A 57671-nucleotide genomic window follows, 5' to 3' on the forward strand; every position below is an offset into this window, starting at 1 on the left:
AGCATGCTGGCGACACCGATTAGCGGAGAAGCCAGATTAAGTAACGGAATCGTGGCACAGATACTGATCGCAACTCCCGTTCCCCATATCGAATAACGTGCCTTTTGTTCCATCATGACCGCCTCCTGCGCATTGACCCTGCGCCCTGCCGCCATACGGAAAAACTGTGTACCCAGAAGGTAACCGTTAAGCCCGTAATACAGCAGCATACCGAAAAGCGGCATAAAATACAATGGAAGGCATAGCAGGTTCAAACCTAACGCTTTCAGCGAAAACAGCACATCGCCAAGCATGGTCGGCCAGAAAGGCGGCTGTGCGGGCGGAAGACCGGGATAGTCCTTGCGCTCAATCACTTCCGCCATGCTATCGTCAAAGAAATTGACCAGAATGGGATAAAGCAGCGGAAACAGGAACCAGGCGATCATCATACCGCCTGCGCTTCCAAGCATATGCACAAAGAAACCTTCCGCGCCCGTAACGCCGATATAGGTGCTGATAGCGCCGGAAATGATCCATACCAGAATCCATCCGCCAATCACATAAGCCAGCAGGCACAGCAGGAACAGCTTCAATATTTCCGGCAATAATAAATTGCGCAGCGATTTGGCAAAAATGATCGTCAGCATGTCATACCTTACGGTTTGTGCTAATTATCTATACGGGAACGTAACCGTCGAAAACCGTATCCAGCAGCGGGCTTTCCAGAACGCTGGCAGGTGTAATGGTCTTGCGCCCCCAGGGGATCCGTCCGAAATACCATAACTTCCAGAAACGTAATCCAGCCTTCGGGTTCCTGGCAAACAATTCTTCAAATGTCTCCACCTTGCCAAGCTGCACGCCGATCGCTTCCCCCACCACTTCATTGACATAACGCGAGCAGAACTGACGCCTGGAATGTAGGTTAAAGCCGGTATCGTAAAATATACCCAACCGCCGGGAAGCCGCACTGAGCAGCCCATGCCGATGCGTATCCGATAAAGGAGCCCTGAGCCTGCTGACACGCACCCTCCCCTTCGCCGAGCGTTTGATGAACCGTTTTAGCGGGGTCATGGTCGAAAAAGGAAATGTGCTTTCTGCCACTACCGGCTCGCCATTCGCATTCTTAACGACGATGCCCACATGGTTGGTCCAGCTGCCGGTGTCGCGCGCAACTCTGGGAAACGGAAATATCGGAATATGAACGAACACCACATCACCGATCAGTATCTGCCCTTGCAGGCTTTCAATATCCGAATGTATCAGGGCCGCTTCTTCCATAAAAACCCTCACCGTAAATTGAAATAAAAACTTCCGTTCAGCATTTTCGGGTCGTTGCACTGGCAATAAGCCTGCCATTCCACGCGGTAGGTTCCACCGTATCCATCCTTATACGGCGGCATATTGACATACATGCTGCTGCCGCTGAAAAGCGTGTTGCTGGTCTGTATCTCTTTGCCGTAAGGATCGTAAACTTTAATGAAGCTGCCATCCGGCTTCACGGCAACGGAGAAATTAATTGTCACAGCCTGCGGAGGCGTGGTGAGCGATTCGTTGCTGCCCGGAACGGACGAGCCGAACTGCCACATCTGCACATTGGTCGTATTCTGGATCACCAGCTGCAAAGCCTGCGCTTGTGAGGCTGCACCTAATAATGCGGCAAACATTAATACTGAAGCGAACCAACGTGGGTACGCGGAGGAGCGAAGCGACGACCTCGCAGGGGAATCCCGGTGGAACCGGGATGGGGGCAGCGTGCCCCCCATAAAAAACATTTTACTCATAATCAATTAAGGTATGGGCCGACAGGCCATTCCACGAAAAATTATTTAAATATCTCAAGTTAATCAGGCAGAGAAATCCCTGTACGCCATAACCGCATTCTTTAGCGAGTTCAGCGGCTGTGGCAAGCGTTCCTCCCGTGGCGAGTACATCGTCCACAATCAGCATTGTACCGCTTCCCGGCTGCATTTCAAGCGCATCCTCGCCATATTCAAGGCTGTAATTGCGCTTGATGACCTTGCCCGGCAGCTTGCCCTGCTTGCGGATTTTCACAAATCCCTTATGTTTGATTGCAGCAAGCCCGGCGGCAAGAATAAATCCACGCGCCTCGATACCCCCGATAAGATCGATCGAATGCCATTCCTCATCCGTAAGCAACGCAGCCAGCTGTTTAATAGTCTGGGAAAAATAATTACGCAGTAGCGGCGAGATATCGCGAAAGACGGTGGGCGGCTTCGGAAAATCAGGTACATCAACGATATAGTCCCGCAGCGATATCTGCGAAGTCTTATGGCCGTGCGGCGGCTTATGCATAACATCCCCATCCACGCATGGAAGAACCAAGACAAGTTATTTTAATCGGATTTCACCCCCCCAGCAACTGCTATTTAACCGCTGCTACCGCTTGCCATCAAAATAAATAGCATTATCATAACATTCCTTTTAAAAAACTTTTCCACAACCATTGGGAGACTGCCATGAAACTCCTGTGCTTCGCAGGTGCACTGCGCAAAGATTCCTACAACAAGAAGTTCGTCCGCGAGGCCATGCGCTTTGCCCGGGAAGCAGGTGCTGAAACGGAATTTGTCGACTTAAAAGATTACCCTATGCCGCCTTATGACGGCGATATCGAAAGCACCACCGGCATCCCTGAAACAACCTCTGCGCTTGCTAAAAGGATCGCTGCTGCCGATGCGCTGATTATCTCCACGCCGGAATATAACGGCAGCATCCCCGGAATTCTGAAAAATGTAGTAGATTGGCTCTCACGCGAAAAACCCGTTTCGCTTACGAATAAGCCGCTGCTCCTGCTGGCTGCATCGCCCGGAGCACTGGGTGGCGTGCGCAGCCTCTGGCACACGCGCGTGCCGTTCGAGGTGCTGGGCGTGCATGTCTTCCCGAATATGATGGGGCTGCAAAACGCAAGCACGGCATTTGATGAACAGGGCAAACTGAAAGAAGAAAAGCCCACACAGCAGCTCAAAAAACTGGTGGAACAATTCATAACCCATATCAGGAAATAAAATATGGCAGAGCAACAGATCACGGCGCATGTCGAGGAAACAGGCGAAAGCAAATTCGCCGTTAACATTAACGTTTCCGGCCACATGATTAAAGGGGATGAACCGCTGGATGCAAACGGCGGTAATCTTGGCCCCGCACCGTTCGACCTGCTGACCGCCGCACTCGGCGAATGCACGGCGATGACGATACGCTGGTATGCCGCCCGTGAGAACTGGCCGCTGGATAAAGTGGAAGTAAACCTCACTCACCATAAAGAAGCGACCCCAGGCAGCAGGATCAAAGCAGACATTTTTACTAAAGACATCACTCTCTATGGCGATAAGCTGACCGCAGAGCAGAGAACCAAACTCATAGAAATCGCCGCCAAATGTCCCGTACAGCGCACGCTGGAAAATACGCCTGTTATTAAAACGACAGGACGATAGCTTAACCTATAATGCGTGGATACGCGAAGGAGCGAAGCGACGACTCCTTCAGAGGGGATAAGCGTAAGCGAAGGGGGCAACGAACTCGCGCCCCCCTTACACCAACAAATACCCTACTTCTTCTCCGATCTCATATGGTCCTCCGCCGACCAGTTGAATTCGAGGAACTTCCTGCCTTCTTCCACGAAATCCGTCACGGCCTTAATGAGCTTACGACTGCCGACCACGGAAGCGGGTAAATCACGCCGCGTAACCAGCGAACGCATTTTGAGATGATGCGCCACAGGACTATCGGCATAATCGTCAAAGCCGCGCGGCAACCGCGTCAGCATTTCCTCCTGCGACAGCTCCAGCCCCTGCCTTTCCATATCTTTCACAATCCCCAGCCAGCGTTTCTGCGACTTCACAATCGAACCGCGCAACGCCGCCAGCATATCCGGTTCCGGGTGATACGTCCCCATCGCAACGAACGAACCTTCCGGGTCGATATGCACATACACCATGCCCGGCGAAAGCTTGCGATCGTCGCGCATGAGCACCATGCTTGCGTGAGTCTTATATGGTGTTTTGTCTTTTGAGAAACGCACATCGCGGTAAATCCGGAAGATCGAACGTTTTGGATCACCTGTAAGCGGTAACCCCAGCTTTTCCATCTCCCCGGCCAGTTCCCCGACCAGCGCACGCAAAGGCACCATCACCTGTGTATCGTAAATTTCCTTGTTCTCCAGAAACCAGTCACGGCTCTGGTAGAATGCCAGGTTTTTGAAGAATCCAAGCGCCTGTTTGCTGAACCCGCTAAATGCTTCCGCTTCGACTTTCTTGCGTTTTGCCGCCTTCGCCATGTTATTCCTCCCGTATGATATAGCGCACTTCCAGCACATCGATGCTTTCTACCCCGGCAGGCGTGCGCAGTTCCACCGTATCCCCCGCCTGCGATTTCATAAGCGCTTTGGCCACCGGCGTCTGCCAGCTGATCTTGCCTTGCGCCATATCCGCTTCGTCCACACCCACGAGCGTCACCGTATGCTCCGTATCGTCTTCACGCGCGTACGTTACCGTCGCACCGAAAAACACGCGCTCAATTCCCTGCTGCCGCGCAGGGTCGACCACTTCCGCATTGTCCAGACGCTTGGTCAGATAACGGATACGACGGTCGATCTCGCGCAACCGCTTCTTGCCGTAAATATAATCGCCATTCTCCGAGCGGTCACCATTGCCTGCCGCCCACGCGACCACTTCCACCACCTTCGGGCGTTCTTCACGCAAAAGCTTCTTCAGCTCGTCCTGCAGGGTCTTAAAACCCGTAGGCGTCATATAATGCTTCACAGGCGCAACGGATTGCGGTTCCTCCGGCACTTCCGGTTCGTTATCGCCATCCGTCTCTTTTGTAAATGCCTTACTCATTTCTATCCTCACTCAAAACGGGGTATGCATTATATGCATCCGACTTCCACTACGATAGTAAATAGTCAGTTACGCATAGCATTAAAATGCGGGAATACCCCCCTTAACAAAATCCCATTCCTACCCTATTATGGAATTACCGCCCACTTAAAATGGTAGTTCTATGCAGCACAAGAATCTTCCTCTCTTCGACGTAACTCCCGAGGGGCTGACACTGGCTGGCAACCTGATGGCCAAACGGCGACAGGACGGAGCATTTTTCATTCACGCACAGCAACTAACCAAAACACTGGCATCAGCCTATGGCAACGATATCATAACGCCTCATACAATTCGCTATCTCAATCGCGCGGGAGAGCTAATGGCGAAAGTGCAGGATGCTGACTGGGATGCGCAAACACCGCACGATATGCACCATATCCCTGCACTGGCACAGGTAAGAATGTTACTCGCGCTTGCCACCCCAATTCCACTCTATAAATATTCTCCCGAACAACCACGCATCCCTGCAGGCAATCGCAACGGCGGACAGTGGACAAATGAAGGTGACAGCAGTACTGCCGCATCAGATCATAATGGTGAATATCAGGTAGCAGATTCCAACCAAATCATGACCGATACAACGGTGGATAATAGTAACAATAAATCTTTGGTTAAGCCTACATCTGTAAAACTGGATGATGGCACTACTGTTATAGACCCAACAACCGGAAAACCCATCTTGATGCCTGCTGATGTATCATTAAATGATAATGCAAAATGGGGCGAAGAACTTTCAAACTCTTACCTGAGATCAGGCCACATGTTTGCTGCCTTTATGCCCGATGGTTCTATGGATTACCAACGAACATACAGCAATCAATCAGATAAAAATGGGAATCCACTTATCAACAGAAATTATATTGATTTTGGCAATTTCAATTACGGCGTTGTAGGCGCTGCCGCTGGTTATTCGCTGTCTGAGCTTCTGAACGCAGCAGCAACCATAAACTCTCGAAATGTTTTCTCCTCACGCACCAATATTGTAACAAATCCTTTTGATACAAGTCTTGAAAAACCATGGCTTAGCAATCCACGCAATGACAAATTCATTATCATGGGATATAACGCTTATATCAACGGTAAAATCAAAGCTAGCAAATGACAGTAATTTCTACCAAATATATCATTCATGCCACCTGTATTCTTCTTATTGCTCTAGGAATGACGTTCTGTCTAAACCCTTCTGGTTATGCCCTGAATAACGGTGAAGGTGAAGGAATAAGCAACCTTGCAGATCTGTCTATTCCCAACTCGTCATGGGTTATACGTAACCGAGTTATGGGAAACCCAAGCCCCGCTGGAGGAAGTGGTTGGCTCGATATAACCGCTAATAATACGACAACAGGAGAACATGTTTTAATTCTCCGGCTCAGTGATATCCAAACTCCACTACAGGAAAGATACGAAGAACCGAACCGGCTTATCATTCAACTTCCAAATAGAACGGATATTGTTGAACAACACAATTCATTTGCAAATTTCACGGCTGTTTATAAGTTTACTCCAAAAGATAATCCGTCAGACCGCACCGCCTATCAATTTTGGTGGCGACATCCTCGCGAGAAAAAAGCTATCCAGTGGTGCATGCATAATCTGGGAAACAAAGATTTGTGTAACCCATAATTTGTTTAACGAATTACATTTATAATACGCTAGAAATATAGTATCTTTACTAGCAGTAGAATTTACAGGGCAAGTCATTCAATGAAAGCACTGGTAAAATCAAAAGCTCAGGAAGGCCTATGGTTGGCGGATGTGCCCGTGCCTGCCTTCGGCATTAATGATGTACTGGTCAAAGTCCTCAAGACCGGCATTTGCGGCACGGATCTGCATATTTATAACTGGGATGCCTGGGCCCAGAAAACAATCCAGATTCCAACGGTCATCGGCCATGAATTCGTCGGCCGTATCACGGAAATCGGCAGCAATGTAACCGGCTTCAAAGTGGGTGACCTTGTCAGCGCCGAAGGCCATATCGTCTGCGGCCATTGCCGCAACTGCCTTGCCGGAAGGCGGCATCTGTGCGCGCATACGCTCGGCATCGGCGTGAACCGCGACGGTGCATTCGCGGAATATGTTGCAGTTCCTGCCATCAATGTCTGGCCTTGCAGCAGCACGCTCCCCCTCGAATATTTCGCCATCTTTGACCCGTTAGGTAACGCGGCTCATACCGCTCTCTCGTTCGACCTGATAGGCGAAGACGTGCTTATCACAGGCGCTGGCCCTATCGGCATCATGGCGGCGCTCATGGCGCGCCATGCCGGAGCACGTCACATTGTGATCACGGATATTAACCCCTACCGCCTCCAGCTCGCGCAATCTGTCAATGTCACCGCTGCTCTGAACGTGGCGAAGGACGATATACGCGATGTAATGAAAAAACTGCATATGACCGAGGGGTTCGATGTCGGGCTGGAAATGTCCGGCAATCCTCAGGCGCTAAACCTGATGATCGAATCCATGGCGCATGGCGGCAAGATTGCGATGCTGGGTATTCAGCCCAGCAACACTGGCGTGGATTGGGACACGGTTGTCTTCAAAGGCCTCACGATCAAAGGCATCTATGGCCGCCAGATGTTCGAAACCTGGTACAAGCTCACGGCAATGCTGCAAAGCGGAATGGATATCGCGCCCGTCATCACGCATCGTTTCTCCTATCGCGATTTCCAAAAAGGGTTCGACATCATGCGTAAGGGCGAGTCGGGTAAAATCATCCTCGACTGGGAGGAATAATTATGACTGTCGATCTCAACACTTCGCTGCAGGCAGAACTGAAAAAGATGGAACAAGCCGGTACGCTCAAGAGCTACCGCCACATCGCTTCGCCGATGGATACGGAAGTCGATATGGAGGAACGCGGCCATGTGTTGGTGCTCTCCTCCAATAATTATCTCGGACTCGCTAACCATCCGGAAGTGATTGAAGCAGGCAAACAGGCGCTGGACGAATACGGCGCAGGCACAGCATCGGTGCGTTTCATCTGCGGCACATTTTCCATTCATGATAAAATCGAGGCGGCACTTGCCAAACTGCACCATACGGAAGCAGCATTGACCTATGTTTCCTGCTGGACGGCCAACACCGGCCTGATTCCCGCTGTTGCCACCGCGGAAGATGCGCTCATCAGCGATGAGCTGAACCACGCTTCGCTGATTGACGGTTGCCGCATGGCAAAAGCCAAACGCTATGTCTACAAACATTCCGACATGGCTGAGCTGAAAAAGAAGCTCGAAGAAGCCAAGGACGCACGGCGCGTATTCATCGTAACCGACGGTGTGTTCAGCATGGAAGGCGATATTGCGAAACTGCCGGAGATCATCGCCCTCGCCAAACAATATAATGCCTCCATCATACTGGACGACTCACACGGCGTAGGCGTCATGGGCAAACACGGACGCGGCACGGCAGAACATTTCGGCGTGGAAAAAGATATTCATATCGTCACCGGCACGCTTGGCAAGGCACTCGGCGGCGCAGCGGGAGGTTATGTCGCAGGCTCGCGCACATTGATCGATTACCTGCAGCAGGTTTCACGTCCACAGCTTTTCTCCAACGCCTTGCCCGCCACGATTGCCGCAAGCGCTGGCAAAGCAATCGAGATACTGGAGCGCGAGCCACAGCGTGTGGAACGGCTGCACACCATCACACACAATATGCGTGAAGGACTCAAACGCATCGGCTTCAAACCGCTCGAAGGCGAATCGGCCATCGTTCCCATCATTGTCGGCGATACGGCCTTCGCCATCCGCTTAAGCAAAGCGCTGCTCGAAGAGGGCATCTTCATCACCGGATTCGGCTACCCCGTTGTCCCCGAAGGCGCAGCAAGACTCCGCATCCAGATGTGCGCTTCCCTGACGGATGAACAGATCGAACATGCTCTCAACATATTTGAGAAAACCGGGAAGAAGCTCGGGGTGATCTAAAACCTACTTCCCTACATCACCCGAACTCACCGTACGCTTCAGCGCCGCAATTACAGCAGGCAACGGCGTCGGCACATCCGGCAGTTTCTGGTACTGCTCCCATCCGCTGCCAAGCGCCTTGTAGAGATCCACAAACCGCTCCGCCGCTGTCTGCTGTGCGATCACATATTGCTGCTCCAGATCATATTGCTGGCGCTGTGCATCGATCACGTTCAGCGAGTCTGTGAGCCCCCGGTCGAAACGCTGTGCCGCAATGCTAACCGCCTGCTGGCTCGCCTTCAATGCCGTTTCAAGATTCTTCAGCCGCTCCTGCTGCGCCGCGTAATCGCTGGCGGCAATATCCGCCTCGCGCACGGCATTCAGCACGGTCTGCTTATATTGCTGCAGTTGCGCGTGCGCTTGGAAATCCGCAACATGCACGGCAGCATCCAGCGCGCCGAAATCCAAAAGCGGCATACTTGCCGAAGGACCAAACGACCAGATGAAACTATGCTGGCCGGGATGAAGCCCGAGCCCGTATGCCTGTTCGCCTGCCCCGCCTGTGAGCGAAAAATGCGGGAACAGGTCGGCCACCGCCACACCCACATGCGCTGTCGCGGAAGCAAGGCTGCGCTCGGCTTCACGTATGTCCGGACGGTTACGCAATAAGTCCAGCGGCACGCCGGTAGAGAGTTCCGGCGGCAGCGGTGGAATCTGCCCGGGTTTGGAAAGTTCAGTTACCATATTCTCCGGGAATTCGCCGCACAGCACGGCAATCGTATATTGTGTTGCCTTCACCTGGGCCATAAGCGGCGCGCGCCGCGCTTCCAGTCCCGCCTGCTCACGCATGGCGATGTTGAGATCAAGTCCGTTTGTAATACCGCGATCATAACGCTGCTTCACGAAATAGACATAACGTTGCGCTGCCTCGATATTTTTCTCCAGCACCGCCTGCTGCATTTGCAGTCCACGCATATCGGCATAGGTTCGCACAATATCGGCCACAATGGTAATCAGCACATTATTGCGCGCTGCTTCTGCCGCCTCTTCGTCATATCCCGCCGCTTCAAATTCGCGGCGATATTTTCCGAACAGATCCAGTTCCCATCCTGCATCGAAACCGTAAATCTCATTAACATGCGAAAAGCCATCAAGATTCTGACCGGATATCAATGCCTGCGACACCCTACCGCGCGCAAGATCGCTACCGGTGCCACCTGCCCCGCCCGCGCTTGCGCCCGCCAACGGCAATGCATGTCCCAGCACCACAGCTTCCTGCTCGCGCGCCTGCTGCACGTGATCCAGCGCAATACCAAGCTCAGGATTCGCTTTAATCGCCTTATCGATCAAAGCGTTTAACGTTTCATCATTCAGCGTCTTCCACCACTGCGCAACCATAACAACGTTGCCTTTTTTAGCCTTCCCGCCTGCCACACCGACAAACGCGTCGGGCATCTGCATCTGCGGCGGATGATAATCAGGCCCGACGGCACAACCGGTTAGAAGTAGGCCGGACGTGGCACATAACAACCCGAAGCGTAAGAGTTTATTCTTTTGCTTTGTCCGCATCCTGCACACCTTCGTGATATTCGCTGACCTTCACCGCCTCACCTTCCATAACTTGATTGCTGATATTGAGCGCCACCTGATCGCCGGGCGCAATGCCTGAGGCGATTTCCAGCGTGCTGCCGTTATCGCGCGCAATCGCAACGGAACGAAATGCTACTTTTCCGTCCTTACCTATCACAGCCACCTCAGGACCATGCGCACGGAAAACGAGCGCAGAAGCAGGCACTTCCACCATGCCCTGCTGCGGCACATCGAACGCAACATCCACATACATGCCCGGCACCAGCGCCTGCTTAGGATTCGGAAGATCCACCTCCACCTTGAGCGTGCGCGCCTGCGGATCGATGGCCTCTGCCGTACGCGCCACCTTGCCGTCAAACACCTGCCCCTGCAGGCTGCCGGCCGTGATATGGGCGGCAACACCGTTCTTAATATCCTGCGCAGCGCTTTGCGGCACATCCACGAATACACGCATCGGATCGTTCTGCGCAATCTCGTAAAGCGGTGTTGTGCTGTCCGTGCTGCCTGCCGTTACCAGATTGCCAATATCGATATTGCGCTTAATGATCTTGCCGTCATAAGGCGCTTTCACTTCCTTGAATTTCGCCAGTGCCATATAACGGTCGACATCCGCTTTCGCCTGATTAAGCTGCGCAAGTGCACTGGTATAGGCCGCTTTCTTTGCTTCGCGTTCCTGCTCCGACACCACTCCTTTGGGAGAGTTGCGCCAGCGGTCATAGGTCGTCTTTGCAAACTCCACTGCTGCCTGGCGCGAGGAGATAAGCGCCTGCGCGGAAACCAGCTGCGCATCCAGCTCCGGCGTCTCAATTGTGGCAAGCACCTGCCCCTTCTTCACCTGATCGCCGATATCTGCATTCCAGGATGCCACATACCCGTTCACACGCGCATAGATCGTGCTTTCATACCAGGCCGCCGTCTCCCCCGGCAATGTGAAAGCAAGCGTGGACGGCGCTTTAGCCACAGTGATCGCTTCCACGAGCGGCGGTGCGGAAGCCTCCGCCTCAGCCATCTTTTCCAAGCGATGCTCGTCAATCATCTTGATGACATGCGTCACCGCGAATCCGGCCACCAGCGCAATCACAAAATACTTGGCATATTTATGTATCTGCCGCTCGGTATAAGCACGCGAAGGAAACGGGCTCACATTGCCATGAGCGGGTGCATCCGTGTAATTCTCCTGCATATCCGTGTTAGGCTGTTGCATGGGAATTTCTCCTGTGAGGGGTTATGGCTTCACTGCCTCTAGGCTTGTGCGGCAGTAGCCGGTACATGACCGGCACAAATACGAGGGTTGCAAATGTGGCAAATATCAGCCCGCCGATGACCGCACGCGCAAGCGGCGCATTCTGCTCACCGCCTTCACCGATGCCAAGCGCCATCGGGATCATGCCAAGCACCATCGCGCCTGCCGTCATAAGCACCGGACGCAGACGCGTGAACCCTGCGATCTCCGCGGCAACCCACGGACTATTACCCGCTTCCAGACGCTGGTTCGCGAACGTCACGACGAGAATACTGTTGGCCGTCGTAAGACCGATACACATGATCGTGCCCATCAAAGCCGGAACGCTTAAATGCGTCTGCGTGAGATAGAGCATCCACATCACGCCGCCGAGCGCGAACGGCACCGCCATCAGCACGATCAGCGGATCGGTCCAGCTCTGGAAATTAATGACAAGGAACAGATAAATCAGCACCACCGCAAACGCCATGCCGGAGAACAGACCGCTATAACTCTCGCGCATCGTCTCCACCTGCCCGCCGAGCGTGATCGTAAGCCCCGAAGCAGCATCCGGTTTATCCTTCGCAATCACTTTGTCGATATCTGCAGCTACAGAGTTAAGATCGCGTCCCTGCACATCTGCATTCACGTCAAACACGGGGCGTATATTATATTGCGACATGACCAGCGGAACCGCGCCGCGGCTGAACTTCGCCACATTCATAAGCAGCTGTTGCTTGGCACCGTGCTCACCCGACGCTACAGGCATCGCCCAAAGATCATCCGTAGAGTCGATATGGTAAGCAGGCATCTGCACGACCAGCGGATAGCTGACATTGTTATGCGGGTCGATCCAGAAATTCGGCATGCTTTGCGCGCTGGAATTCGTGGTCACCAGCACATTGCTCGCGAGCGTCTTCTGGCTGAGTCCGAACTGCATGGCAAGCGTGCGATTGACATCCACCGTGAGCGATGGCGCGTCAGGCACCTGGAATACATGCGAATCCACCACCCCTGCTACCGCCTTCAAATCATGCGCCAATTTGGATGCCAGTGCATAGGCTGCCTCACCATTATGGCCCGAGATACGGATATCGATCGGCGCTGGTTGGCCGAAATTCAGCACCTGGTCCACAATATCCGCAGGCTGGAAGAAAAACTGCACACTGGGGAAATGCTGCGGCAGCTCGCGACGCAGCTTCGCCATGAGACCCGCGGTGGGAGCATGATCTTTCTTCAGTGAAATGAGGATCTCACCATCCATCGGCCCGACCGTGGCCGAATCGCTAAGCGCAGTGTTGATGCCGCTGTAAGGCAGCCCGATATTATCGAGAATGACATCAATCTCGCGGTTGCCTACCGCATGACGTATATAAGCCTCTACTTGCGCGAAGTAGACTTGAGTTTGCTCCAGACGTGTTCCCGGCTGTGTGCGCACATGCAGGCGCATCTGCCCCGCATCTACCTGCGGAAAAAAGTCTCTCCCAAGTGCCGGAAACAGCAACAGGGACACCAGCATCAGTGCACCGAAGAACAGTCCAACCTGCTTCGGCTGCGACAATGCCCAGCCAAGGCAATGGCGATATGTCTCGCGGAATGTATCGAAACCGCCTTCAAATTTGCGGTGAATCGTATTGAAGATATTTCCCTCATGCGTCACCGGAGAAGAAAGCCATTCCGTATTTTTCTTGGCCACAGGCGCAGAGCGCATGAGATAGCGGAACAGTACCGGTACAAGCGTGAACGAAAGCAACAGGCTCGCCACAAGCGAGACGCAAACTGAAAGCGAAAGCGGAGAGAACAGGTATTTCGCCGCGCCGTTCAGTAGGAAAATCGGAATGAACACAATGCAGATACAGAAAGTCGAAAGCATCGTCGGCACGCCGACCTCGCCCGCACCACCGATAATCGCATCTTCAAGCGCAGCGCCTTCATGCAGGTGGCGCTCGATATTCTCGATCACAACCGTGCCGTTATCCACGAGAATGCCCACTGCCAGCGCGAACCCGCCAAGCGTCATCGTGTTAAGCGTCTGTTTATCGCAGTACATCACCAGCACCGCTGCAATGATGGAAAGCGGAATAGACGCGAGAATAATCAATGTCAGGCGCCAGTTGCCCAGGAACAGCAGGATCATCAGCGCGGTCAGTCCTGCAGCCATCATACCGCCCATGACCACGCTGTTAAGTGCCGCTTTTACAAAGACGGACTGATCGAAAATTGCCTTGATCGAAACGCCCTGCGGCATCATATGCATGATTTCCGGCAGCGCATTACGCACGCCGTCAATCACAGCCAGCGTCGAAACACCACCGGTTTTGCGTATCACCATCAGCGCGCCCGGCTTGCCGTTGACAGAAACGGAGTTGGTCTGCACCTGGAACCCGTCATGTACATGCGCCACATCACGCATGAAGACGGTCTTGCCGTTCACCACTTTGATCGGAAAAGCGTTGATATCAGTAAGCACATCGGGGCTGTTATTCATCGCCAGTGTATAATCTTTCTGGCCGATCTTTACGTCACCTGCAGGAAGAATGACATTCTGCCGCTGCAGCGCATTGCTGACATCAGCCGGGGAAAGCCCGCGCGCCTGTAGTGCTTCCTTATTCAGGTCTGCCATAATGACGCGCGGCTTGCCGCCGTAAGGATACGGCACTTCCGCCCCGTGCACGACCGCCAGATCAGGACGAATGATATTCTGCCCCAGATCGTTGAGCTTCGTATCCGGCAGCGCATCACTGGAAAGGCTGAGCTGGATGATCGGCACGTCCGTAGCGCCGTAGCGCAGCACCAGCGGCGGAGTGATACCGCGCGGCATATATTTGAGCACCACAAGCGCACTGCTTGCCAATTGCGAGATGGCGCGCGTTACATCCGCACCTTCATGCAGATAGACTTTTTCTACGCCGACCCCGTTGTAGCTTGTCGCCTCGATATGAGAGATATTGTCCACGAGCGAAGCCATCTGGCGCTCATGCAGCGTGAGAATCCGGTTCTGGATATCCTTGGCATCCATGCCGCTATACGTCCATACGACACTGACCACGGGAATGTCGATTTCCGGAAAGATATCCACCGGCATGCGCAAACCTGCACCGATTCCGAGAATAGTCACCAGTATCAGCACCGCCATGACCGTATAGGGATGTTTGAGCATATAACGCACGAAAGACATCCTGCCGCACCTCCCAAGGATTATTGTTTCCAGCCATCCTAGCGATGCAACATGAGAATATTATGAGGGTTAAATTAAAATTCGCTCATAAAAGAGTTTTTCAGGCGGTTTCAGCCGCAGCCAGCGGTAATTCCACGCGGCAGGCACTGCCTTTGCCTTCCGTGCTCATCATTTCAACGGTTCCACCATGCGCCTGGCAGATTGCACGCACGATGGAGAGACCGAGCCCTGCCCCGCCCATCTGGCGCGAGCGCACTTTATCGGCCCGGTAAAACCGCTCGAAGATATGCGGTAACTCCGCCGCCGGAATACCGATCCCATTATCGATAATCTCAAGAATGGCTTTTCCTTGCTGCGCATAGGCATGAATCATGACGCTGCCGTCTTCCTGCGTATATTTGATCGCATTGTCCAGCAGGTTCACCACCACCTGTTTGATCTTAGCCCGATCGCCATAAAGCTCCGCCGGCCCTTCAACCTTCACCGTCAGACGGATACGTTTTTCCTCCGCAAGCAGCGCCATCTGCTCGACCGTCCCCTTCACCAGCGCCGCAAGATCAAACCGTTCATGTGCGATTTTCGCTTCCCCGGCATCCAGACGCGAAATAGCCAGCAGGTTTTCCGCAATGCGTGAAAGCCGCTCCACCTCTTCCAGTACGCTGCCAATACGCTCACACTGTGTTCCTGAAAGCGCTTCATCCTGAGCGATGGACTCAAGTTCGCCGCGCATAATAGCCAGTGGCGTACGCAATTCATGTGAAGCGTCTGCCGAAAAGCGACTTGCCTGTTGGTAAGCGTCATCCAGGCGTCCAAGCATCTGGTTTAGCGTGACGGCCAGATGCTCCAGCTCATCCCCCGTTTCAGCTACGGGCAGTCGATTGCTTAAATTACCGAATGTGATCTTTTCCGCTTTCGCGCGCATATTTTCTACGGGCCTGAGTGTGCGGCGCACAAGCACATAGCCGCCAACAGAAACGATGAGAATTACAGCAGGAAGTCCCAACAGCAATATGGCGAGCAGCCCATCCAGCGTAGCTTTTACGTCATTGGTCGCAAACCCCATCTCCACAACCAAATGCCGCCTTTGCACTTCTGACGGCACTGCCACCACCAGCATGTCACTGCCATCCGCAATAGGTACCATACGCCGCGGCGGCGTATATGCCCCGGACTGTGGAATCATCTGGGGATTAAAACCGCCATCCTTCGGCACACCGCTGCGATAAACAACGTTGCCTCCGCCCTCTGATATACGGATGAAACGATTATTGGCTTCCGGGGAATATACATCCTCGATCTGCTTTGCCAGCATCGCAGGTGCATTAGCATTCAGAGGCAGAATATCATAAGCGATCTGATGAGCACGACGGGCAAGTGTGTGCTCCATCTGCGCATAAAGCCGCACCTCCAGCCCCCGGTAAAGATACCCGGCAAACACAAGGGCCAGCAATACTACGAGGCCGCTATACCACAGAATAAGCCGAAAATAGATGGAACGTATATTCACGCCCCCTCCTCGTCCGTCACCATGTAACCGACGCCCCTTATCGTTTTAATAAGTTTGGTTACAAACGGTTCGTCAATCTTGTTACGCAGCTGCTTGACATACACATCCACAATATTCGTCAATCCCTCGAAGCTTTGGTCCCATACATGCTCGATAATCATCGTGCGTGAAAGCACCTGACCGCTATTGGCTGCCAGATATTCAAGCAGCCCGTATTCTTTGGCGCTGAGTTCTATACGCTTGCCCCCGCGCCGCACCTGCCGCGCAAGCCGGTCAATTTCAAGGTCTGCGATCTTAATGATATCCATACGCTGCGCCGGTGCACGCCGCAAAAGCGCACGGATGCGCATGAGCAGCTCTGCGAACGCAAACGGCTTGGTGAGATAGTCATCCGCACCGGCATCGAAATGTTTCACCTTATCGGAGACCGAACCCATCGCCGTCAGCATCAGGATAGGAACCTGCCGGTCATGCTGACGGATACGCGCAAGCACCTCGCTGCCGCTGAGACCCGGCAGCATGATATCGAGAATAATCACATCGTAGTTATAAGAGGTCGCAAATTCCAGCCCTTGCTTACCATCGGACGCAATATCCACTGCGAAGCCTTCGGCCTTCAGCCCTCTGGCCACAATACCGGACATCTTCTCTTCATCTTCCACTATCAGCGCACGCATACGGTATTCCTTCTTTCCGTCAGGATAGCGCTTTTCCATGAAGCCGTCATGAAAATCAGATTAAAATTCCCTCATAAACGGTTTCAAAAGTCGCTAGGCCGGGCAAGGCATAGTAGACTTTTACCCACGTTTGCGGGCAAGCATAATCCCGTCGGCCACCGTAAGCAGGCAGGCATCCACACGCGCATCGTTACGTATTTTCAGATTAAGAGCCCGCAGCGCACGCGTGGACGCTTCATTATCCTCCGACATGGCAACCGCACCGCCCCACAAAGCATTGTCGATTGCAATGATCCCGCCGGGCCGCACAAGCTGCAGGCAGGTTTCGTAGTATGCATTATACCCCTGTTTATCGGCATCGATAAATGCGAGGTCAAACACATCTGCTATGCCTTCTTCCAGCATTGCATCGAGCGTCTCCTGCGCGCGGCCTAGTCGCAGATCAATCTTATCTTCTACACCGGCCTCACGCCAGTAACGCCTGCCGATATTCGTCCATTCTTCGTTTGTGTCGCATGCCACCAGCAGACCGTCTTCCGGTAACGCCATCGCCATGGCCAGTGCACTATAGCCGGTGAAAGTGCCGATCTCAAGCACACGCCGGGCACCGGTCATCGCCACCAGCATAGCAAGAAACGCACCTTCGTCTGGTGTTACTTGCATCACATGATAAGGCATTGTCTGCGTTTCCTCACGCAGGCGCCGCTGCATGTCCGTCTCACGCGTAATGGTAGAGGTGACATAATATTCGACATGGTCGGGAAGAAAAGGATTCGTGCCCATAAAACGGTAGCCGTTGCTGATGTTTATTTGTATATAGGGGTTATAATAGTCAGTGAAAGTTTTACCAGTCCGAATCGCCGCACGCAACATATACGGGAGATCTGCCTATGAAAATACGTTATACAGCTATCGCTATGCTCACCCTGTTGACCAGCGCCTGCACCATCGAGCCGGATAAACAGGGACTCCGCTCGGAGTTTCATCCGCCGTTCACCTATCATAACTGGCAGCAGAAGCAATATACGCTCCCCAGCGGTCATGAAGTATGCGCCGTCACTTCCGGCTATAGCGGGCTGACCGTTTATCTCGTCAAGCGTGATGGCACAATCGATACCGCCGTCAGCGGCAACGTTACTTTACGCCCTGGCGCAGCAATGACGGTGACAGTCGACGGCGACAGATATTCATCTTATGACGAATTCTTCCCGCCTGAAACAGCGAAACAGATCGTTGCCTCGCTGGAAAAAGGCACGAAAGCTTACATTGAATGGGAAACCTACAGCCGCACGAATGGCGGCGCAAACCTGCGTGGACAGAATGTCATAAAACTGGGTGGATTTACCCAGCAGTTGCAGCAATGCCGTGACGCACTGAAGTAAGTTATTGACCGCTAAAGAACTGCCACAATACATCAGTTGCATCTAATGCATCGCTTGGCTGGTCCAGCGGTAACAACATGCCGGCAAGCGTATTGTAATGTTTGCTGCCAGGCCATTGGTGTCCTGCTCCATTAACGGTAAAAAGCGCCACCTTGCGTCCTTGCGGACATAGAGAAACTGCCGCCTGCACACCCCCGTCTTGCTGCAGGGAAGCTGTTGCGCACTGGTCCGCATTACGAAATATATTGATCGTCTGTTGAACGGGCAGCCAGTCCACCTTGGAAACTCCTTTAGACCCGACACCTCCAGCAAGCGGAATATTCTGATCATCCGGACCGTGGATCTCCATGACGGAAACAGCACGAGGATGCGCGCATCCCGTAGATAAACTGCCTGCCACGGAACCCACTGCCGCTATCGGATAGCTTCCCTCACATGCATAACGATAGGCAAGCGCTGCGCCATTAGAAATGCCAGTGAGATAAATACGCCTGCGATCGATATTTTCAGTACGCGATACGCGCTCGATCACCTCCGTCACAAATTGCAGATCGTTGATATTCTCTTTCATCGCCTTGCCGCAGCAGATGCCGCCTGCGTTCCAGCTCCGCTGATACCCGTTCGGATAAACGACGACAAATCCGTGCGCATCCGCCTCCTTATCCCAGCCGTAAAATTTCTCCGCCTGCTCTGCCGTACCAAACCCTCCATGCAGCACCACCACAAGTGGTACAGGCGATTGCGTGCTCAAATGCGAGGGACGGTACAAGAGGAAATGACGTTCTTTGCCGTCAATGGAAATCTTGTTCTCTTTGCTACTGGAAGTAGCGGCACATCCTGAAAACACTGCCATCATCGACAATCCCAGCGCGATAAACCGAATTTTAGTTTTGTATTTCATAACATTATACCTTTATTCACGCTCACAATTGTTCACTATAAGACAATTGGTACATCAAAGACATTTTTTATACCGCATTCTGCCCACTACTGGCATTATATACACAAATAGCATTCTAATACAATATGTTGATAATTATTTCATTCCTGTACGAACTGTATCAATTTTACTGGACACGTCACATCTTTTGGTTTACTGATCCCAACTCGGCACAAGTTTGCCGTGTATAAAACAACCAACAATTTAGGGCTACCAATATGAAACTGCACAACCTTCTGGCGACCAGCGCTATCGCGTTGTCCCTCGTTGCTAGCACCGCATTTGCGGACAGCAACGCCGTTTACATCGAACAGGATGGCTCCGCCCAATCCGCTACCGTCAGCCAGACCGGCACCGGGAACACCGTAGGCACCGATGCAAGCCATCAGTTCCTGCAGCAGGGTTCCGGCAACACGCTCAATGCCACCCAGTACGGCACGGGTAACAGTGTAACTGCTTCTGGAAATGGAAACAACATCGGAGGTGATCCGATCGGCGTTCAGAGCGGCAGCAACAACACTGCCACCATCAAACAAGGTACGGCAGCAAGCCCGGATACCGGCGACGTAGCCAATATCTCGCAGGCTGGTACGGGTGGAAAAATCAACATTACCCAGACCACCAGCTCCATCGCAGCCAATAACACCGCTTATGTAGACCAGACCGGTGCTTCCTCGAACGAAACCGCCAACATCACCCAGAGCAACCGCGATGCCGATGACACAGATTTCGGCCAGAGCGTAGCCAAAATAACCCAGGGCGGCTCCGGTGAAACGGCATCCATTAACCAGCAGAGCGATGAAAGCTATGCGGACGTTAAGCAGGATGGCACGGGCAACCAGGCGAGCGTAAGCCAGGGCACGACCACGGGTGACTCTGAATATGCATACATCACGCAGCATGGTACAGCTGGCATCGCCAACACTGTTCAGACCGGTGAAAGCGATACAGCATCCATCACACAGGATGCTACCACTACCGGCGACAAGGCCAATATCAACCAGAGCGGCGCGGGCGATACCGCATCGATCAGCCAGAGCGGCAGCGATCCGGAAGATGGTGAAGGCGGCGCAAGCACCGCTTACATCAGCCAGAGCGGTCTCCTCGATCAGGCTAGCATCACCCAGACTTCGGAAGCAACTGCCAGCGTAACCCAGAGCGGCTACTATGACCAGGCAACCGTTGTAAACGGTGACGAAGACCAGGCCTTTGTTCACCAGTCCGGTGATCTCGATGTAGCTTCTGTAACCCAGAGCACGGGCGAAGGCTCGCTGGCTACGGTCAACCAGAAAGGCAACAACGACCATGCAACGATCAGCCAGACCGGCGGCTTCGACGAAGCGCATGTCTATCAGGATGACGGTGCAACCGGTGGTTCGTCTGCTATGATCGCCCAGAGTGGCTTTGCCAACTACGCAAGCATCGGCCAGTTCGCGCCGGGCAACGTAGCCAGCATCAGCCAGCCGGGCACTGGTGGCCACATCACCATCACCCAGCACTAAAAGTTGAAACTGCGGTTAAGCGCTGTGTTCGCATAGCGCCTCTGGGGCAAAACGACGATATGGTTTTGCCCCAGCCGCAGAGGCGCACTACTACCCCACTACATACCGGCTATAAGGATCTGACGCATGCAATACCACCGTCTTCTGGCAACCACAGCATTGGCACTGGCACTTCTGGCATCGGAAGCATCTGCCGGCAGCAACAGCTTCTTCATCACACAGACAGGCAGTGCAGACTCTGCGAGCGCATCCCAGACCGGCACAAGCAATACACTCGGCACCTCACCTGCTCCTTTCCAGCAGAACGGTGATGCAGATACGCTCGAAGCAAATCAATATGGTAATTTCAATATTATCCAGACTTCCGGCACAACCGGCTTACAATCCGGTATACAGGATACCGCCACCATCACACAGGGAAGTGCAGCCGATCCAAGCAGTTACGCACAGGCAACACTCACTCAGAAAGGTGATTACGAAAGCGCGGGCATTACCCAAAACGGCACTGCTTCTGCGATCTCCTACAATGCAGCTTCCATTACGCAGACCTATTCCACGGATTACGACACTGCCACTATTTCGCAGGACGGCAATGACGGCGCAGGCATTAACTCTGCCAGCATCCTGCAACATAACAATACACAGACCGATGCAGAAATCACTCAGGCAGGCGGCGGCAGCGATACAGCGTCGATCGATCAGTCCGGTGATTATACCCACGCAAGCATTACGCAATCCGGTGACGCCAACACTGCCAGCACCACACAGCAGGGCAATCGCGACAGCGCCGATACGACCCAGTCCGGCAACCAGAACACGGCAACAATCCTGGAGCTGAATGATGACGAATCCGCGTCCATTCTGCAAAGCGGCTCGCAAGGAATCGCCAGCATCGTGCAGTCGGGTAACTTCGACAGTGCATCGATTACCCAGTCGGGCATTGCCAATAATGCGATGCTGCTGCAAAGCGGTAATCACGACTTAGCGAGCATAATACAATCCGGCAGCAATAATTTTGCAAGCCTTATGCAATCGGGTAACTTTAACGAAGGAAGCATAAGCCAGTCCGGAACAAATGACAGTGCGACGCTGACACAAAACGGTGACCATAACACGGCCAGCATCACACAGACGGGTGCTTCCAATGCAATTAATGTTGCACAGAACGGATCTAATGGCCATGTGACAGTCATTCAGCACTAACGGCAAGGAATAGAGAAATGGAAAATAGGGGCAAGTTTTCCCTGGTAGCTATAGGGCTGGCGGCGTTTGCCGTTCCCGGCATTGCCTCTGCCGAAACGGTGGATATTCCGCAGGTACCGGCGGATTCCACACAAGTCAATAATGCTGAGTCCGGCATTCACGCCGAGAACCGCTCCCGCAGTGACTACCAGAGCCAGATTCTGAATAATCCGGAACTGAACGACCGCGCACGCGCCGAGTCGATCATTCGCTCAGACGAAGAAGAGTCTCAGGGTAATACTGCAACCATTACTCAGAGCAAAAAAGGCGGTGGCAATACCGCAACGATTATTCAAAACGGCAAGTCCAACCGCTCTTCCATTATGCAGGAAGGCAGCAACAATCATGCCTATCAGCGCCAGCACGGCAAGCATAACGATTTACGCGTGGAGCAATATGGCGAACACAATACTTCTCACGAAGAGCAGGAAGGCGATTATAACCACAAAGTCAAAATCCAGAACGGCCACAGGGAAGAAGAAACGGATATTGAACAGGCGGCACCGGCCAGTTCCGATCAATAATTTATTAACAAGCGGAAGCGGACAATGATAATACGATTTCTAATCTCGGCAGCTTCACTGGCCCTGATAACCGCCAGCAGCGCCTATGCCAGCCCGCTGGTATTTCAGGGACAGAACGCCGCTCTCTTTCCGGGAGCGAATCCGAGCGACACGGCACTGCTGATGAACAGTGTTCCCAAACCCGCGAGCGATCCCACTTCCCAAGCCAATCTGACATCGGCAAATCTTATCCAGTCTGCGATTGAAAGCCAGATCAGCAGCAAAATTTACAATGATATATTTGGCTCCGGTGCTGCCAGTTCCGGAAGCGAAGTGCTGGGCAACGGTAATATTATCAAATGGCAGCCCGATCCCAGCGGAACCGGCGTGCAGGTCACGATCTATTATGCCAACGGCGGCTCCAGCATTATCTACGGCAGCGCCCCTTAGTCATCGCATCATTACCTATTCTTCTGTTCCTCTATCACGGGCATGACATCTCATGACATTTAAAAAACTTTCCCTTTTTGCTTCTGCGCTGATGCTGCTTTCCGCCTGCGCGCCGCATTCAAACATCTACGATAACGCCATGGTGGAAGAAGCGAAGGTCAACACCACGACCCGCGCGGATGATATATTGAAGAACCTGCCCGCCCCCAAACGCAAAGTGGCCGTAGTCGCATATGATTTCCAGGACCAGACGGGGCAATTCAAGAACAACGGCAACTATACGGATTATTCGAGCGCCGTCACCAAAGGCGGCTATTCCATCCTGATCAAGGCGCTGCTCGACACAAGCCACGGCCAATGGTTCACCGTTTCCGAACGCGGCAACCTGAAGGATCTGCTGCAGGAACGTCAGCTCATCAAACTGACCCGGGCGCAATATGCGGGGCCGCGCGGTGGCAAACTGGGCGAATTGCCGCCACTGGTATATGGCGGCATGTTACTGGAAGGCGGCATTATCGCCTATGATTCCAACGTGCTGACAGGCGGCGCTGGCGCCGCATTTCTCGGTATCAGCGGATCGGTGCAATATCGCCGCGATCTGGTGACGGTTTACCTGCGTGCCGTAAGCGTGCAGACAGGGGAAGTGCTGCTTTCCGTCACGAGTTCCAAGACCGTCTATTCTTCATCGCTGGATGCAAACTACATAAAATACGTCACGATTGACCATTTATTGCAGACCGAAGCGGGCGTCACCTTAAACGAACCGACGCAGCTAGCCGTGCGGCAGGCAGTTGAAACCGCTGTCTATTCCCTTATCATGGAAGGGGCGATCGACAACATATGGAGCTTCAAACGTCATGCGGAAGGTGACGAAGCCATCAACAATTATATTGCACGGCGTGACGGGGTCGACAAAGTTACAGCGAAAAAATAAGGTCGTCTGGGAAGCCTTTATATAGATGTCCGAAAATGGCTATCGCCTATGCAGGCTTGTGCTATGATGCCCGCATGAAAAACATTCAGGATGATAATGCGCTCTATACCGCATTCAAAGCGCATGACCCGCGATTCGATGGCGTATTTTATGTCGGTGTAACCTCAACCGGCATTTACTGCCGCCCTGTCTGCACGGCCAGAACGCCCAAACAGGAAAACTGTCATTTTTTCACCTCCGCAGCCGCAGCGGAAAAAGCTTCTTTTCGTCCCTGCCTGCGCTGTCGCCCCGAACTTGCACCGGGTAGTGCTCCCGTAGATGACGCGCAGCGTATCGCGCGCCAGATCGCAGACCGACTGGAAACCTCACTGGAAAATGATGAGAGCAATCTTGAACATATTGCGGCGCAATATGAGCTGAGCTCACGCCAGATCCGTCGCATTATCCAGAAGGAATTCGGTGTCTCTCCCATTGAACTGCTGCAGACAAGACGGTTGCTACTGGCAAAGCAATTGCTGACGGAGACTGCCCTGCCCGTCACGGAAATAGCTTTCGCCAGCGGCTTTGGCAGCCTGCGCCGCTTCAACGATGCGTTCCTCACCCATTACGGCATGCCGCCCACGCAACTGCGAAAGAATGCTGCCGGCTCGGCAGAAGCGGCAACAAAAGACCATATCACGCTTCAACTTTCCTACCGCCCGCCTTATGACTGGGAAACCATTCTGTGCTTTCTGGAAGGGCGCGCAATGAAAGGAGTGGAGCATATAGAGGAAGGACAATATTGCCGCAGCGTCAGGCTTTCCGGTCACACAGGCTGGCTCCGTGTGCGTCATGCTCCCAAAGGATATGCGCTGCAGGCAGATGTCTCCCTCTCTTTGACGCCGGTATTACCTGCGCTGCTGCACAGGCTGCGCAATCTCTTCGATCTTGCCGCTCAGCCGGAAATTATTGAAGCGCATTTGAAGCAGAGCCCGCTGTTAAAGCAGACCGTTACACACCATTCCGGCCTGCGCGTACCGGGAGCATTCGATGGCTTTGAACTGGCTGTACGCGCCATACTCGGCCAGCAGGTGACCGTTAAAGCGGCCACCACCTTTGCAGGTCGCGTAAGCACTGCATTCGGTGAAAAGATTACAACGCCCTGGCCTGGGGTGAGTCGCCTGAGCCCCACGCCGGAACGCATTGCGGCATTAAAACAGGAGGATCTGGGAGCGCTCAGCATCATCCGCACACGCTGCGAAAGCATTCTCGCACTGGCAAGAGAGATGGTTTCCGGTCGCCTGAAACTCGATGCCGGAACCGACTTTGCCACCACCTCTGCAAAACTCACCGCCCTGCCCGGCATCGGCGCATGGACGGCGCATTATATTGCCATGCGCGCACTGCGCTGGCCGGATGCATTTGTGAAAGAAGACATCGCCGTGCGCAATGCGTTAGGTGGCGTCACGCCGAAACAGGCAGAACATATATCGCAAGCATGGCGCCCCTGGCGCAGCTACGCAGTACTGCACCTATGGCACTCGCTACCCAAGAAAGGAGCTTAATATGACAACGCAATATTACACCACCATGCCAAGCCCGCTGGGCGAGATCGTACTGACATCAGACGGCGCTTGTCTCACTGGTCTCTACGTGCCGCGCAACACACATTATACATCCGCGCAGCAGGGCACAAAAGATTCCAAACCGTTTCATGAAGTTATAAAGCAACTGGAGGAATATTTTGCAGGAAAGCGCCGTGATTTTGACCTGTCACTCGCACCGCGCGGCACAGCTTTCCAGCAGCGCGTATGGCAGCAATTATGCCGCATTCCGCACGGGGAAACCCGCACCTACGGCAAACTTGCCCAGGCAATCGGACAGCCGACGGCATCACGCGCGGTTGGGCTTGCCAACGGCCAGAATCCTATCGGCATTATCGTGCCCTGCCACCGCGTCATCGGCAGCAATGGCAAGCTCACCGGCTACAATGGCGGTGTCGAAGTCAAACAGTGGCTGCTGGATCACGAATCAGGACGTCCCAAATTACCGCTTTGACGCGCTCATCCGCCACTGCTATCGTGCGGCGCATGGAACAGCAAAGCAATATCGCTATTATCGGCGGCGGTCCGGCGGGACTAATGGCCGCGCAGATACTCGCGGAAGCAGGACAGCGCGTAACGGTCTATGACCGTATGCCTACCCCCAGCCGCAAACTGCTCATGGCCGGACGCGGCGGCCTGAATCTCACCCATAGCGAACCTTTAGAAACCTTCATTAGCCGTTACGGTGAAGCTGCTGAGTGGCTTGCCCCGTACATTCAGGCATTCCCGCCCGAAAAATTGCGAGCATGGTGCGAAAACCTCGGCCAAGAAACCTTCACGGGCAGCAGCGGCAGGGTATTTCCGCGCAGCATGAAAGCAGCCCCGCTATTGCGCGCATGGCTGAATCGTCTGGAACAGTTGGGAGTGCGCTTCGCAGCACGCCACTATTGGCAGGGTTGGGAAGGAAACGCACTGCGCTTTACGGATGCAGAAGGCAAACCGGTTCTGGTGACACCGGATGCCACACTGCTTGCCCTCGGCGGTGCTTCCTGGCCGCGCCTTGGCTCAGACGGAAGCTGGACAAACATTCTGGAAAATGCCAGAATTCCACTGGCACCGCTGCGCCCCGCCAATTGCGGCTTCACAGTAAACTGGTCGGATTATTTCAAGGAACGCTTCGCCGGGCAACCGCTTAAACCAGTCGCGATGACGCATAACGGTGTGACACGCCAAGGCGAAGCGATGATTACGGCACAAGGGATAGAAGGCGGCGTGATATACGCTCTGTCTACTGCACTTCGTGAAAGTATTGCCACCACAGGCAAAGCGACTCTAAAGCTCGACCTGCGTCCCGGACAGCCAACAGAAGCACTGGCTCATAAACTGGAAAACACTCCGCGCGGCAATAAATCTTTCAGCACCTATTTGCGTAAATGCGGTTTGTCGCCGCTCGCTATTGCGCTATTGCGCGAAACCTCAGCACAGGAGCTGGCAGGGCTTACACCCACTGCACTTGCTGCGCACATGAAAGCACTGCCAGTCACACTTACCGGAACGACAGGAATCGCTCGCGCCATTTCCACCGCAGGCGGTATCAGCAAAGAAGCATTGGATGAGCATTTTATGCTACATGAAAAACCTGGTATTTTCGCAGCAGGCGAAATGCTGGATTGGGAAGCACCAACAGGCGGTTACCTGCTACAGGCCTGCTTCAGCACGGCCGTGGCGGCAGCGCAAGGAATACTGCAATTCCTGGACAAACGAAGACTCCTCATCTCGGAACCGTATAATCCAGTGCAACTTAACTTACTTTAGGAGACATCCATGAAAACTATCATTGGCACTTTTGTGCTCGTATCTTCGCTCGCCTTGCTTTCCACTACGGCTTATGCAGCGGGCGGCGGACGCAACGCCTGCAAACAGGACGTTCAAACGTACTGCAGCGACGTGCAGCGCGGCGGCGGACGTATCGTTAAATGCCTGAAAGAGCATGAAAAGGATCTTTCCAGCCAATGCGCAACTGCCATGGGTAAACTCGAAGACCGTATGCAGGAACGTAAAGATAACAAAAGCTCCGGCAGCGACGATTCTTCCAGCACCAATTAAAATGCATAATCCCGTCCGGCTAACCCTGGACGGGTAAGCGCTCATAATATTAAACTGCAAAACGGCTGACAATACCGGCAAGGGTGCGCGAGGCCGCATCGAGATTCTGTTGCCAGTCGATATGGGAACTGCCGTCCGCCCCGTCGGTAATATATTTCACGCAGGCAAACGGAATGGATTTCAGATGGCAGACTTTTGCCAGCCCATAAGCTTCCATGTCGATAATATCGCAGGGAATGGGGGGCGGTGTTTGCAGGAACGAATCACCTGATCCGCATATACCATGTTCGAGTTCATGAAATACCGTCGGAAATTCCAGCATCGCCGGATGCGGGTCGAACGGCGTCACGCCATGCTCGAACCCCAGCCCCGTCACATCCATATCCCGCTGCACAAAACCGCGTGCCGCAACGACTTCTCCCGTGCGGAAAGTCCGGCTGCCTGCCGTGCCTACATTCACTACAAACGGTGTGGCAGGATGATTCGCGAGATATTGCGTCAGCGCAAAAACAGCATTGACCTTGCCAACACCGGTATAGATGACGTCCATACCGTGCTGCTCAATGAGACCGTTACTTTCCTGGGAGAGCGCCATCACGATCAGGGGACGCATATGATTTCCCGCCGCGAGAAAATATTACAGACCGTTGGAATACATCGTGCGCAACAGGTCCGCCATACGCTTGCGCAGGCCCGGATCCTGAATCCTTTTGAAGGATTTCATCGCTTCGATCACTTCACGGTTTGAAGCGCAGGCTGCACTATCTTCGGTATTGTCATTCACCGGGCGCGCAGGCACAGCTTTTTTCCTGGAGCCATTCTGGTCCAAACCTTCAAAGAAATAAGAAGCAGGTACTTGCAGAAACTGTGCAAATTCACACAGCCTTCCGGCATTCATGGCATTGATACCTTTTTCGTATTTCTGCACCTGCTGCGACGCCATGCCGACGCCTTTTGCCACTTCGGCCTGGCTCAAACCCAGCGCAGCGCGGCGCTTACGCAGCTGATTGCCTACATGTATATCGATAACACGCTTCATACTGACACCCACATTACTCACTACAGTTGAGTAACGCGAATGATTATTCACGTCAAGATCAATATAATAGCATTCACCGCTGTAAAATGCCTGACCGTCTCTATCCCAAGATAAAACAGTCAATTACAACGGTATCTTTTTTTTGAAACTTCTCCCGTAAGAGGCAGTAAATGTGGCGGGATTTTCCCGCAGCATTCACCGCCTCTTTTACAAGGGCTTTAGATCAATGTGTAAAGTGGTTGAAAAGCTCTTTATTGTCTTCTTCTACCATTTTCACAATCTCTGCTTTGACTGAAGCATCGTTGGTCAGGCAAAACTGCCTGAACAACTTGAACGCAATCAGGATATCAGCCGGCGCAAACGGCAGGTCGCTCGGCTGCTTGGTTCCATAAAGATGGTTTACTTCGTCGATTGCCTTCCTGAGAATGCGGTGCACAGCCAGTTCATTCTTTTCAACAGCGTCGTTTGCCAGGAATTCCAAGCACACCACGACATCATCGTGATTCTCGCTATACATGGACGGTATATTATTCTTTTCTGCAATCTTCATGGCTTGATCCTTTCTTAAGCTAACTCTTTGATTCTATCTCTTTCAACAACACCCTTGCTCTTGCGTGCTTCACGCACCAAAATATGCTCAAGCCCTTCATTGGATAGAAGTAATGAATGATGGATATCCGTTTTCTTCCTGAGATTAACCAGTATCTCAGAGTTTACATGTATCCATGCTGCAACTACCTTTTCGCCGGAGGCCAACTCAGTCACCGGGCCGATATGTTCGATAGGCCAGCCGGAATTGACAAATACGGCGCGCCATATCAGCGGCGGCATAACGCCGACCATGCCCTTGATGCCAACCGCCAGCGCATACTCGATTTTCGCCTGCAATATTTCCAGCTTCACCAGCTTGCGCATGGCTGCAGGCAGATTCCGGTCCACACAGAAGCGTGAGGATTCCCATATATCGTTACCTTCCGGCAATTCCATGGTGGTGACCATGTCCGGCCACAGATTTTTAATCATATAGGCCCGGTCCGTCGGCGCCATGCGTGAACAGCCGCGCACCACGCCATCCTCTCCGCGCCAGATAACATAGACCGTCGCCGGTGTATCATAGGTGTCGTATTCCATATCCTTGAAGATGGGAATGTCGTAGCTCTGGCGTTCCTTGAATTCCTTATAGCGGAGCCTCAGCATCTGGGGAATGATGTCACCATATTTGTGCGCATTCTCGATCGATACAATATGCACTCCCATAGCCCCTCCTTCATGCAGTTGCATCCCACAGCTATGGCAATAATTCGAATAAATGTATTGCCCCCTAATTAGGGGACACATAATGGGACACCTGAAAATGCCACGCAGAAGGATTGCTTAATCTAAGAACAGCTTAAAGACGGATAACCATCAGACAGGAAAGAATAAACGCTAACTACAACGCACTAGCAGTTTGGGGTGTATTTATGTGGAATATTGGGATGAATCAGCCCCAGCATAACGGCTTTGATCACTGCCAGCTGGATGGAATTGACACCCAGCTTCTGATAAATCCGGTTCATATAGGTTTTTACGGTATCATCGCTGATCTGGAGAATATCACCGATTGCCGTTCTGCTCTTGCCTTCTGCCGTCCAGGTTAATACTTCCTTTTCACGCGCAGACAGCTGAATGATCGGCATACAGACTTTCGTTTCCTTTTCCTGATAGAAAACATGGAATTGAGAGCATAACGCATAGACAAGGCTCACAGAATTCTTATCCATGCTGGTGCCGCCCATGCTGCTGGCAATCCCCATGCCTACAATCTGGCCGCAACTGCCATGCAGGGAAAGGCCGATTCCCTCAAGCAATTTGGCTTCGCGAGCTTCTTCCATCAGAACATGTTCGTCCTGCGCAAGACCCTTTTTGATTTCCGGCAGGTCGTTCCATAGAAAATAACCGGGACGCTGCTTGATAACCTTAATAACGGGATCGACGTCCACATACCCTTTGGCGAAATAATATTTCATCCAGTCTTCGGGGTAATTTCTGAGAATGCCATGCCCGCGGGACTGCTGCAACTGAGGGTGATCCGTAATAAGAGAATAGACTACCCGGTCAAATCCGAGCTCCAGCAATGCCTTCTCTAAGACGCTGAATGCGTCCTCAACCGAGCACGCACTGTTAATGTCGGCGACGTATTGGACAAAATCCACCACAACAGGAACCTTTTTAGGCAAAGCTCTACAGGCTGCAAAACCCATAAAAATATACGCAGCGTATATTAGTATTCCATGGATATAAATAGCAAGTAAAAATGTAAAAGCAGCGTGTAAGTTGTGTTATATCAAGACGGTTTTTTAGGCCATCCGAAGCATGCCACCATTATCATTTGCAGCACCAAGTATCTGTAATACAACAAAATAATTATGGGACAACCACCGTATCATCTCCCGCCCCTGCTGTTCGTCGTCGACCTCGACCACAGGCTCCCAATGCGCTGCAGGATACTGCTTGGCAAAGACAAAAAAACCGACACCGTAATATTTACAGCAATACATCATATCGTATAATTAAGGGTAGACTCCAGGCGCTGACCAGGATGAATATATGTAATTCTCCGTATAAACCAAGAATCGCCAAAAGACCAGTTATCCCGAGACAACCTTTTTACCTAAACAGTGTTTCCTGCCTTTGCAAGTAAAATTATCCGAATCCGGATTTTGATTGTACCTCATAAGGTAAAGCCTGTAGAACCCATTCCGCATTTACTGAACTCCAGTGTAATTAGTAAATATAATATAACAAATGATCGCTTCATCAAAACCATTCGACTTCGATAACAGCTATGCGCGGCTGCCGGAACAATTCTATCGCAAATTGCCTCCGGTACCGGTCAGCTCCCCTCGTCTTATTGCTTTCAATTATGTTCTTGCACAAGAGCTGGGAGCAAGCAACGCGAGTCTGGAGACAGCACCCCTTGCCGCTATCTTTTCAGGCAATGTTATACCGGAAGGCGCAGAGCCGCTCGCGCTTGCCTATGCCGGGCATCAATTTGGCCACTTCGTGCCGCAGCTGGGGGATGGCAGAGCCATTCTGCTGGGCGAGGTGAAAGATCCGCACGGCATCCGGCGTGACATCCAGTTGAAAGGCTCAGGCCCCACACCTTTCTCACGCAATGGGGACGGCAGGGCAGCGCTGGGCCCCGTGATACGTGAATATATTGTCAGCGAAGCCATGCATGCGCTGGGCATCCGCACAACGCGCTCACTGGCTGCCGTTACGACCGGCGAGCCTGTCTTCCGCGAAACTGCCCTGCCCGGCGCAATCGTAACACGCATTGCCGCAAGCCATATCCGCATCGGCACGTTTGAATATTTTGCAGCACGCGGCGATCACTCATCGGTGAAACTGCTCGCCGATTATACGATTGCGCGGCATTATCCGGAAGCCGCCCACACGGCTAATCCTTATATTACATTTTTTGAAAGCGTTGCACAGGCGCAGGCTGCACTTGTCGCAAGCTGGATGCGCGTGGGCTTCATCCACGGGGTGATGAACACGGATAATATGGCAGTCTCCGGTGAAACGATCGATTACGGCCCTTGTGCTTTCATGGACTATTATGATCCCATGATGGTTTTCAGTTCTATCGACAGAGGCGGACGTTATGCATTCAGCAACCAGCCGCTAATCGCGCAATGGAATCTTGCACGGCTGGCCGAATCATTGCTGCCATTGTTCAATGCGGAAATCCCCAAGGCTGTAAAAATAGCCGAAGAACGGCTGGCTGCCTTTCCGATCATCTTCCGTCAATACTGGCTGAAAGAAATGCGTGATAAGCTTGGCCTGTTCACACAGGAAGAAGAAGATATCGCTCTCATCGAGGATCTGTTGCAACTGATGCATAAAGCTGAGGCGGATTATACTGTAACCTTCCGCCTGCTATCCAATGCGGCAGCTGAATCAGATGATAAACCACTGCTCCAGTTATTCGAAGAAGCGCAAGGCATAACACAGTGGCTGCAACGCTGGCGCACGCGACTTATGCGACAGCCGCAATCTACAATGGAACGCGCGGAAAAAATGCGGCAGGCGAACCCTGTTTACATTCCGCGTAACCACCGGATCGAACAGGCCATACAGGCTGCCGTGCAATTGGATGATTTCTCATGGATGCAACGCCTGCAACAGGTGTTAGCACAGCCTTATCAGGAAAAGGAAGAGTACGCCCAATACGCGTTACCGCCGCTACCTTCCGAGCGCATAACCAAAACTTTCTGCGGTACATGAATCAAGCAGCAAATGCCGAAAGGTAACTTGCTGTGCTTGCAGCCAGAGAAGGCAGCCAGTAACCACCTTCCAGAAAAGAGACCACTTTCCCCTCGCAGCATTTTTCCGCGACATTGCGCAATTGCTCGCCTATCCATTGATAATCTTCCTCCATCAGCATGAAACCCGCCAACGGGTCATTACGATGTGCGTCGAATCCAGCCGACACAAGAATAAGCTGCGGCTCGAACGCCTCAATAGCCGGTATAACGCGTGAAGAAAAAACTTCACGGTAATGTCCACCATCTGTTCCCGCAGGCAACGGCAGATTAAGAATATTGCCTGCTCCCTGTTCATTTTCATTCCCGGTTCCGGGATAATGCGAACGCTGGTGCGTAGAAATATACAGCACCCTTTTATCCTGCTCAAAAGCATCCTGCGTGCCGTTGCCATGATGCACGTCAAAATCCACGATTGCCACGCGTTTTAATCCATGCGTACTCATTGCATGAGCCGCAGCAATGGCAATATTGTTGAACAGACAGAACCCCATAGCCCTGCTGGGTATCGCATGGTGACCGGGCGGACGCACGGCGCAGAAAGCGCTGCTATAAGTGCCTCCCAGTACCTTATCCACTGCTTCGCATCCGGCCCCTACTGCATGCAGCGCCGCCTGCAGACTACCTTCTGAAATAATAGTATCAGGATCAAGCGCGTGATGAGTTCCCGCCAGCGAAACTGCATGCTGTACACGTTCATAATGCGCAGGTGTATGCACAAGCAGAACCTGAACCTTAGTAGCCGCTGGAGCTTCGAGAAACTCTAAATGACGCGAGAAATCGCTGGATTTAAGCGCAGCCAGAATCACCGGCAAACGTTCGACCGATTCCGGGTGACCGGAACCTGTGTCGTGCCGCAGGCAATCCGAATGTGAAAATACCGCAATACTCATGATACGTATTCTATGCCACGAACGTATATTTTTTCTATTATTATCTGGTCTGCGTGCCTCGTTTGTACTAAAATCATTTGTATTATTTGACTGCGCTTTTGTGTTGCGTTTACCGGCTGCTATGCCGGCATATTTTCTTAAATAGTCCCTGATACTGACGGAGGTTCTTATGAAATTCCGTGCTATATTGGTTGCTCTAACGGCATATCTGGCAAACATAGGACTGGCCATAGCGCAAACGGGCTGCCCCTCCCCCCAACCCTATTCCAACATGACGCTCACCTTCTTTGACACTTTTAAAAATGGTGTCCTGGATACTTCAAAATGGACGACCGTAGCTGCAGGCGGTGCCAATGCAATCAACAATGAGCTTCAGGCTTATATTCCTTCCGGCGTTCAGGTGCTGTCCACGGGAGGTTTGCGCCTGCAAGCTAACCAGCAATCCTTCTGGACACAAAATTATACCTCCGGTGAAATCGTAAGCCGGGGCCATTTTACCCAGACTTACGGACGCTTTGAGATGAGCGCAAAAATGCCTAACGGTAACGGGCTCTGGCCCGCTTTCTGGCTCCTGCCGGACAGCGGTCAGTGGCCGCCCGAGATCGATGTTCTGGAATATATCTACGCACCCAACGGCTTTATGCCGAATTACCCCAACACCACCTCCGGCGCATTCCAGGCGTTGCATTGGAAAGACAGCACCGGCAACCGTTCCATAGGCTTCACCAAATATGGTGATTTCGGTTCAACCTATCATACCTATACGATCGACTGGCGCCCGGGATCGCTGGTGTATATCATCGACGGCATCGTGCAGAATTGCGTGATCGACGACGCCACAACAGGCACACGCGTACCGAGCCAGCCGATGTATATACTGGCTAATCTGGCCATAGGTCCCGCAAATTCATGGTCGGGTACGCTAAGCAGTTCAACGCTGCTCCCCGCCAATATGGATATACGCTATATCACGGCCTATAAATTCAATGACCTGCCGCCTGCGCCACCGCTCCCCATCACAGTAAAAAATATTACTGCTTCCAGCACGGTCATTACTCCCGGTCAGACCGTGACGCTCAGTGCGGATGTCGTCATCGGCAATACCACGCTTCCCGGCCCCACTGCCGTGCAGTTCCTCATCTATAATTACGACGGCAGCCAGCTGCTCAATGCCGTGAATTATACCGGCCCTTCATCTTTCCTTGCCAACACCACATACCATAGCAGCGTATTTTATACATTTTCAGCCAATACAGTTCCCGGCATTTATACCTTCGCCGTAGCCCCTTTCTGGAACAACTGGGCATCAAGCTTCTGGTTTCCGGCAAAAAATGCTCCTCCCATTACCTTATCGCGGTAAAGCAAAGATTTATTAACTATCTGTCAAAGCCTTACTGTAATTTTATTCTTTTCGCCTGAAAATAAGCACAGGGGGATAATCAACAGTTTAGTGAGGCTTTATGGCATTACGGCCCTATTGGAGCGGACAGATAAGGTTATCCCTTATCTCCATCCCGGTGAGCATATTCCCGGCCCTTAACCGCTCGCGGCATATTCCGCTGCATATGATTTACCGCCCCACAGGCCAGCGAATCCACCACCAGAATGTGGTGGACGGGCAACCGGTGGAGGACGAAGATATAGTCAAAGGCTATGAAGTGGAAAAAGGTGAATACGTTATTCTGGAGCCTGAAGAAATCGCTGAGCTTAAAATTCCTTCCAAAAGAACGCTTGAGATAAAAGAATTTATTCCCGCCGGCAGTATTGATGCCGTTTATCACGAAACCCCGTATTTCATTGTGCCCGATAAAGACGCCGATGAGGATGCATTTGTGATTATACGCGAAGCACTGCGCGACAGCAGCAAAGTAGGGCTCGGACAGCTCGCGATTGGCGGACGCGAGCGGCTATGTTCCATCAAACCCTGCGGCAGCGGGCTCATGCTGGAAACGCTGCGTTATAAAGATGAAGTACGCGATGCCGATCCCTATTTTGAGGATATTCAGGAGGGAAAGATCGACGAGGAAGCGCTTTCCCTTGCTAAGGAACTGATCAAACGGAAAACCGCATCCTTCAAACCGGAAAAATTTCATGACCATTACCGCGAAGCATTGCAGGAGCTGATCGACGCCAAGCGCGAACATCGCGAAATTCGCTATACGGAAGAAGAAAAAGCACCGGCTAAAGTGGTTAATCTCATGGATGCTTTAAGAAAAAGCTTGCAGGAAAAAGGAAGCAGCCGTTCTACTAAACGTACCGCTACAAAAACGACCGGTAAGAAAAAAGCAGCGGCCCATCCTGTGAAACGCAAACGTGCGAGTTAATTATGGCAAAGCGTTCGGATAGTCTGAAACAATACCGCCACAAGCGGAACTTCAAGATCACCTCGGAACCAGAAGGCCGCAAGGAAAAAGCGAAAGGCTTTCACTATCTGATCCAGAAACACGATGCCACAAGACTGCATTACGATTTCAGGCTGGAACTGGATGGCGTATTAAAAAGCTGGGCTGTCACGCGCGGACCAAGCCTGAATCCCCACGACAAACGCCTCGCAGTGGAAGTGGAAGACCACCCGGTCGCTTACGGCTCGTTCGAAGGCACAATCCCAAAAGGTCAATATGGCGGTGGCACCGTAATGCTCTGGGATCAGGGAAGCTGGGAACCCATAGGCGATCCGCATAAGCAGCTTGCAAAGGGTAAACTCACGTTTAAACTTCACGGGAAGCGCCTCAAAGGAGCATGGTCGCTGGTGCGCATGCAGCGCAGACCGAAGGATAAGCATTCCAACTGGCTGTTAATTAAAAGCCATGACGAGGAAGCACAGGAAGAAGGAGACATTCTCCTGCGCGAAGCCCAGGAAAGCATCACGACCGGGCGCACGATGGAACAGATTGCCACCCAGAAAGACAGGGTATGGAATTCAAATAAAAACCCGGATAAAAAAAGCACTCCAAAACCGACAGAGGTAAAAATCACCACCGCAAACGGCAAGAAAAGCGCCATGCCGGACTTCATTCCCCCGGAACTCGCCCAGCTTACAGATCGCATGCCCGCAGGCAATGCATGGATACACGAGATCAAATTCGACGGTTATCGTCTTCAGGCGCATTTGAACAACGGCAAAGCCAAATTGCTCACGCGCGCAGGCAAAGACTGGACAAGCAAATTCCCTGAGCTGGCTCGCTCGTTAGAGCGCCTGCAGGTCAAAAACGCGATTATGGATGGCGAAGCCGTTGCCGTGGACGATAAGGGAATCAGTAGCTTCGGCTTGCTGCAGCAAAGCCTGAGCGAGGAGGAAACTTCCGGGCTTCAATATTACCTGTTCGACTTGTTGTACCTGAACGGCAAAACCCTTGCTCACCTTCCCCTGCATGAACGCAAGGATCAATTGAAGGCGGTGCTGGCTCAGAAAGATACTCCGGCCAACATTCTTCTGAGCGATCATTTTTCTGAACAGGATAAGGAGTTCTTTCAGCATGTATGCCGCCTGAAACTCGAGGGCGTAATTTCAAAACGCCGCGATGCAGCTTATCGTTCGGGCAGGAATGGAGACTGGGTTAAAACAAAATGCCATCACCGGCAGGAATTCGTGATCGGAGGATTTACCAAACCGTCCAATGGCTCCAACGGCGTAGGGGCTTTACTGATCGGATATTTCAAGGATGGTAAGCTGCAGTTTGCAAGCAAGGTAGGCACCGGATTCTCCGCAGATCTCTCCCAGGATTTGCGCAAGAAACTGGAAAAGAAAAAACAGAAATCTTCCGCCTTTGTTTCCGTCCCCGCCGAAAAGCGCAGAGGCGCCTTATGGGTGGAACCGGAACTCGTATGCGAAGTGGAATTTACCGAATGGACGAAGGACGGTTCGTTGCGCCATCCCTCCTTTCAAGGATTACGTGAAGACAAACCGGCAAAAGAAGTGAGACAGGAAGAAACAGTTGCGGCGCCCGCTCCGGCTCCCGACCCAGCCCCACCAGCCCCCTCCCCTCGCAAAGCAAAAACTTCAGGTGAACAGGTGGCAGGAATCAAAATATCCCATCCTGACCGAATCATTTATGAAGACTCACAGATAACCAAAAAAGAACTGGCGGAATACTACGCCTATGTGGCCGACCGCCTGCTGCCGCATGTCAAAGATCGTCCTTTAAGCATTCTGCGCTGCCCGGAAGGATATGGCAGCGAATGCTTCTTCCAGCGCCATATTACACAGGGAGACTCGCCTTACTTCCATAAAGTGCAAACTACGATCAAAGGCAAGAAAGTAACCTATCTCGCCATCAAGGATTTAAAAGGTCTTATTTCGCTTGTGCAATGGGGGACGATAGAACTGCATCCCTGGGGCTCGCTTGCATCCGATCCGTTACTTCCCGACCGGATGATTTTCGATCTCGATCCCGATCCGGAAGTGCCGTGGAAGAATATGGTTACGGCAGCAAAGGAAATACGCACGCGAATGGAAGAGTTCGGGCTTCAGAGTTTCCTGAAAACTACGGGAGGAAAAGGGCTGCATGTCGTCGTGCCACTCACCCGCAAATACACATGGGATATCGTTAAAGCCTTCGCGCGCGCTGTGGCAGAATCCATGACGCACGACAATCGCAAGCTTTATATCGCCACTTCCAGCAAAGAAAAACGCAAAGGTCGTATCTTTATCGATTACCTTCGTAATGACGTCACCGCCACCGCCGTTGCTCCGTTCTCAGTACGCGCACGCGAAAACGCAACCGTATCCACGCCACTGGCATGGGAAGAATTAACCCCTTCACTGGATCCGAAATCCTTCACGCTTCGGACTATTCCAAAACGTCTGGAGAAATTAAAAAGCGATCCTTGGGAAACTTTCTTTTCCGTGCGCCAGAACATCGCGCAGAAGCACCTGAAAGCATTGAATATCGCAACTTGAAACGAATGCTCCGGAGCAATTATAATTGATATTTTATAATACACTCATAAATATGGTGAACTGTCTGTTTCTAAAGCAAGTTATCGACAACCACATGCTTTGGAAAGAGTGAAGGATTTACTCATATGACTGTTATACTAAAGCGTAAAACCGCAAAACCCGGTCCCGCTGATCGGCTAAAACAGATTTTTCCGGGTGATAGCGAAATGGCCCAGCGGATGCGAGCATTTGACTGGTCAACCAGCGTTCTTGGCTCTCCCCTGAACTGGCCAGAAAATCTGCGCATCGCCGTGAGCCTTTGCCTGACATCGCGCTTTCCCATTGTCATGTGGTGGGGACCTGAACTCGCCATGCTATACAACGACGCCTATATTCCCTTTATGAATAAAACCAGGCATCCCCATGCCATCGGCAAACGGGGAAAAGAAGTCTGGGGCGAAATATGGGACTTCATCGGGCCGATGTTAGAGAGCGTGCGCACTACCGGCGAGGCGACATGGGCGGACGATTTCCTGTTTCTCTTCGCACGCCGGATTCCGCGGGAAGAAGTGCATGTCCGTTTTACGTATGGTCCCATTCTCTCCCCGGACGGCAGCACGGTTGAAGGCATTTTCTGCCCGTGCACGGAAATTACGGCGGAAGTGATTGGGGCGCGCCAGCTGGAAACGTTACGAAAGCTCGGCGTCAAAGCCGCAGCATCGCGCACTGTAACGGAAGCTTCCCGGTCAGTGGCGGATGTGCTTGGGGAGAACCCATTCGATATTCCATTTTCGGCAGTATACCTTATGGATGAAGCAACACAGAAAGTAGAGTTAAGTAGCTCTTCAGGTATTGCGCCCGGTGGCTGGCAACTTCCCCTCTGTGTTTCCCTTGTGGAAGAGGACTCAGCAACTTTACCGCTTGCTTCAGCATTGCGGCGTAATTATCCAGCGGACAATATAGATCTGCAAAAGCTTGAAATACGCCTTGTATCCCCTCCTTGGCCCGATCCTGTGAACAGATGTGCTATATTACCGATTCGCACTGCATCGCATAGCCAGCCGATAGGACTGCTCGTAGTCGGCATCAGTCCCTGCCGTCCTCTCGACGCAACATACCGCACTTTCCTTGAACTGGTGGCAACGCATGCTGGGACTGCTCTCGTAGAGGCACAAGCCCATGAAGAAGAGTGTAAAAGGGCTGAAACGCTGGCGGAGCTGAATCGGGCAAAGACCGTCTTCTTCAGCAACATCAGCCATGAATTCCGCACACCGCTCACGCTTCTTTTGGGACCTATTGAAGATGCGCTTAATGATCCTGGCACTATTTCCATTAACCGGGAACGTCTGGAAATCGCACATCGTAATGCACTGCGCATGCTGAAACTGGTAAACACGCTTCTGGATTTCTCGCGTATCGAAGCCGGGCGTATGCAGGCATCCTATATTCCCACCGATCTTACCACTTATACTGCAGAACTTGCCAGCAATTTCCGCTCCATCATGGAGAAGTCCGGACTGCATTTTACAGTGAATTGCCCCGCCCTGCCGGAAGCAGTCTATATCGACCATGACATGTGGGAAAAGATTGTTCTCAATCTGCTCTCCAATGCCTTCAAATTTACCTTTAGCGGTGAAGTAGCCGTCTCGCTAAGCAAAAATGACAATCAAGCCGTACTCACCGTGCGTGATACGGGCAGCGGCATCCCTGAAAGCGAGCTACCGCATATATTCGAGCGCTTTTATCGTGTCGAAGGCACAGAGGGGCGAACTTATGAAGGCAGCGGCATCGGTTTGTCGCTGGTGAAGGAACTGGTAAAACTGCACGGGGGGGACATATCGGTACAGAGCGAATTTGGCAAAGGCAGCGAATTTACTGTGTGTATTCCGCTGGGCAAAGCACACCTGCCTGCTGAGGCTATAAAAGAGAAGGCTTCCAATATTGCTCAAGCAACAAGAGCAAACGCCTTCCTGTCAGAGGCACTTCGCTGGCTTCCGGAAACCATACCTTACATACCACCCGGCATGGAATTGCATGATCTTACTGACAATACAATTATAGGGGCACGTATCGTATTGGCGGATGATAATGCCGATATGCGGGATTATGTGAAACGTCTCCTGACACCTTATTACCGCGTGGAAGCGGTAGGGGACGGCAAGGCAGCCCTGGAAGCGATTGAAAGGGAAATGCCGGACCTTGTGCTTACCGATATCATGATGCCGCAGCTGAACGGGGTGGAACTGCTTTCCATTCTGCGCGGCAAGGAATCTACAAAGAACCTGCCGGTAATCCTGCTATCCGCACGCGCAGGTGACGAAGCAAAGATTGAGGGCATGCAATCCGGCGCCGATGATTACCTGACCAAGCCTTTCAGCGCCCGTGAATTGCAGGCACGGGTACATAATGCGCTCAAGCTGGCTTATGCCCGCAACGAAACAAATGTAAGATTGCGCAAGAGCGAATCGCGGTTGCTTGCAGAAACGGATATGCTTAAGAAACTGAACATACTGAGCTCACGCCTGTGGAACAAACGCAATATCAACGAAGGGCTGGATGCGCTGCTGGGCAGCACGATCGAGCTGCTGGATGCTGATTTCGGCAGTATACAGCTGCTGGACGCCCAAAGGCAGGTGCTTATTATTGCTGCTCACCATGGATTCCGGAAGGATTTCCTGGATCGCTTTCACGAAGTTCACATAGAAGCGGAATCGGCTTGCGCAACGGCGCTGCGTTTGCGAACACGCATCATCATTGAAGATAGTGAGAGCAGCACAAACTTCGCACCGTTTACTGAAATGGCGAGGATGTCAGGTTTCCATACAATGCAGGCAACGCCTCTGATAGGTTGGGATGGAATACCGCTCGGCATACTCTCAACGCATTTCCGTTCGGTGCGAAAGCTGAACGAACAGGATTTACGCAGGCTGGATCTCTACGCGCGCCAGACAGCGGATTTCGTCGAACGCTGCAGGGTGGAGGAAGTCCTGATCGAAGCACGCAACAAGGCGAACGAAGCCAGCCGGGCGAAAACGGAATTTCTGGCCAATATGAGCCATGAAATCCGCACTCCCATGAATGCTATCGTAGGATTGTCCCACATCCTTTCTTCCAACCGCATGCCTCCGGCGCGGACGCGCGAATGCATCGCAACGCTTCAGGCCAGCGCCGAGCAGTTGATGAAACTGATTAACGACATGCTGGATCTGTCGAAAATCGAGTCCAATGCCGTCGAACTGGAAGAAATTGCATTCAGGCCCGCGCAACTGGCAAAAGACTGCCTAAAGATTATTTCCGTAGAGGCTGAAAAGAAAGGATTAAGCATTACACTGGAACAGCAGGGCGATATTGAATATCGCGGCGATCCGCTGCGCATCCGGCAGATCATGATGAACCTGCTTTCCAACGCCGTGAAATTCACTCCCAAAGGCTTCGTGACCATTCGCACGGAATGTTATCCGGCTTACGACTCCTCAGGAAACGGAAAACTGATGTTCATCGTATCCGACAGCGGCATCGGCATGACACAGGATACCATAGCTAAGATATTTGATAAATTCACGCAGGCTGATTCCTCTACCACCCGCAAATACGGCGGCACCGGCCTTGGCCTTACCATCAGCCGGCAACTGGCGGAACTGATGGGCGGCCATCTCACCGTCAAAAGTGAACTCGGAAAAGGGACCGAATTCACCCTGAGCCTGCCGCTGCCTGCACTCCATTTCTGCAAACTTAATACGCCCGATACCCTATCCCCTGCTGGGCCCGTTTCAACCGCACCTCTGCACATCCTTTTGGTGGAAGACAATGAAGCCAATATACTTGTGGCGGAAACGATACTGAACAATCTCGGTCATAAATGCGAAATTGCCAATAGCGGATACGAAGCGCTGCAGAGGCTGGAAAAAGAGCATTTCGATCTGGTATTGATGGACGTTCAGATGCAGGAGCTTGATGGTCTGGAAACCACAAAAATCATTCGCAGAAAAGAGGCAAGAGAAAAACGTAACCCGGTCTATATCATCGCCATGACCGCCCATACATTAGTGGGAGACCGGGAAAAATGTCTGGCGGCGGGGATGAACGACTACCTTCCGAAGCCATTCAACATTGAAATCCTGCAAAGCAAACTGCTGACCATTACCGGACTGCGCAAAAGCGCGTGAGCAATTATTCACTTTCCAGTGTCAGTACTTCAAACGGTTTCAATTCAATCATTTGCGGATGACCTGCATCTATGGCAATCGCCGGCTTGCTTGCATCGGAAACCCACGGGCTGCGCATCACATAATGCTCGGCAGCATCTTGCGGCAACTCGAATGCATGTTTCACATCGATAATGATCGCCCGCATGGACGCAGCAGGATTACGCAGCACCAGAATACCTTTATTATCTGCCCAGGAAGCCCAGCCATATGCTTCACCTTTGCCGGGATCGCCGCCGATCCAGTGGGAATCCTGTAGAATAGCGGCATTACTGCGCGCCCATTTTGCGCTTTCCGCCAGCACGTCCCAATCTGCCTGCGTCAATAGCGAAGGCGTGATATACATCTCCTGTAACTGCGTTCCGCTGCCAAAATAGGAATGCACTTCCGCCGCAAAATCATGCCCGGGATCTTCATTCAGCCGTTCCGCCTGCTGCGCATAAATAATCCCATGCAGCATCAGCGAATTAAGCGGAAATAACGGCCCCTTCTTCACGATATTACGGTAGGTCTCCGCATCGCGGTATGTCATCCATTGCTGCCGCGAAGTTCCTTCACCTGTAAAGCCGTGATCGTTGCTCCCTCGCCAGATAGAATCCGCATAGCGCAACCAGAACGGTGAAGGATAAGTCCCCGTCGTCAGGTTAATGAAAAGCTGGCTGTCTTCCTTTCGCAGCCGTTCGATCAGATGGATGGCGGCGGAGAAATCGCTGTCGAAAAGACTGCCGGGGAAGACTTGACCGGCATTGCCCGTACCGTCGAACTTGAACTGATTGACGCCGTATTTTCGGATGAAATTAAGGCATACTTCCTCGAACTTCGCGTAATATTTCGGTCCCGAAAGCGCATACCCACCATTGACGATTTCATAGCCTTTGCTTTCACCATACGCGATGCGCTCGAACTTTTCCTTATTGTATCCCCCCCACGGCGAAAGCCATACGCCAATGCCGAATCCATAACGCTTCGCCGTTTCTTTAAGTGTGGCAAATCCATCCGGGAAATCGCTGTTAAAACCCCACAGCGAGTCGGCGTTATCCCACCCGTCATCCATCAGGAAAGAATCCATCGTAACGCCGCGCTTCTTGACGAGTTCATCACCAAATGCCTGCATCCTCTCGAGCACGCCTTCCGCGCCGAAACGGTTGCCGAATCCGAGATCGTACCAGCTATTGTAATGCAGGAACGGGCGGTAAGGATGCGCGCGCTCCAGCGCAAGATATGCAAGGAAATCACGCCGCAACTGTCCGGGTCTCACTGTGCCGATGACGGAGGAGTAGGTAATGGACTGGCCCGCCGGAAGCGGTAACGTACGCTTTATCCCGGCAGTTACCGTGCCATTTTCAACACTGCTATAGGAAAGCGGATGTTCAACACCGTAATAGAAATTCCCGCTCACGATAGGTGAACCGGCAACATGCCCATCTACCCTCGCCTTACCGTCCTGCAAATGCAGCAGTTGCACATCCGATAGGGGAAGCGATTGCTTACCCGCCTGGATAGTCACTTCTTGCCTAAGATAGGGCTCATCTCCTCTGGCGATAATACACCAATGCACCCGCGCCGCGCCATGTTCATCCGCCAGTTCTGCACATAATTTCTTACCCGGAAGATGAGCCGCCTGCTTTGAAGCGTTTTCATCCGGTTTTATATCCGTAAGCACCGGCTTTCCCACCAGCTGCATGGCTGAGGACCGCAACTTTTGTCCGTCCCGAAACACGAGAATGAATGCGTCCTGGGGCTGCACGGATACATGCGTCCGCAGATCCTCCACCGACTTAAGCGTCAGATGCTCCTGCAACTGCACAGACGCCGCAATACTTTTATTGCCAAAACTTTGCATTTTCCCTTCCTGGGCCCACACACCGGAGAACGGCAGGAAAACGGAAGATACCAAGACGGTGAACAGGCATAATGTATGGCGCATATCAGGGCTTTTTAGGTTGCAGTTTTTCTGTGATATACGAGGGCATCTTGGAAATCGTATCCTCATCAAAATATTCGAGCAGGCTGTCACGGTATTTCTTGACTTCTTCCGGGCTTGGTTTATGCGCCTGCGCATGGGTGGAAGGCTTTCCCACCACGATAAAACCACGCATTCCCATCATGATATGCGGAATGCAGTGATACTCATAAGTGCCTGCATGGGTAAATTTATGGGACCATTTCTGCCCCTGCTTCTCAAGCGCCGGGCTTGCAAACCCTTCCGCCTTCTCAGGGAAACCGTCCGGATAGGTAATGACGCTATGGGTTTCCGGGGCATCATTTACCCAGGTCACCGTATCTCCCACCTTAATATGCAGCTCTTCGGGATTGAAATACATGCGCATGTTTTTGTAATCGCTGACCGTATGCACTGTATATTCTTTGGCAGACGCAGCACTCGAAACAGCGACCGCACCAATGCAGAGGCATGCAGAAAGGAGAAATGTTTTCATAAAATTCCCTTAAAAAAGCTTATGAGCACTCCGGCAGCATTTTTATATGCCTATGTCATACCGGCAACAGTATCGGCGGTAAATGATACCGCCGCGCAAAAATGACTGCAACAATCCAATCACTTATATTATAAATATTACAGACAATTATGGTTTCCGGGCAACGCATGTTTATACAACGCATGGTTTTCCGGCTTAGCGCTCACCACACCGAAGGAATGCTTATGACGAAGAAAACCAGACTCACAGCTTCTTTGCTCCTCTCTATAAGCCTTGCAGCCACCAGTTTTTCAGCCTCCGCTGCTGATCTGGGCGTTAGCGCTAAAGAACTGAATGAAATGCGCAGCAAATATGCCCGGCCGAAAGAACCCGTATATCCCAAGGAAAATCCCTACAGCGACAGCAAAGCCGCTTTGGGTAAAGACCTGTTCTTCGACCCAAGGCTTTCCGCCTCCGGCACGCAATCCTGCGCCACATGCCACAATCCGGCGCTCGGCTGGCAGGACGGCATGGCGCTGGGCACAGGCCACGGCCACAATAAGCTTGGACGCCATACGCCTACCATCCTGAACCTTTCGGAAGACGAGTTGTTTTTCTGGGACGGAAGAGCAGACAGTCTCGAAGCGCAGGCTCTTGGGCCCATGGCATCTGTCTCTGAAATGAATATGCCGCTGGAGAAGGCTGAATCCGGCATACGCCTTATTAAAGGTTATGCTCCTTTATTCAAGAAGGCCTTCCCCGAAGAAAAAGGCGCCATCAACCGCGATACCATTTCCAAGGCAATCGCAACATTTGAGCGCACGGTCGTATCAGGCGAAGCACCGTTTGACAAATGGGTAAAAGGGGATGAAAAAGCTATCTCCGATTCTGCCAAGCGAGGCTTTGTTATCTTTAATAAAAAAGGCAATTGCGCTGCATGCCATTCCGGCTGGCGCTTCAGCGATGGCAGTTTCCATGATATAGGCATAGATGACAAGGATGTCGGCCGCGGCAAGATATTGCAGATGGCCTCCATGCAGCATGCATTCAAGACGATGGGACTACGTAATATCGCACAGCGCGGACCGTACATGCATGACGGCTCACTGGCCACTCTTGAGGAAGTGATCGAACATTATAACAAGGGCGGCAGCGTTAAAAGGGACAGTCTTGATGCGCAAATCAAGCCACTGCATCTGAACGCTCAGGAAAAGCAGGATCTGGTTGCATTCCTGGATACATTGACCAGCAAAGACAAACCTGTCACCCTACCAGCACTACCCAAATAAGGAGACAATCATGACATATTCAATCGTTAAACGTACAGTTCTTACCATTGCAGTGCTTGCTCTCTCAGGTAGTGCCGCCATTGCAGCCGACCAGACCGTAATTCAGAAGGATAAAAGCTTCCAGCCTGCGGAAATTACGGCCAAGGCAGGCGACACGATCACGTTCGACAATCAGGACGTCATCACCCACAATCTTTATTCCAAAGATGCCGGCAATGAATTTGAGTTCCCTAAGCAGGACCCCGGTCAGAAAGAAAAACTGACGCTGAAAAGCGCCGGTAAAATGACAGTGCACTGCGCCATCCACCCTAAAATGAAGCTTGTAATTAACGTCCAGTAAAGAAAGAAGGCCCGACCAGCAGGGGAATGCCATGTCTTTAAAACTGAAGATTGTTACGGTATTCGTCTCCCTGTTGCTGCTGGTGGCTATTATTATTGGCTACGCGCGGCAAAGCATCACCTATGCCGGGAATTACATCGTCTCCTCCGGCGACCTGCTACAGACTACGTTCGACAAACCGCTCATGTCCAGCAACTATGCTCGTGACGCGCTGGTCTATTTCTTTAAAACCCGCGATTTTCTGGACAAGCACGGTTATCAGAAAGACGAGTTCGAGAAATTATATTCCAATATCGGTGATGATCTGGACGTCGTGGAAGACCGTCTGGTAGAGCCAAAATCCAAGAATCATCTGGATAAAGCGCGAGCATTGCTGAAACAATGGCATGACCGCGTTGTGGAACGGGCCGCACAGAAAGCAGCCGCCCCTGCCCTCACTGTCGTTCCCGCTGCACCGCCACCCGCAACTCCTGGCGCTGTTTCCACCGCTCCGGTCGTGATAGCCGCTCCGGCTCCCGCACCGTTTAACAACGAAAGCGATGCACTGGTCAAGGAGATCGAACAGACAATCGACCTGATAATCGAAAGCGAGTTTTCCGCCGCCCACGATTTTGTCATCTCAGCTCAGGATAAAATCAAACAATCCAATGAGAAAACCGCACGGTCGAATACGATCTTCCTGCTGCTGGGCGCTGTGTCCATCCTGCTGGCCCTTGCAAGCGGCGTTTACCTGTTTCTCAATATCATGCGTCCGATCAAGGCATGTATCGGCCTTTCAAGCAATATTGCTTCCGGCAAACTGGACAACATTGTAGAAGTCCGTGGTAGCAGGGAATTTCGTCAGTTAATGCTGGGCTTCAGCAACATGCAGGAAAAACTGGCGGAGAATATCGAGAACATGCGCCATAGCATGGCAGAAATGAAAAAGCGCGAGGAAGAACAGCAAGTCATGAACAGACAGGCCTGTGAACTGCGCGATCACCTGAATAAGATCACTGAGGGGCTCAACGAGCACGGCATGGAATTATCGCGCGTGGCAGAAGCAATGACAAGTGCCGTAGATGCTTCCTATGGCCAGGTAACAGACGCAGCGAAAGCTTCCGATCAAAGCTTCGCCATGTCACAGGATGTCTCCATGGCCTGTCAGGAAATGGAAGGCTCCCTTAAAAATGCTGCTGGCGAGGTAGTTGCAACAGACGGCGTCGTGAAAGAAGCCGTACGTATATCGGATGAAGCTGCCACTATTTCCTCCGAACTGATTGCCTCCATACAAGGCATACTGACTATTACCAATCTCATTGAGGCGATCGCATCGCAGATCAACCTGCTCGCGCTCAATGCCACCATCGAAGCGGCACGCGCAGGTGACGCCGGAAGAGGTTTCGCTGTCGTGGCCGGAGAAGTCAAAAGCCTTGCTTCACAAACGGCGAAAGCCACGAAAGATATTTCTACCCAGATAGAAACAGTCAGCCACACCAGCAACAATGTCATCCGTTTCTTCGAGACTATCAAAAATTCTATTCAAAAGATCAGCCAGCATTCCGGCAGTGTCGAACAGGCAGTGGAACAACAAAATATCACCACGAAGGAAATTGCGGAAAGCACGGCACGATCGCTGGAAGCCGCAAATAATGTAAAGCGCATACTGAAGAATATTCAGGATGCTTCGGGACATCTGAAGGAATGTTCAGGACAGGTTCAGAATGTCTCCCGCCTGTTAAGTTCAGGCACGCAGTCGCTGAATATTTCGCTCGAAAAGTTTCTTACCGACTATTGCATCCGCTAAATACGTTGTAATTAACGTTGAGCTCCCTTCCCTTGTCCACCTCCGCGTTGTTGGCCATGAGTCAGATTAACCGTTTCAAGGTTGCGGGTATGTTCTGCCGCTTCCAACACCTGACTTGCGCCACTATGCCCTTTCCCTGCAAGCACAGAAAGTTCCTGTTCAATGCCAAGCTGCCATGGGCGGTCGGTCATATAGGTGCTATGAGAATATTCCTGGCGCGCTAAGAATGTGCCCTCTTCGGACTTGATTTCCCACGTGGCAAACGGCAGCGCCTGTTCCGTGCGCACACCTTCCAATCGGAAATTCTTTTCGAGAAACTCATCCACACGTTTGCTCAAAGCAAGAGGCGGCAAAGTATATCCATTACGCTCTTCCGCTTCTGTTCCGATAACATCACTAATCACTTTTCTCATCTCGCCGCTTTCCACAAAATTTCTGATAGTTTCTGCTTCCTTGCCCAGCAAATAACGACGTGTTTCTTCATCCGGCTCAGAACGCAGCGCCTGATATTTAGTGACAAAACGCTCCGGATTCTCAAACACATCTGCATCAATTTGCAAACGCACGGAGGGACGTTTTGCAGCCGTGACACCTCGTTCGACTATGTTAAGCACAAGCGCCTTAAGCGCCGCAGTATTTGCTTCAATATCCACGACCTGATTATCCGCATTCTTCTTTCCTTTTACAAAAAAGAACGCCTGATTGTTACCGGTGATCCGGATTTCGTCACCATACTTGGGAAATTCCGCCGCCTGATAGGCTGTGGGATAACCGTCAAAGCCACGGTAACCTGAAACATCTCCTGATTCTCAACCTGCATAAGAAATTACGACGCTGATTATCCAGCGCACTGACAAGCTCTTTTAAGTACCTTCATGCAATTGCGCAATATTATCAAATCGCATTATTCCTTTTTTTATATCCTTGGGCCTTAGTCAAAATAGTATTTTTAGTTCCTCTACTGTTTAATGCCGAGGATGGCAGAAACAACATTGTTTCTGCCATTTATTTTTTTGAGTTCTAGCAAAGGAGAAATGTTATGAAGAAAGCACAAGCAATTTCACTGGCTGCATTGATGGTCACCCTGCTTTCAGGGGCTGCATATGCAACAAGCAACGATAATGCTTCAGGCGACAGTGCATCGGGCTCTTATGGCTCCGGCACGGACAGCTCCTCCGGCAGCAGCACCAGCTCAGGTTCCGGTTCAAGCTCCGGCACAAGTGGCAGCGGCTCTTATCGCTAACAGCATTAGTTCCCCTTCTCCTGGGAGAGGGGGAACTGCTAAATTTTATATCATGAAAATTAGCGGCGGTTACTCAACGCCCATATTAATAAAATAATCCAGCCCAGCCCCGTCCATCCAAACAGGATATTCAGAATAAGAATGGCAACCTGATTAGGGTGATTCCGCGAAAACGCGATAAAACTGGGAAGGAAATTAATGAAGAGACCAAGAAGCCCAATCAGGAGAAAGTAGAAGGGATCAGCCGTTCCCATCCATATATAAGTATTATGGTACATGTCTCTTCCTTTGCGTTGTCGAAAACTGCTATTGAAGAAAATCCATGTTCAATAATGAAGGAATGAGCATAAGGAAGCAATTAGAACCGCTGCCCGTCATGCTCATTCTCAATCGCATAATGATCAGGCAGCCATTTTTCCCGTAGCACAGGCAACCACCTTGCTGACTTCCTTCAAATCCTGGTGTTTTCTTAAAATGCAGCCGAGCGTAATGATACCGCACACTTTTCCTGTGCTGTCTTTTACCAGCAAACGTCCGGTTCTAGTCTTCTGCATCTTTTCGGCTGCCTGCTCCAGCGTATCATTCTCACTGCAGGAAAGTATGCTCGTGGTCATATAATCCCTTACCCGGGCCGATCCCACATCGTTCACTTGCGGAATCGCGCGAATCACAATATCGCGATCCGTAATCATGCCCGCCAGCTTCCCTTCCGTGCTCACCGGCAGCGCACCGCACTCAAGCTCACGCATTCTCTCAGCCGCCTCTTTCAATGTGGCATCCGATGAAATCGTCTCAAAATTACGCTTCATAAGTTCTTTTACCTGGGTTTGCATACGCGCCTCCTTCCTAATACAGATTACAATTTAAATCGGGGATTTCTTGCGCTTGTCGCGGGGAGCCAGAGAATGTAATTTCAATAAAGCTCTCTCGGATTTATTGCTAATTTCCCTGGCTCCGAGCCTGCGGGTCAACCCGTCAGGAATCTGTATATATAGCACCCTGATAATAAAAAAATAATCAGAGTCTTCCGCAGGCATATAACACTTGAATAAATGCATCACAACATTTGCACCGTTGCAGGACAAACGCTATGAATGAATCATAAGCCTTTAAAGGAGCTGTTTATGATCCGTCATGCGAAAGCCCGCCCGCGCCTGTTAACAGCGACAGCAGTAGGGTGCATTCTATGGTTCCTGCTACCTGAAAATATTCACGATGCCACCCGGATTCTGGTGGCCTGGGATAGCGGCGTGGGACTATACCTCGCATTGGCAATGTGGATGATGTGGAACTCCGACACGAGTAAAATTCGCCGCCGTGCGGCTGCGCAGGACGAAGGACGCATGGTCATTCTGTTCATGACCACCTTCACGGCAATGGCAAGCCTTGCAGCGATTGTTGCGGAACTTTCCACGGCAAAATCCTATACGGGAATCGCCAAAACGGAACATGTGCTCCTGGCCGGCATTACCGTCTTTCTCTCATGGACTTTCATGCACACAATGTACGCTCTGCATTACGCGCATGAATTCTATACGGAACGCAATGGAAAAATGCTCGAAGGGCTTGAATTTCCCGGCCATTGCCATGCACCAGATTATTGGGATTTTATCTATTACTCCTATGTAATCGGCACGGCGTCAGCGACCGCAGACATCAATATCACCTCACATATATTGCGTAGAATCAATACTATTCACTGCATGGTGGCATTCTTTTTCAATACCACCATTCTTGCTCTGACCGTCAATATCGGCGCCGGATTATTCTGACGAACATTACTCTATATTCCGATTTTATATCCTGCCGCTTTGAGGGCATAATTTTTTTATCATAAATAAAGTATGGCTAAGCATCTAACTTAATAAGGAGCAGTCATATGAAAAAAATTACATCACTTGAAGAAGCATTCATCCACGGCCTTTCAGATATTTACAGCGCTGAAAAACAATTGACCAAGGCATTGCCCAAACTGGCAAAAGCTTCGACCCATCCGAAGCTGGCCGAAGGTTTTGAACAGCACCTGCAGGAAACCGAAGGTCAGGTAGAACGCATTGATCAGATCGTGGAAGCTCTTGATATCAAGCTTCAGCGTATCAGCTGCAAGGCAATGGAAGGTCTCATCGAAGAAGGCAAGGAAACCATTGAAGAGATCGAGGCAGGCCCCGTTCGCGATGTCATGCTGATTGCCGGCGCTCAGAAAGTAGAGCATTATGAAATCGCGACCTACGGCAGCCTTATCGCCATTGCGAAAGAACTGGGCTATGAGGAAGCAGTTTCTTTATTGCAGGATACGCTGAAAGAAGAAAAAGCGACGGATGAAAAGCTGAACAAAATCGCAATGTCCGACGTCAATAAAGAGGCACTGCGCGAAGCCGCTTAAGGCTTGAAGGCGGTAAGGTTATTCTTTATCCTTACCGCCTGTTGCTTATCTTCAGAGGAACGATCTCATGAAACTATTGCGTGTAGGCCCCATAGGCCGTGAAAAACCCGCCCTGCTGGATGCAGAAGGCGCGATAAGGGATCTGTCTACCTATCTGAAAGATATTAACGCAGAAAGCCTCGCTTCCGGCGAAGTCATGAAACTGCGGACTCTTTCTCCCGAAATCCTGCCTGAGCTGAAAGAGAATGTGCGTATAGGCCCCTGTATCGGCAATGTAGGAAAAATCGTCTGCGCCGGTCTTAATTATACCGATCATGCGACCGAAACCGGTCAGCCTGTCCCTTCCGAACCGATCCTGTTCATGAAGGCCACCAGCGCGATCACAGGCCCTTACGATAATGTCGTGCTTCCCAAAGGTTCCACCAAAACCGATTGGGAAGTGGAATTATGCGTGATCATCGGAACGCGCGCGTCTTACGTAGCAGCGCATGATGCGATGCAGCACGTTGCCGGTTACTGCATTATCAACGATCTTTCGGAACGGGACTTCCAGTTTAAGCGCGGCGGCAACTGGTCCAAAGGCAAAAGCGCGGATACATTCGCGCCTATCGGGCCTTATTTCGTAACGGCGGATGAAATAAGTGATCCGCATGCCTTAGCGCTGGAATGTGACGTCAATAATGTGCGCATGCAGAACGGCAATACCGCCAACATGATTTTCAACATCCCGCAGCTCATCAGTTATATCAGCCACTTCATGACGCTGCTGCCCGGAGACATCATCGCCACCGGCACTCCCGCAGGAGTAGGAAGCGGACGCAAGCCCAGGCAATTCCTAAAACCCGGCGACAAACTCCGCACCGCTATTCCGGGCTTAGGAGAACAGTCACAAACCGTCGTGGAATTTGTGCAACCATAATTTCTCTCATAATCATATTTTCTTAACTTTTTTATTATATAAATCCTTCCACATTTTTTCACTTGCCTTCGGATATGATTATTGTACAGTAATCAAATCAAGCAGCATTCATTGTGAAAGAAGGAGATGGAATATGAGCCGGAAGCGCAATAACAATAAGAGAGTATCTGCATCGCCCCACGCAAGGGGAAGGAATGCGAGAACCGCTGTCGCTAAGATGGATAGTTTTTATCATCAGACGGTGGCTTTATGTAAAGCCGCGCTTGTGGTCTCCGTGGCACTTTACATTCTGGGAGGCACGCTGGCAATGAGGATTGTGTATCACCAGCATAAAGGCCATCTTTTCAGCTGGCTGGCCGGGGACGAATCCAAATACCAGAGCCAGGCCGCCATACAGAAACGCAAAGCTGCTGAAGAAGCGGAACTGGAAGCCGAATGCAAGGCCAGCTATCATATGTCCTGCACGGAATATGCGCTGTCGATCGCAGAAGCTACGCAGTCACACAGCAAGCGCGATGCAAAACAGATCGCCCTTCTGGAGAAAGAAAAAAGCAAAGCAAGAGATGCAATGTAATTCCTGATAGAACCGGATTATTTCCATTCCGATAAAATGGAAGAAGTTACCCGGAACGGGAATTCCAGCAATCGTGTTGCTGCCTCAATATAGCTTCCCTGCGTTAGCATGAAATTCTTATAGGCATCCTTCGATCTATCTTCCTCAAAACGGATTTCCTTGGGAGCAGAATCTGAAGGGTCTCGGATATAGGTAGGAGCAGTGATGTTGCGATTTTCCGTACTATCCGGCGCTCCTTCCGATTTATTTTCTTCGACATGCAATTTAACGATATTATTGCGCTCCACCAGTTCCGCCTTGATACTCTGGGCAGCTTCATGCGCTTCCTGCATTTCCTGCAGGACGACTTTCGTGTCTTTAAGATGTCTGCTTTGTTGTGTTGCCTTTGACATAATCAATCCTCCCTGATTGTGTTTTAACCAAGCAAACTCCTATTCGCATAAAAGAACAATATCATTGGCATTTGCCATGAATAAAAGCCTCATAGAGCCTTCATAACCAAGGCAAATTAATTGCCCCACGCCATAAGCAAAGACCTTCTTCCCCATAAAACGGATCAGAATCGGGACAAGACACATTGGGCATCTTTTTGCCTGTGCATCTTATATCGAAATCCGATTGCCCCCATGGATAGGCACCGATAACTTTTAATCCTTTGTCACTTTTGGTCACTCGCTGATGCCCTACTCCCGCCGGAATAATCAACATATCACCTGTTTTCAGACGAAACAGCCTCCCACTCTCCCCGCCCAGCCGCACGGTAACTTTGCCTTCGGCAATACCAAGCACTTCATGTGCGTTGGAGTGAAAATGCGTATAATCATAAATGGAATCAGTCCATAACCCGCTCCAGCCATTTGCTTTGAATTTCTTGTGAAAAGCTGCGGCCTTGTCCTTCACAGAATCAGCAAGTACGCCGCGGTAAAGCAGAACAGGCAAATGACTGTTGGGAACGTCGGAGCCCGGCGTAAAATAAATCTTTCTGGGTTTCACAAACTCGGCTTTCATACTGCGGCTCCAAGTGAAGTTTCTCCAACGTTAATACAGCAGTTACGCAGTAAATTTTCACTCTGGAAAGGGGGAGTTCATATAGAAATTTAATAATTCGTACAGTAACGTTTATAATTATGCCGGAAGGTCCATCTATTGTTATTTTAAAAGAACTCGCCTCCCCTTTCGCTCGCAAAAAAGTTATTGCGGTGAGCGGTAACGCGAAGATTGATAAAGGCCGGGCTGTAGGCCAGACCGTTGTTACATTTAAAAGCTGGGGCAAGCATTTTCTCATCTGCTTCAAGGATTTCACGATCAAGATACACCTTATGCTGTTCGGCTCCTACCGCATCAATGAAGAAAGAGAGATGACACCGCGCCTCAGCTTGAAATTCAGGAACGGCACGCTGAACTTTTATGCCTGCTCGGTCAAGATACTGGAAGGCGACTTGGACGAGATATACGACTGGACAGCCGATGTAATGTCGGATGAATGGGATGCTGAGGCAGCCAAAAGAAAGCTTAAAAAACGTCCCAATATGCTGGCATGCGATGCATTGCTGGATCAGGATATTTTTGCCGGGTCGGGCAATATTATTAAAAATGAGGTGCTGTTTCGCCTGAAAATTCATCCTCTCTCCACGATTGGCGCCTTACCAGCCGGGAAATTAAAAGAGATGACCGATGAGGTCAGAAATTACAGCTTTGACTTTCTGAAATGGAAAAAAGCCTATGTCCTTAAGAAGCATTGGCTGGTGCATACCAAACGAACCTGCCCGCAATGCAAGAACCCGTTAAAAAAAGAATATCTGGGAACTTATCACCGGCGCACTTTCTTTTGTGAACTGTGCCAGGTTCTATATAAATAATTCCCTTCGCCAGATCTTATACAGCCGCTATTTTCAAGCAAGACTGTTTATGGTATCAAGCTCGCAAACCATAAAGAGAATCACAAAGAAATGCGTAAGAAACTATCCTGCGGGCTCGATTTCGGCACGTCCAACTCAACATGCGCCATATCCGGCAAGGACGAGGTGAAACTTGTCCCCCTTGAAAAGCATAACCTCACCCTGCCCAGCGCCCTGTTTTTTTGCGACGACGGCAATATTCTTTTCGGACGCGAAGCCATTGGGACCTATATGGAGGGTGAAGAAGGCAGATTGATGCGGGGATTGAAATCGATCCTGGGCACTTCCCTGATGCAGGAAAAAACCGTTGTACAAAACCGTTCCCAAAGTTTCATCGATATTTTATCCACCTATATTGGCCATCTCAAACAAAAGGCGGAGTCATTCTGCGGGGACAGAATTGAGAATGCGGTATTCGGGCGCCCCGTCCATTTTCATGATGACGACCAGGAAGCGGACCGCCTCTCTCAGCAAACCCTGGAAGATATAGCCAAATCGCTGGGATTCAAGCATGTGGTCTTTCAATACGAACCTATTGCCGCCGCATTTGCGCATGAACAGAATGTGAAGACCGAAAAACTTTCGCTGGTAATCGATTTAGGTGGCGGCACGTCCGATTTCACGATCATCCGCCTGTCTAACCAGAAATCACCTGCTGCCAATCGTGAACAGGATATTCTTGGCACTACCGGTATAAGAGTGGGAGGTACAAATTTCGATCAGCATTTATCCATGCAGGCATTTATGCCCTATCTCGGCCTTCATTCCAGTTACCGTTCCGACTTTGAAAACGCGAAGATTCTCCAGGTGCCGCTGTCCCCTTACATTGAACTGTCCGACTGGTCGAAGGTCAATTTCGCGCAGACGCGGCAGGCCATCAAAAACACTGAGGACTTACTGCGCAAAGCGCTGGAACCGCAAAAACTGGAGCGCCTGTTGAACGTTCAGCAGCAGAAACTTGGGCATGCTTTCCTGCAGGAAGTCGAACACGCAAAAATAAAACTGACCGATCATGCAGAAGTGCATAGCGACTTCAACCGCATGGGACTTGGCTTTAGCGTCGCCGTAACCGTACAGGAATTTGAAAAGATTATTGAGGAATGCATCAGAAGAATTTCCCTGTCGATCGAAGAATGCATCAAGCTCGCCGGAATTGAAAAACACCAGATCGAACTCGTAATTCTCACAGGCGGTTCAAGCGAACTGCCCGCGATTAACCGCCTTGTGCAGGAGCATTTTCCGGCAGCGGAAGTCTCCAAAGAGAATAAGTTTGGCAGCGTTGGACTCGGCTTAGCCTATAATGCACACACTGTTTTTGCATAACCTATTTCTTCTGGATCAGCATATCCAGCGACTGCAGAAACTGGGAGCGATCTTTCTTGGAAAAGCTGGGATTGTATCCACTGATCTCTCCTGCTTCCCGCAGATGAGCGTTTAATTCGCGCAAGGATAATGCAGAACCTATGTTCTGTGCCGTAAATATATGCCCTGCATGATTGATAACTTTACAATGCTTATCCAGACATCGCGCAGCAAGCGGAATATCAGCGGTAATAACAATATCGCCTGCCTTAACCTGCTCTACGATCCAATTATCCGCAGCATCGAATGCACTGCTTACCACGACCTGTTTTACATTTGGCAGGCGAATCGGACGCATTCCCTGATTGCTGACCAGCGTTACCTGCAGCACATACCGTTCAGCAACACGAAGAATTTCTTCCTTCACCGGACAGGCATCATTATCCACAAAGATCTGCATGGCTCTATTCCCCGATAAGCGCCAGTTTCTGTTCTCTCGTTAGAGACTTAATTTCCGCTTCGCGTTTCAACGCGTCACTTCTGCTGGAATGTTCTTCCATATGAAGTACCTTATACGGTGCACGGCCTCTTGTATATTTTGCGCCTGTGCCATTAGCGTGCTGTACAAGACGATGCTCCATATCGGTTGTAATACCCGTGTA

The 57671-nt window shown here is 51.4% G+C and carries 58 protein-coding genes (2 of these 58 cut by a window edge); 31 read left to right on the top strand and 27 right to left on the bottom strand.

The window, feature by feature from the left end; all coding sequences use genetic code 11:
* The 4 genes from VFT64_11485 to VFT64_11500 form a co-directional block, all read right to left on the bottom strand.
* A protein-coding gene (locus VFT64_11485; protein HEU5048450.1) for an EI24 domain-containing protein crosses the window boundary here: on the bottom strand, positions 1–626 show its 5' portion. It extends 61 nt beyond the left edge of the window; 626 of the gene's 687 nt are visible here — the first part of the coding sequence; its start codon is at positions 624–626; its stop codon lies off the left edge, out of view.
* A 28-nt stretch (positions 627–654) separates the two neighbouring features.
* On the bottom strand, positions 655–1257 hold the full coding sequence (locus tag VFT64_11490) for a YebB family permuted papain-like enzyme (protein ID HEU5048451.1): 603 nt from the start codon (positions 1255–1257) through the stop codon (positions 655–657).
* 8 nt (positions 1258–1265) lie between these two features.
* A complete protein-coding gene (locus VFT64_11495) occupies positions 1266–1643 on the bottom strand; it encodes a copper resistance protein CopC (protein ID HEU5048452.1) in 378 nt (125 codons plus the stop codon).
* Between the two features lie 109 nt (positions 1644–1752).
* Positions 1753–2292, bottom strand: a complete 540-nt coding sequence (locus VFT64_11500; protein ID HEU5048453.1) for an adenine phosphoribosyltransferase — start codon at positions 2290–2292, stop codon at positions 1753–1755.
* Between the two features lie 164 nt (positions 2293–2456).
* Here VFT64_11500 and VFT64_11505 point away from each other — a divergent pair, with 164 nt between their 5' ends.
* Positions 2457–3002, top strand: coding sequence for an NAD(P)H-dependent oxidoreductase (locus tag VFT64_11505; protein HEU5048454.1), 546 nt, complete (start codon positions 2457–2459; stop codon positions 3000–3002).
* A gap of 3 nt (positions 3003–3005) precedes the next feature.
* Positions 3006–3428, top strand: coding sequence for an OsmC family protein (locus VFT64_11510; protein HEU5048455.1), 423 nt, complete (start codon positions 3006–3008; stop codon positions 3426–3428).
* Positions 3429–3541: 113 nt separating this feature from the next.
* On the opposite strand, the gene VFT64_11515 is transcribed toward VFT64_11510, so the two are convergent.
* Entirely contained in the window at positions 3542–4270 is a 729-nt protein-coding gene (locus VFT64_11515; GenBank protein HEU5048456.1) for a TIGR02453 family protein, read from the bottom strand.
* A gap of 1 nt (position 4271) precedes the next feature.
* The gene (greB, locus tag VFT64_11520; GenBank protein HEU5048457.1) at positions 4272–4832 is read right to left on the bottom strand and encodes a transcription elongation factor GreB; all 561 of its coding nucleotides are present in this window, start codon (positions 4830–4832) and stop codon (positions 4272–4274) included.
* 163 nt (positions 4833–4995) lie between these two features.
* Between greB and VFT64_11525 the strand changes: the two genes are divergently transcribed.
* From VFT64_11525 to VFT64_11540, 4 genes are all read left to right on the top strand, one after another.
* A complete protein-coding gene (locus tag VFT64_11525; GenBank protein ID HEU5048458.1) occupies positions 4996–5976 on the top strand; it encodes a polymorphic toxin type 44 domain-containing protein in 981 nt (326 codons plus the stop codon).
* Positions 5973–6497 carry a hypothetical protein gene (locus VFT64_11530; GenBank protein ID HEU5048459.1) on the top strand — a complete coding sequence of 175 codons (525 nt, stop codon included), beginning with the start codon at positions 5973–5975 and terminating at the stop codon, positions 6495–6497. Before VFT64_11525 ends, VFT64_11530 begins: the two co-directional genes overlap by 4 nt.
* An 81-nt stretch (positions 6498–6578) precedes the next feature.
* Positions 6579–7607, top strand: coding sequence for an L-threonine 3-dehydrogenase (gene tdh / locus VFT64_11535; GenBank protein HEU5048460.1), 1029 nt, complete (start codon positions 6579–6581; stop codon positions 7605–7607).
* Between the two features lie 2 nt (positions 7608–7609).
* A complete protein-coding gene (locus VFT64_11540; GenBank protein ID HEU5048461.1) occupies positions 7610–8797 on the top strand; it encodes a glycine C-acetyltransferase in 1188 nt (395 codons plus the stop codon).
* A gap of 3 nt (positions 8798–8800) precedes the next feature.
* Here VFT64_11540 and VFT64_11545 read toward each other — a convergent pair whose 3' ends face one another.
* The 6 genes from VFT64_11545 to VFT64_11570 all read right to left on the bottom strand — a co-directional run bounded on the left by VFT64_11545 (position 8801) and on the right by VFT64_11570 (position 17733).
* Entirely contained in the window at positions 8801–10345 is a 1545-nt protein-coding gene (locus tag VFT64_11545; protein ID HEU5048462.1) for an efflux transporter outer membrane subunit, read from the bottom strand.
* Positions 10323–11570 (bottom strand): efflux RND transporter periplasmic adaptor subunit, encoded by a 1248-nt coding sequence (locus VFT64_11550; GenBank protein HEU5048463.1) that lies wholly within the window; start codon positions 11568–11570, stop codon positions 10323–10325. Before VFT64_11550 ends, VFT64_11545 begins: the two co-directional genes overlap by 23 nt.
* Positions 11557–14766 (bottom strand): efflux RND transporter permease subunit, encoded by a 3210-nt coding sequence (locus VFT64_11555; protein ID HEU5048464.1) that lies wholly within the window; start codon positions 14764–14766, stop codon positions 11557–11559. The genes VFT64_11550 and VFT64_11555 overlap by 14 nt, the downstream gene beginning before the upstream one ends.
* A gap of 100 nt (positions 14767–14866) precedes the next feature.
* Positions 14867–16273 (bottom strand): ATP-binding protein, encoded by a 1407-nt coding sequence (locus tag VFT64_11560; GenBank protein HEU5048465.1) that lies wholly within the window; start codon positions 16271–16273, stop codon positions 14867–14869.
* Positions 16270–16950, bottom strand: coding sequence for a response regulator transcription factor (locus tag VFT64_11565; protein HEU5048466.1), 681 nt, complete (start codon positions 16948–16950; stop codon positions 16270–16272). Before VFT64_11565 ends, VFT64_11560 begins: the two co-directional genes overlap by 4 nt.
* 120 nt (positions 16951–17070) lie before the next feature.
* Entirely contained in the window at positions 17071–17733 is a 663-nt protein-coding gene (locus VFT64_11570; GenBank protein ID HEU5048467.1) for a class I SAM-dependent methyltransferase, read from the bottom strand.
* A 107-nt stretch (positions 17734–17840) separates the two neighbouring features.
* On the opposite strand from VFT64_11570, the gene VFT64_11575 reads away from it, so the two are divergent.
* Entirely contained in the window at positions 17841–18332 is a 492-nt protein-coding gene (locus VFT64_11575; protein ID HEU5048468.1) for a hypothetical protein, read from the top strand.
* Position 18333: 1 nt separating this feature from the next.
* Here VFT64_11575 and VFT64_11580 read toward each other — a convergent pair whose 3' ends face one another.
* Positions 18334–19233, bottom strand: a complete 900-nt coding sequence (locus tag VFT64_11580) for a PHB depolymerase family esterase (GenBank protein HEU5048469.1) — start codon at positions 19231–19233, stop codon at positions 18334–18336.
* A gap of 257 nt (positions 19234–19490) precedes the next feature.
* Here VFT64_11580 and VFT64_11585 point away from each other — a divergent pair, with 257 nt between their 5' ends.
* The 9 genes from VFT64_11585 (at position 19491) to VFT64_11625 (ending at position 27532) form a co-directional block, all read left to right on the top strand.
* Positions 19491–20774, top strand: a complete 1284-nt coding sequence (locus VFT64_11585; GenBank protein ID HEU5048470.1) for a hypothetical protein — start codon at positions 19491–19493, stop codon at positions 20772–20774.
* Between the two features lie 126 nt (positions 20775–20900).
* Complete coding sequence (locus tag VFT64_11590) at positions 20901–21977, top strand: hypothetical protein (protein HEU5048471.1); 1077 nt, start codon at positions 20901–20903, stop codon at positions 21975–21977.
* Between the two features lie 17 nt (positions 21978–21994).
* The gene (locus VFT64_11595) at positions 21995–22540 is read left to right on the top strand and encodes a hypothetical protein (GenBank protein ID HEU5048472.1); all 546 of its coding nucleotides are present in this window, start codon (positions 21995–21997) and stop codon (positions 22538–22540) included.
* A gap of 24 nt (positions 22541–22564) precedes the next feature.
* Positions 22565–22969 carry a hypothetical protein gene (locus tag VFT64_11600; protein HEU5048473.1) on the top strand — a complete coding sequence of 135 codons (405 nt, stop codon included), beginning with the start codon at positions 22565–22567 and terminating at the stop codon, positions 22967–22969.
* Between the two features lie 52 nt (positions 22970–23021).
* Entirely contained in the window at positions 23022–23903 is an 882-nt protein-coding gene (locus VFT64_11605) for a CsgG/HfaB family protein (protein HEU5048474.1), read from the top strand.
* A 74-nt stretch (positions 23904–23977) separates the two neighbouring features.
* Entirely contained in the window at positions 23978–25447 is a 1470-nt protein-coding gene (locus tag VFT64_11610) for an AlkA N-terminal domain-containing protein (GenBank protein HEU5048475.1), read from the top strand.
* A gap of 1 nt (position 25448) precedes the next feature.
* Positions 25449–25940, top strand: coding sequence for a methylated-DNA--[protein]-cysteine S-methyltransferase (locus VFT64_11615; GenBank protein ID HEU5048476.1), 492 nt, complete (start codon positions 25449–25451; stop codon positions 25938–25940).
* Positions 25937–27241 carry a TIGR03862 family flavoprotein gene (locus VFT64_11620; GenBank protein HEU5048477.1) on the top strand — a complete coding sequence of 435 codons (1305 nt, stop codon included), beginning with the start codon at positions 25937–25939 and terminating at the stop codon, positions 27239–27241. The genes VFT64_11615 and VFT64_11620 overlap by 4 nt, the downstream gene beginning before the upstream one ends.
* A 9-nt stretch (positions 27242–27250) precedes the next feature.
* Positions 27251–27532, top strand: coding sequence for a cysteine rich repeat-containing protein (locus VFT64_11625; GenBank protein HEU5048478.1), 282 nt, complete (start codon positions 27251–27253; stop codon positions 27530–27532).
* A gap of 49 nt (positions 27533–27581) precedes the next feature.
* On the opposite strand, the gene VFT64_11630 is transcribed toward VFT64_11625, so the two are convergent.
* The 5 genes from VFT64_11630 to VFT64_11650 all read right to left on the bottom strand — a co-directional run bounded on the left by VFT64_11630 (position 27582) and on the right by VFT64_11650 (position 30769).
* Entirely contained in the window at positions 27582–28145 is a 564-nt protein-coding gene (locus VFT64_11630) for a 5'-methylthioadenosine/S-adenosylhomocysteine nucleosidase (protein ID HEU5048479.1), read from the bottom strand.
* Between the two features lie 24 nt (positions 28146–28169).
* Positions 28170–28571: a helix-turn-helix transcriptional regulator gene (locus tag VFT64_11635; GenBank protein HEU5048480.1), complete on the bottom strand. Its 402-nt coding sequence runs from the start codon at positions 28569–28571 to the stop codon at positions 28170–28172.
* Positions 28572–28794: 223 nt separating this feature from the next.
* Positions 28795–29121 carry a hypothetical protein gene (locus VFT64_11640; protein HEU5048481.1) on the bottom strand — a complete coding sequence of 109 codons (327 nt, stop codon included), beginning with the start codon at positions 29119–29121 and terminating at the stop codon, positions 28795–28797.
* A gap of 14 nt (positions 29122–29135) precedes the next feature.
* Complete coding sequence (locus tag VFT64_11645; protein HEU5048482.1) at positions 29136–29828, bottom strand: acyl-homoserine-lactone synthase; 693 nt, start codon at positions 29826–29828, stop codon at positions 29136–29138.
* A 185-nt stretch (positions 29829–30013) separates the two neighbouring features.
* Entirely contained in the window at positions 30014–30769 is a 756-nt protein-coding gene (locus VFT64_11650) for a LuxR family transcriptional regulator (protein ID HEU5048483.1), read from the bottom strand.
* Between the two features lie 589 nt (positions 30770–31358).
* On the opposite strand from VFT64_11650, the gene VFT64_11655 reads away from it, so the two are divergent.
* Positions 31359–32843 (top strand): YdiU family protein, encoded by a 1485-nt coding sequence (locus VFT64_11655; GenBank protein ID HEU5048484.1) that lies wholly within the window; start codon positions 31359–31361, stop codon positions 32841–32843.
* Position 32844: 1 nt separating this feature from the next.
* Here the strand turns inward: VFT64_11655 and VFT64_11660 are convergent, their stop codons facing one another.
* Positions 32845–33774: a histone deacetylase family protein gene (locus VFT64_11660; protein HEU5048485.1), complete on the bottom strand. Its 930-nt coding sequence runs from the start codon at positions 33772–33774 to the stop codon at positions 32845–32847.
* Between the two features lie 169 nt (positions 33775–33943).
* On the opposite strand from VFT64_11660, the gene VFT64_11665 reads away from it, so the two are divergent.
* The 4 genes from VFT64_11665 (at position 33944) to VFT64_11680 (ending at position 42819) form a co-directional block, all read left to right on the top strand.
* Entirely contained in the window at positions 33944–35134 is a 1191-nt protein-coding gene (locus VFT64_11665) for a glycoside hydrolase family 16 protein (GenBank protein HEU5048486.1), read from the top strand.
* Between the two features lie 100 nt (positions 35135–35234).
* Positions 35235–36098 carry a Ku protein gene (locus VFT64_11670; protein HEU5048487.1) on the top strand — a complete coding sequence of 288 codons (864 nt, stop codon included), beginning with the start codon at positions 35235–35237 and terminating at the stop codon, positions 36096–36098.
* A gap of 2 nt (positions 36099–36100) precedes the next feature.
* Complete coding sequence (gene ligD / locus VFT64_11675; GenBank protein ID HEU5048488.1) at positions 36101–38674, top strand: DNA ligase D; 2574 nt, start codon at positions 36101–36103, stop codon at positions 38672–38674.
* Between the two features lie 125 nt (positions 38675–38799).
* Entirely contained in the window at positions 38800–42819 is a 4020-nt protein-coding gene (locus VFT64_11680; protein ID HEU5048489.1) for an ATP-binding protein, read from the top strand.
* A gap of 4 nt (positions 42820–42823) precedes the next feature.
* On the opposite strand, the gene VFT64_11685 is transcribed toward VFT64_11680, so the two are convergent.
* Positions 42824–44785, bottom strand: a complete 1962-nt coding sequence (locus VFT64_11685; protein HEU5048490.1) for an enterotoxin — start codon at positions 44783–44785, stop codon at positions 42824–42826.
* Position 44786: 1 nt separating this feature from the next.
* On the bottom strand, positions 44787–45296 hold the full coding sequence (locus VFT64_11690) for a plastocyanin/azurin family copper-binding protein (GenBank protein ID HEU5048491.1): 510 nt from the start codon (positions 45294–45296) through the stop codon (positions 44787–44789).
* A gap of 224 nt (positions 45297–45520) precedes the next feature.
* Between VFT64_11690 and VFT64_11695 the strand changes: the two genes are divergently transcribed.
* Genes VFT64_11695 through VFT64_11705 form a run of 3 tightly spaced genes read left to right on the top strand, consistent with a single transcriptional unit; the run spans position 45521 to position 48690 of the window.
* Complete coding sequence (locus tag VFT64_11695; protein ID HEU5048492.1) at positions 45521–46564, top strand: cytochrome c peroxidase; 1044 nt, start codon at positions 45521–45523, stop codon at positions 46562–46564.
* 10 nt (positions 46565–46574) lie between these two features.
* On the top strand, positions 46575–46904 hold the full coding sequence (locus tag VFT64_11700) for a cupredoxin domain-containing protein (GenBank protein ID HEU5048493.1): 330 nt from the start codon (positions 46575–46577) through the stop codon (positions 46902–46904).
* A gap of 31 nt (positions 46905–46935) precedes the next feature.
* Positions 46936–48690, top strand: a complete 1755-nt coding sequence (locus VFT64_11705; GenBank protein HEU5048494.1) for a methyl-accepting chemotaxis protein — start codon at positions 46936–46938, stop codon at positions 48688–48690.
* 11 nt (positions 48691–48701) lie between these two features.
* Here the strand turns inward: VFT64_11705 and VFT64_11710 are convergent, their stop codons facing one another.
* On the bottom strand, positions 48702–49343 hold the full coding sequence (locus tag VFT64_11710) for a hypothetical protein (GenBank protein ID HEU5048495.1): 642 nt from the start codon (positions 49341–49343) through the stop codon (positions 48702–48704).
* Between the two features lie 386 nt (positions 49344–49729).
* Here VFT64_11710 and VFT64_11715 point away from each other — a divergent pair, with 386 nt between their 5' ends.
* Positions 49730–49933: a hypothetical protein gene (locus VFT64_11715; protein ID HEU5048496.1), complete on the top strand. Its 204-nt coding sequence runs from the start codon at positions 49730–49732 to the stop codon at positions 49931–49933.
* A gap of 401 nt (positions 49934–50334) precedes the next feature.
* On the opposite strand, the gene VFT64_11720 is transcribed toward VFT64_11715, so the two are convergent.
* Entirely contained in the window at positions 50335–50766 is a 432-nt protein-coding gene (locus VFT64_11720) for a CBS domain-containing protein (GenBank protein HEU5048497.1), read from the bottom strand.
* A gap of 291 nt (positions 50767–51057) precedes the next feature.
* On the opposite strand from VFT64_11720, the gene VFT64_11725 reads away from it, so the two are divergent.
* The 4 genes from VFT64_11725 to VFT64_11740 all read left to right on the top strand — a co-directional run bounded on the left by VFT64_11725 (position 51058) and on the right by VFT64_11740 (position 53809).
* Positions 51058–51705: a DUF1345 domain-containing protein gene (locus VFT64_11725; GenBank protein ID HEU5048498.1), complete on the top strand. Its 648-nt coding sequence runs from the start codon at positions 51058–51060 to the stop codon at positions 51703–51705.
* A gap of 107 nt (positions 51706–51812) precedes the next feature.
* Entirely contained in the window at positions 51813–52316 is a 504-nt protein-coding gene (locus VFT64_11730; protein ID HEU5048499.1) for a ferritin-like domain-containing protein, read from the top strand.
* 67 nt (positions 52317–52383) lie between these two features.
* Positions 52384–53235 (top strand): fumarylacetoacetate hydrolase family protein, encoded by an 852-nt coding sequence (locus VFT64_11735; GenBank protein ID HEU5048500.1) that lies wholly within the window; start codon positions 52384–52386, stop codon positions 53233–53235.
* A 133-nt stretch (positions 53236–53368) separates the two neighbouring features.
* Entirely contained in the window at positions 53369–53809 is a 441-nt protein-coding gene (locus VFT64_11740) for a hypothetical protein (GenBank protein HEU5048501.1), read from the top strand.
* A gap of 17 nt (positions 53810–53826) precedes the next feature.
* Here VFT64_11740 and VFT64_11745 read toward each other — a convergent pair whose 3' ends face one another.
* Positions 53827–54201, bottom strand: coding sequence for a hypothetical protein (locus VFT64_11745; GenBank protein ID HEU5048502.1), 375 nt, complete (start codon positions 54199–54201; stop codon positions 53827–53829).
* Positions 54202–54301: 100 nt separating this feature from the next.
* Complete coding sequence (locus VFT64_11750) at positions 54302–54817, bottom strand: cupin domain-containing protein (GenBank protein HEU5048503.1); 516 nt, start codon at positions 54815–54817, stop codon at positions 54302–54304.
* 119 nt (positions 54818–54936) lie between these two features.
* On the opposite strand from VFT64_11750, the gene VFT64_11755 reads away from it, so the two are divergent.
* Both VFT64_11755 and VFT64_11760 read left to right on the top strand, forming a co-directional pair.
* On the top strand, positions 54937–55668 hold the full coding sequence (locus VFT64_11755) for a DNA-formamidopyrimidine glycosylase family protein (protein HEU5048504.1): 732 nt from the start codon (positions 54937–54939) through the stop codon (positions 55666–55668).
* Between the two features lie 90 nt (positions 55669–55758).
* Entirely contained in the window at positions 55759–57030 is a 1272-nt protein-coding gene (locus tag VFT64_11760; protein HEU5048505.1) for an Hsp70 family protein, read from the top strand.
* A gap of 1 nt (position 57031) precedes the next feature.
* On the opposite strand, the gene VFT64_11765 is transcribed toward VFT64_11760, so the two are convergent.
* Together VFT64_11765 and VFT64_11770 are read right to left on the bottom strand one after the other, a co-directional pair.
* Positions 57032–57469: a YaiI/YqxD family protein gene (locus tag VFT64_11765; GenBank protein ID HEU5048506.1), complete on the bottom strand. Its 438-nt coding sequence runs from the start codon at positions 57467–57469 to the stop codon at positions 57032–57034.
* Positions 57470–57473: 4 nt separating this feature from the next.
* Positions 57474–57671, bottom strand: partial view of a GIY-YIG nuclease family protein gene (locus VFT64_11770; protein ID HEU5048507.1) — the 3' portion only. Its footprint extends 45 nt past the window's final position; the window shows 198 of its 243 coding nt (coding positions 46–243); the start codon falls outside the window, past its right edge — the gene reads right to left on this strand; its stop codon occupies positions 57474–57476.

The sequence above is a fragment of the Rickettsiales bacterium genome (genome assembly GCA_035765535.1).
In the GTDB taxonomy this organism is placed as follows: Bacteria; Pseudomonadota; Alphaproteobacteria; order Rickettsiales; family JABCZZ01; genus JABCZZ01.

Coding starts and splice junctions, on each gene's coding strand:
- VFT64_11685 (HEU5048490.1), bottom strand. CDS start 44,785: ATGCGCCATACATTATGCCTGTTCACCGTCTTGGTATCTTCCGTTTTC.
- VFT64_11680 (HEU5048489.1), top strand. CDS start 38,800: ATGACTGTTATACTAAAGCGTAAAACCGCAAAACCCGGTCCCGCTGAT.
- VFT64_11490 (HEU5048451.1), bottom strand. CDS start 1,257: ATGGAAGAAGCGGCCCTGATACATTCGGATATTGAAAGCCTGCAAGGG.
- VFT64_11700 (HEU5048493.1), top strand. CDS start 46,575: ATGACATATTCAATCGTTAAACGTACAGTTCTTACCATTGCAGTGCTT.
- VFT64_11570 (HEU5048467.1), bottom strand. CDS start 17,733: ATGGGCACGAATCCTTTTCTTCCCGACCATGTCGAATATTATGTCACC.
- VFT64_11635 (HEU5048480.1), bottom strand. CDS start 28,571: ATGAAGCGTGTTATCGATATACATGTAGGCAATCAGCTGCGTAAGCGC.
- VFT64_11630 (HEU5048479.1), bottom strand. CDS start 28,145: ATGCGTCCCCTGATCGTGATGGCGCTCTCCCAGGAAAGTAACGGTCTC.
- VFT64_11585 (HEU5048470.1), top strand. CDS start 19,491: ATGAAACTGCACAACCTTCTGGCGACCAGCGCTATCGCGTTGTCCCTC.
- VFT64_11595 (HEU5048472.1), top strand. CDS start 21,995: ATGGAAAATAGGGGCAAGTTTTCCCTGGTAGCTATAGGGCTGGCGGCG.
- tdh (HEU5048460.1), top strand. CDS start 6,579: ATGAAAGCACTGGTAAAATCAAAAGCTCAGGAAGGCCTATGGTTGGCG.
- VFT64_11550 (HEU5048463.1), bottom strand. CDS start 11,570: ATGCAACAGCCTAACACGGATATGCAGGAGAATTACACGGATGCACCC.
- VFT64_11525 (HEU5048458.1), top strand. CDS start 4,996: ATGCAGCACAAGAATCTTCCTCTCTTCGACGTAACTCCCGAGGGGCTG.
- VFT64_11505 (HEU5048454.1), top strand. CDS start 2,457: ATGAAACTCCTGTGCTTCGCAGGTGCACTGCGCAAAGATTCCTACAAC.
- VFT64_11545 (HEU5048462.1), bottom strand. CDS start 10,345: ATGCGGACAAAGCAAAAGAATAAACTCTTACGCTTCGGGTTGTTATGT.
- VFT64_11720 (HEU5048497.1), bottom strand. CDS start 50,766: ATGCAAACCCAGGTAAAAGAACTTATGAAGCGTAATTTTGAGACGATT.
- VFT64_11540 (HEU5048461.1), top strand. CDS start 7,610: ATGACTGTCGATCTCAACACTTCGCTGCAGGCAGAACTGAAAAAGATG.
- VFT64_11655 (HEU5048484.1), top strand. CDS start 31,359: ATGATCGCTTCATCAAAACCATTCGACTTCGATAACAGCTATGCGCGG.
- VFT64_11660 (HEU5048485.1), bottom strand. CDS start 33,774: ATGAGTATTGCGGTATTTTCACATTCGGATTGCCTGCGGCACGACACA.
- VFT64_11670 (HEU5048487.1), top strand. CDS start 35,235: ATGGCATTACGGCCCTATTGGAGCGGACAGATAAGGTTATCCCTTATC.
- VFT64_11495 (HEU5048452.1), bottom strand. CDS start 1,643: ATGTTTGCCGCATTATTAGGTGCAGCCTCACAAGCGCAGGCTTTGCAG.
- VFT64_11725 (HEU5048498.1), top strand. CDS start 51,058: ATGATCCGTCATGCGAAAGCCCGCCCGCGCCTGTTAACAGCGACAGCA.
- VFT64_11750 (HEU5048503.1), bottom strand. CDS start 54,817: ATGAAAGCCGAGTTTGTGAAACCCAGAAAGATTTATTTTACGCCGGGC.
- VFT64_11510 (HEU5048455.1), top strand. CDS start 3,006: ATGGCAGAGCAACAGATCACGGCGCATGTCGAGGAAACAGGCGAAAGC.
- VFT64_11765 (HEU5048506.1), bottom strand. CDS start 57,469: ATGCAGATCTTTGTGGATAATGATGCCTGTCCGGTGAAGGAAGAAATT.
- VFT64_11745 (HEU5048502.1), bottom strand. CDS start 54,201: ATGTCAAAGGCAACACAACAAAGCAGACATCTTAAAGACACGAAAGTC.
- VFT64_11590 (HEU5048471.1), top strand. CDS start 20,901: ATGCAATACCACCGTCTTCTGGCAACCACAGCATTGGCACTGGCACTT.
- VFT64_11705 (HEU5048494.1), top strand. CDS start 46,936: ATGTCTTTAAAACTGAAGATTGTTACGGTATTCGTCTCCCTGTTGCTG.
- VFT64_11730 (HEU5048499.1), top strand. CDS start 51,813: ATGAAAAAAATTACATCACTTGAAGAAGCATTCATCCACGGCCTTTCA.
- VFT64_11665 (HEU5048486.1), top strand. CDS start 33,944: ATGAAATTCCGTGCTATATTGGTTGCTCTAACGGCATATCTGGCAAAC.
- VFT64_11580 (HEU5048469.1), bottom strand. CDS start 19,233: ATGAAATACAAAACTAAAATTCGGTTTATCGCGCTGGGATTGTCGATG.
- ligD (HEU5048488.1), top strand. CDS start 36,101: ATGGCAAAGCGTTCGGATAGTCTGAAACAATACCGCCACAAGCGGAAC.
- VFT64_11530 (HEU5048459.1), top strand. CDS start 5,973: ATGACAGTAATTTCTACCAAATATATCATTCATGCCACCTGTATTCTT.
- VFT64_11695 (HEU5048492.1), top strand. CDS start 45,521: ATGACGAAGAAAACCAGACTCACAGCTTCTTTGCTCCTCTCTATAAGC.
- VFT64_11740 (HEU5048501.1), top strand. CDS start 53,369: ATGAGCCGGAAGCGCAATAACAATAAGAGAGTATCTGCATCGCCCCAC.
- VFT64_11760 (HEU5048505.1), top strand. CDS start 55,759: ATGCGTAAGAAACTATCCTGCGGGCTCGATTTCGGCACGTCCAACTCA.
- VFT64_11755 (HEU5048504.1), top strand. CDS start 54,937: ATGCCGGAAGGTCCATCTATTGTTATTTTAAAAGAACTCGCCTCCCCT.
- VFT64_11645 (HEU5048482.1), bottom strand. CDS start 29,828: ATGGGAGTGCATATTGTATCGATCGAGAATGCGCACAAATATGGTGAC.
- VFT64_11690 (HEU5048491.1), bottom strand. CDS start 45,296: ATGAAAACATTTCTCCTTTCTGCATGCCTCTGCATTGGTGCGGTCGCT.
- VFT64_11555 (HEU5048464.1), bottom strand. CDS start 14,766: ATGTCTTTCGTGCGTTATATGCTCAAACATCCCTATACGGTCATGGCG.
- VFT64_11715 (HEU5048496.1), top strand. CDS start 49,730: ATGAAGAAAGCACAAGCAATTTCACTGGCTGCATTGATGGTCACCCTG.
- VFT64_11600 (HEU5048473.1), top strand. CDS start 22,565: ATGATAATACGATTTCTAATCTCGGCAGCTTCACTGGCCCTGATAACC.
- VFT64_11610 (HEU5048475.1), top strand. CDS start 23,978: ATGAAAAACATTCAGGATGATAATGCGCTCTATACCGCATTCAAAGCG.
- VFT64_11625 (HEU5048478.1), top strand. CDS start 27,251: ATGAAAACTATCATTGGCACTTTTGTGCTCGTATCTTCGCTCGCCTTG.
- VFT64_11575 (HEU5048468.1), top strand. CDS start 17,841: ATGAAAATACGTTATACAGCTATCGCTATGCTCACCCTGTTGACCAGC.
- greB (HEU5048457.1), bottom strand. CDS start 4,832: ATGAGTAAGGCATTTACAAAAGAGACGGATGGCGATAACGAACCGGAA.
- VFT64_11515 (HEU5048456.1), bottom strand. CDS start 4,270: ATGGCGAAGGCGGCAAAACGCAAGAAAGTCGAAGCGGAAGCATTTAGC.
- VFT64_11605 (HEU5048474.1), top strand. CDS start 23,022: ATGACATTTAAAAAACTTTCCCTTTTTGCTTCTGCGCTGATGCTGCTT.
- VFT64_11735 (HEU5048500.1), top strand. CDS start 52,384: ATGAAACTATTGCGTGTAGGCCCCATAGGCCGTGAAAAACCCGCCCTG.
- VFT64_11500 (HEU5048453.1), bottom strand. CDS start 2,292: ATGCATAAGCCGCCGCACGGCCATAAGACTTCGCAGATATCGCTGCGG.
- VFT64_11640 (HEU5048481.1), bottom strand. CDS start 29,121: ATGAAGATTGCAGAAAAGAATAATATACCGTCCATGTATAGCGAGAAT.
- VFT64_11565 (HEU5048466.1), bottom strand. CDS start 16,950: ATGCGTGCGCTGATAGTGGAAGATGAAGAGAAGATGTCCGGTATTGTG.
- VFT64_11615 (HEU5048476.1), top strand. CDS start 25,449: ATGACAACGCAATATTACACCACCATGCCAAGCCCGCTGGGCGAGATC.